Annotated in this window: 52 protein-coding genes and 2 pseudogenes (2 of these 54 only partly in view); 17 read left to right on the top strand and 37 right to left on the bottom strand. The window is 58.3% G+C overall.

Going from position 1 to position 57,275, the window contains the following annotated elements:
- The 10 genes from ACP7BS_RS10880 to ACP7BS_RS10835 form a co-directional block, all read right to left on the bottom strand.
- Window positions 1–257, bottom strand: partial view of a hypothetical protein gene (locus tag ACP7BS_RS10880; protein ID WP_426238048.1) — the 5' portion only. The gene continues 22 nt to the left of window position 1, outside the view; 257 of the gene's 279 nt are visible here — the first part of the coding sequence; it begins with the start codon at window positions 255–257; its stop codon lies off the left edge, out of view.
- 652 nt (window positions 258–909) lie between these two features.
- Entirely contained in the window at window positions 910–1,137 is a 228-nt protein-coding gene (locus tag ACP7BS_RS10875; protein ID WP_426238046.1) for a hypothetical protein, read from the bottom strand.
- 228 nt (window positions 1,138–1,365) lie between these two features.
- Window positions 1,366–2,427 (bottom strand): lactonase family protein, encoded by a 1,062-nt coding sequence (locus ACP7BS_RS10870; RefSeq protein WP_426230751.1) that lies wholly within the window; start codon window positions 2,425–2,427, stop codon window positions 1,366–1,368.
- A gap of 22 nt (window positions 2,428–2,449) precedes the next feature.
- Window positions 2,450–3,502 (bottom strand): mannonate dehydratase, encoded by a 1,053-nt coding sequence (locus tag ACP7BS_RS10865; protein WP_426230750.1) that lies wholly within the window; start codon window positions 3,500–3,502, stop codon window positions 2,450–2,452.
- The gene (locus ACP7BS_RS10860; protein ID WP_426230749.1) at window positions 3,499–4,257 is read right to left on the bottom strand and encodes a ThuA domain-containing protein; all 759 of its coding nucleotides are present in this window, start codon (window positions 4,255–4,257) and stop codon (window positions 3,499–3,501) included. Before ACP7BS_RS10860 ends, ACP7BS_RS10865 begins: the two co-directional genes overlap by 4 nt.
- Window positions 4,254–5,270, bottom strand: a complete 1,017-nt coding sequence (locus ACP7BS_RS10855; protein ID WP_426230748.1) for a Gfo/Idh/MocA family protein — start codon at window positions 5,268–5,270, stop codon at window positions 4,254–4,256. Before ACP7BS_RS10855 ends, ACP7BS_RS10860 begins: the two co-directional genes overlap by 4 nt.
- Window positions 5,271–5,293: 23 nt before the next feature.
- Window positions 5,294–6,376: an ABC transporter ATP-binding protein gene (locus tag ACP7BS_RS10850; RefSeq protein WP_426238044.1), complete on the bottom strand. Its 1,083-nt coding sequence runs from the start codon at window positions 6,374–6,376 to the stop codon at window positions 5,294–5,296.
- 6 nt (window positions 6,377–6,382) lie between these two features.
- Window positions 6,383–7,282: a carbohydrate ABC transporter permease gene (locus tag ACP7BS_RS10845; RefSeq protein WP_426230746.1), complete on the bottom strand. Its 900-nt coding sequence runs from the start codon at window positions 7,280–7,282 to the stop codon at window positions 6,383–6,385.
- Window positions 7,282–8,166, bottom strand: a complete 885-nt coding sequence (locus ACP7BS_RS10840; protein ID WP_426230745.1) for a carbohydrate ABC transporter permease — start codon at window positions 8,164–8,166, stop codon at window positions 7,282–7,284. Before ACP7BS_RS10840 ends, ACP7BS_RS10845 begins: the two co-directional genes overlap by 1 nt.
- A 134-nt stretch (window positions 8,167–8,300) precedes the next feature.
- Window positions 8,301–9,593 (bottom strand): ABC transporter substrate-binding protein, encoded by a 1,293-nt coding sequence (locus tag ACP7BS_RS10835; protein ID WP_426238042.1) that lies wholly within the window; start codon window positions 9,591–9,593, stop codon window positions 8,301–8,303.
- A 141-nt stretch (window positions 9,594–9,734) separates the two neighbouring features.
- Between ACP7BS_RS10835 and ACP7BS_RS10830 the strand changes: the two genes are divergently transcribed.
- The 3 genes and pseudogenes from ACP7BS_RS10830 to ACP7BS_RS10820 all read left to right on the top strand — a co-directional run.
- Window positions 9,735–10,625, top strand: coding sequence for a helix-turn-helix domain-containing protein (locus ACP7BS_RS10830; RefSeq protein WP_426238041.1), 891 nt, complete (start codon window positions 9,735–9,737; stop codon window positions 10,623–10,625).
- A gap of 24 nt (window positions 10,626–10,649) precedes the next feature.
- Window positions 10,650–11,471, top strand: a complete 822-nt coding sequence (locus ACP7BS_RS10825; protein WP_426238039.1) for an NAD-dependent epimerase/dehydratase family protein — start codon at window positions 10,650–10,652, stop codon at window positions 11,469–11,471.
- 8 nt (window positions 11,472–11,479) lie between these two features.
- Window positions 11,480–11,614, top strand: a pseudogene (locus ACP7BS_RS10820) (NAD(P)(+) transhydrogenase (Re/Si-specific) subunit beta); the annotation flags it as partial.
- A 180-nt stretch (window positions 11,615–11,794) separates the two neighbouring features.
- Here ACP7BS_RS10820 and ACP7BS_RS10815 read toward each other — a convergent pair.
- From ACP7BS_RS10815 to ACP7BS_RS10785, 7 genes are all read right to left on the bottom strand, one after another.
- The gene (locus ACP7BS_RS10815) at window positions 11,795–12,184 is read right to left on the bottom strand and encodes a hypothetical protein (protein WP_426238037.1); all 390 of its coding nucleotides are present in this window, start codon (window positions 12,182–12,184) and stop codon (window positions 11,795–11,797) included.
- A gap of 270 nt (window positions 12,185–12,454) precedes the next feature.
- Window positions 12,455–13,339, bottom strand: coding sequence for a formyltetrahydrofolate deformylase (gene purU, locus ACP7BS_RS10810; RefSeq protein WP_426238036.1), 885 nt, complete (start codon window positions 13,337–13,339; stop codon window positions 12,455–12,457).
- Between the two features lie 163 nt (window positions 13,340–13,502).
- On the bottom strand, window positions 13,503–14,270 hold the full coding sequence (locus ACP7BS_RS10805; RefSeq protein WP_426238034.1) for an ATP-binding cassette domain-containing protein: 768 nt from the start codon (window positions 14,268–14,270) through the stop codon (window positions 13,503–13,505).
- Between the two features lie 3 nt (window positions 14,271–14,273).
- Window positions 14,274–15,260: an ABC transporter permease gene (locus ACP7BS_RS10800; protein ID WP_426230738.1), complete on the bottom strand. Its 987-nt coding sequence runs from the start codon at window positions 15,258–15,260 to the stop codon at window positions 14,274–14,276.
- 69 nt (window positions 15,261–15,329) lie between these two features.
- Entirely contained in the window at window positions 15,330–16,274 is a 945-nt protein-coding gene (locus tag ACP7BS_RS10795) for a substrate-binding domain-containing protein (RefSeq protein ID WP_426230737.1), read from the bottom strand.
- Between the two features lie 222 nt (window positions 16,275–16,496).
- Window positions 16,497–17,555, bottom strand: a complete 1,059-nt coding sequence (locus ACP7BS_RS10790) for a hypothetical protein (protein WP_426238033.1) — start codon at window positions 17,553–17,555, stop codon at window positions 16,497–16,499.
- Between the two features lie 19 nt (window positions 17,556–17,574).
- Window positions 17,575–18,600, bottom strand: coding sequence for a LacI family DNA-binding transcriptional regulator (locus ACP7BS_RS10785; protein WP_426238031.1), 1,026 nt, complete (start codon window positions 18,598–18,600; stop codon window positions 17,575–17,577).
- Window positions 18,601–18,846: 246 nt separating this feature from the next.
- Here ACP7BS_RS10785 and ACP7BS_RS10780 point away from each other — a divergent pair, with 246 nt between their 5' ends.
- The 6 genes from ACP7BS_RS10780 to ACP7BS_RS10755 are packed head-to-tail and all read left to right on the top strand — an operon-like array spanning window position 18,847 to window position 24,479.
- The gene (locus ACP7BS_RS10780) at window positions 18,847–19,947 is read left to right on the top strand and encodes a fatty acid desaturase family protein (RefSeq protein ID WP_426230734.1); all 1,101 of its coding nucleotides are present in this window, start codon (window positions 18,847–18,849) and stop codon (window positions 19,945–19,947) included.
- A complete protein-coding gene (locus ACP7BS_RS10775; RefSeq protein WP_426238029.1) occupies window positions 19,944–20,264 on the top strand; it encodes a MocE family 2Fe-2S type ferredoxin in 321 nt (106 codons plus the stop codon). The genes ACP7BS_RS10780 and ACP7BS_RS10775 overlap by 4 nt, the downstream gene beginning before the upstream one ends.
- The gene (locus tag ACP7BS_RS10770; RefSeq protein WP_426238027.1) at window positions 20,261–21,505 is read left to right on the top strand and encodes an NAD(P)/FAD-dependent oxidoreductase; all 1,245 of its coding nucleotides are present in this window, start codon (window positions 20,261–20,263) and stop codon (window positions 21,503–21,505) included. Before ACP7BS_RS10775 ends, ACP7BS_RS10770 begins: the two co-directional genes overlap by 4 nt.
- A gap of 9 nt (window positions 21,506–21,514) precedes the next feature.
- Window positions 21,515–22,321 (top strand): 3-methyl-2-oxobutanoate hydroxymethyltransferase, encoded by an 807-nt coding sequence (locus ACP7BS_RS10765; RefSeq protein WP_426238025.1) that lies wholly within the window; start codon window positions 21,515–21,517, stop codon window positions 22,319–22,321.
- A complete protein-coding gene (locus tag ACP7BS_RS10760; RefSeq protein ID WP_426238023.1) occupies window positions 22,318–23,394 on the top strand; it encodes a Gfo/Idh/MocA family protein in 1,077 nt (358 codons plus the stop codon). Before ACP7BS_RS10765 ends, ACP7BS_RS10760 begins: the two co-directional genes overlap by 4 nt.
- Window positions 23,391–24,479, top strand: a complete 1,089-nt coding sequence (locus ACP7BS_RS10755; protein WP_426238021.1) for a Gfo/Idh/MocA family protein — start codon at window positions 23,391–23,393, stop codon at window positions 24,477–24,479. Before ACP7BS_RS10760 ends, ACP7BS_RS10755 begins: the two co-directional genes overlap by 4 nt.
- Window positions 24,480–24,615: 136 nt before the next feature.
- Here ACP7BS_RS10755 and ACP7BS_RS10750 read toward each other — a convergent pair whose 3' ends face one another.
- The 3 genes from ACP7BS_RS10750 to ACP7BS_RS10740 form a co-directional block, all read right to left on the bottom strand.
- Window positions 24,616–26,514, bottom strand: a complete 1,899-nt coding sequence (locus tag ACP7BS_RS10750; RefSeq protein WP_426238019.1) for a M6 family metalloprotease domain-containing protein — start codon at window positions 26,512–26,514, stop codon at window positions 24,616–24,618.
- Window positions 26,515–26,518: 4 nt separating this feature from the next.
- Window positions 26,519–26,842: a hypothetical protein gene (locus ACP7BS_RS10745; RefSeq protein WP_426230727.1), complete on the bottom strand. Its 324-nt coding sequence runs from the start codon at window positions 26,840–26,842 to the stop codon at window positions 26,519–26,521.
- Window positions 26,843–27,136: 294 nt separating this feature from the next.
- Entirely contained in the window at window positions 27,137–28,924 is a 1,788-nt protein-coding gene (locus tag ACP7BS_RS10740) for a peroxidase family protein (protein ID WP_426230726.1), read from the bottom strand.
- 402 nt (window positions 28,925–29,326) lie between these two features.
- Here ACP7BS_RS10740 and ACP7BS_RS10735 point away from each other — a divergent pair, with 402 nt between their 5' ends.
- Together ACP7BS_RS10735 and ACP7BS_RS10730 are read left to right on the top strand one after the other, a co-directional pair.
- Entirely contained in the window at window positions 29,327–29,635 is a 309-nt protein-coding gene (locus ACP7BS_RS10735) for a type II toxin-antitoxin system RelB/DinJ family antitoxin (protein ID WP_426238017.1), read from the top strand.
- A pseudogene (locus ACP7BS_RS10730) lies at window positions 29,632–29,778 on the top strand (type II toxin-antitoxin system RelE/ParE family toxin); the annotation flags it as partial. The gene ACP7BS_RS10735 and the pseudogene ACP7BS_RS10730, both read left to right, overlap by 4 nt.
- Before the next feature lie 116 nt (window positions 29,779–29,894).
- Here ACP7BS_RS10730 and ACP7BS_RS10725 read toward each other — a convergent pair.
- From ACP7BS_RS10725 to ACP7BS_RS10695, 7 genes are all read right to left on the bottom strand, one after another.
- Window positions 29,895–30,362 (bottom strand): (R)-mandelonitrile lyase, encoded by a 468-nt coding sequence (locus ACP7BS_RS10725; RefSeq protein ID WP_426238015.1) that lies wholly within the window; start codon window positions 30,360–30,362, stop codon window positions 29,895–29,897.
- Window positions 30,363–30,551: 189 nt separating this feature from the next.
- A complete protein-coding gene (locus ACP7BS_RS10720; RefSeq protein ID WP_426238013.1) occupies window positions 30,552–31,337 on the bottom strand; it encodes a carboxymuconolactone decarboxylase family protein in 786 nt (261 codons plus the stop codon).
- 172 nt (window positions 31,338–31,509) lie between these two features.
- Window positions 31,510–31,863 (bottom strand): cyclophilin-like fold protein, encoded by a 354-nt coding sequence (locus ACP7BS_RS10715; RefSeq protein WP_426238012.1) that lies wholly within the window; start codon window positions 31,861–31,863, stop codon window positions 31,510–31,512.
- A 62-nt stretch (window positions 31,864–31,925) separates the two neighbouring features.
- Entirely contained in the window at window positions 31,926–32,624 is a 699-nt protein-coding gene (locus ACP7BS_RS10710; protein WP_426238010.1) for a DUF4405 domain-containing protein, read from the bottom strand.
- 18 nt (window positions 32,625–32,642) lie between these two features.
- Window positions 32,643–33,116, bottom strand: coding sequence for a hypothetical protein (locus ACP7BS_RS10705; RefSeq protein ID WP_426238008.1), 474 nt, complete (start codon window positions 33,114–33,116; stop codon window positions 32,643–32,645).
- A 141-nt stretch (window positions 33,117–33,257) separates the two neighbouring features.
- Entirely contained in the window at window positions 33,258–34,364 is a 1,107-nt protein-coding gene (locus tag ACP7BS_RS10700; RefSeq protein ID WP_426230719.1) for an alpha/beta hydrolase, read from the bottom strand.
- A 62-nt stretch (window positions 34,365–34,426) separates the two neighbouring features.
- A complete protein-coding gene (locus ACP7BS_RS10695) occupies window positions 34,427–35,656 on the bottom strand; it encodes an MFS transporter (protein ID WP_426230718.1) in 1,230 nt (409 codons plus the stop codon).
- A gap of 98 nt (window positions 35,657–35,754) precedes the next feature.
- Here ACP7BS_RS10695 and ACP7BS_RS10690 point away from each other — a divergent pair, with 98 nt between their 5' ends.
- Entirely contained in the window at window positions 35,755–36,642 is an 888-nt protein-coding gene (locus ACP7BS_RS10690; protein ID WP_426230717.1) for a LysR family transcriptional regulator, read from the top strand.
- A 686-nt stretch (window positions 36,643–37,328) separates the two neighbouring features.
- Window positions 37,329–38,285, top strand: a complete 957-nt coding sequence (locus ACP7BS_RS10685; RefSeq protein WP_426230716.1) for a hypothetical protein — start codon at window positions 37,329–37,331, stop codon at window positions 38,283–38,285.
- A gap of 151 nt (window positions 38,286–38,436) precedes the next feature.
- Here ACP7BS_RS10685 and ACP7BS_RS10680 read toward each other — a convergent pair whose 3' ends face one another.
- The 10 genes from ACP7BS_RS10680 to ACP7BS_RS10635 form a co-directional block, all read right to left on the bottom strand.
- Window positions 38,437–38,826 (bottom strand): hypothetical protein, encoded by a 390-nt coding sequence (locus ACP7BS_RS10680; protein ID WP_426238006.1) that lies wholly within the window; start codon window positions 38,824–38,826, stop codon window positions 38,437–38,439.
- A gap of 72 nt (window positions 38,827–38,898) precedes the next feature.
- Complete coding sequence (locus ACP7BS_RS10675) at window positions 38,899–40,218, bottom strand: glycosyltransferase family 4 protein (RefSeq protein ID WP_426238004.1); 1,320 nt, start codon at window positions 40,216–40,218, stop codon at window positions 38,899–38,901.
- Complete coding sequence (locus ACP7BS_RS10670; RefSeq protein ID WP_426238002.1) at window positions 40,215–42,470, bottom strand: glycosyltransferase family 2 protein; 2,256 nt, start codon at window positions 42,468–42,470, stop codon at window positions 40,215–40,217. Before ACP7BS_RS10670 ends, ACP7BS_RS10675 begins: the two co-directional genes overlap by 4 nt.
- Window positions 42,470–43,201: a hypothetical protein gene (locus ACP7BS_RS10665; RefSeq protein WP_426238000.1), complete on the bottom strand. Its 732-nt coding sequence runs from the start codon at window positions 43,199–43,201 to the stop codon at window positions 42,470–42,472. Before ACP7BS_RS10665 ends, ACP7BS_RS10670 begins: the two co-directional genes overlap by 1 nt.
- Window positions 43,202–43,209: 8 nt before the next feature.
- A complete protein-coding gene (locus ACP7BS_RS10660; RefSeq protein ID WP_426230711.1) occupies window positions 43,210–44,460 on the bottom strand; it encodes a glycosyltransferase family 4 protein in 1,251 nt (416 codons plus the stop codon).
- Entirely contained in the window at window positions 44,457–45,296 is an 840-nt protein-coding gene (locus ACP7BS_RS10655) for a class I SAM-dependent methyltransferase (protein WP_426237998.1), read from the bottom strand. The genes ACP7BS_RS10660 and ACP7BS_RS10655 overlap by 4 nt, the downstream gene beginning before the upstream one ends.
- Entirely contained in the window at window positions 45,293–47,542 is a 2,250-nt protein-coding gene (locus tag ACP7BS_RS10650) for a glycosyltransferase family 2 protein (RefSeq protein WP_426237996.1), read from the bottom strand. Before ACP7BS_RS10650 ends, ACP7BS_RS10655 begins: the two co-directional genes overlap by 4 nt.
- A gap of 65 nt (window positions 47,543–47,607) precedes the next feature.
- Entirely contained in the window at window positions 47,608–48,267 is a 660-nt protein-coding gene (locus ACP7BS_RS10645; RefSeq protein WP_426230708.1) for a calcium-binding protein, read from the bottom strand.
- 266 nt (window positions 48,268–48,533) lie between these two features.
- Window positions 48,534–49,934, bottom strand: a complete 1,401-nt coding sequence (locus ACP7BS_RS10640) for an HlyD family type I secretion periplasmic adaptor subunit (RefSeq protein WP_426237994.1) — start codon at window positions 49,932–49,934, stop codon at window positions 48,534–48,536.
- The gene (locus ACP7BS_RS10635) at window positions 49,931–51,691 is read right to left on the bottom strand and encodes a type I secretion system permease/ATPase (protein ID WP_426230706.1); all 1,761 of its coding nucleotides are present in this window, start codon (window positions 51,689–51,691) and stop codon (window positions 49,931–49,933) included. The genes ACP7BS_RS10640 and ACP7BS_RS10635 overlap by 4 nt, the downstream gene beginning before the upstream one ends.
- A gap of 196 nt (window positions 51,692–51,887) precedes the next feature.
- On the opposite strand from ACP7BS_RS10635, the gene ACP7BS_RS10630 reads away from it, so the two are divergent.
- From ACP7BS_RS10630 to ACP7BS_RS10615, 4 genes are all read left to right on the top strand, one after another.
- Entirely contained in the window at window positions 51,888–52,460 is a 573-nt protein-coding gene (locus ACP7BS_RS10630; protein WP_426237992.1) for a MarR family transcriptional regulator, read from the top strand.
- A gap of 44 nt (window positions 52,461–52,504) precedes the next feature.
- Entirely contained in the window at window positions 52,505–53,752 is a 1,248-nt protein-coding gene (locus ACP7BS_RS10625; RefSeq protein WP_426237990.1) for a glycosyltransferase family 4 protein, read from the top strand.
- 193 nt (window positions 53,753–53,945) lie between these two features.
- A complete protein-coding gene (locus tag ACP7BS_RS10620) occupies window positions 53,946–55,415 on the top strand; it encodes a DUF6212 domain-containing protein (protein ID WP_426238081.1) in 1,470 nt (489 codons plus the stop codon).
- Window positions 55,405–57,275, top strand: partial view of a glycosyltransferase gene (locus tag ACP7BS_RS10615; protein WP_426237988.1) — the 5' portion only. 808 nt of this gene lie beyond the right edge of the window; the window shows 1,871 of its 2,679 coding nt (coding positions 1–1,871); the start codon lies at window positions 55,405–55,407; its stop codon lies beyond the right edge, outside the window. The genes ACP7BS_RS10620 and ACP7BS_RS10615 overlap by 11 nt, the downstream gene beginning before the upstream one ends.

Genomic DNA, 57,275 nt, shown 5'->3' with positions numbered 1-57,275 from the left:
TGGATGGCGATCTTAACGGGCAGCGCTTCCCCAATCATGGAAAAAAGCGTGTCAAATGCATTGAAGGAGCTCGCGGAGGTGCCTTGTTTCGTAGTGCCGCATTCAAACCAAGAGATGTCTTCCTTGGAGGTCTCCAGAGGTTCCTCATCTTTTAACGCGCCTACGTCCTCCCTTCGAGGAGTATTTCGCGCAGCATTTCGCGTTTGACAGGAACATGAAGGCTTTGTGGTCGGAATACCCAGCATCACCTCGCTCAAGGAAAATTCAAAGTCTGCGTCCGTGGACCGGCGTCGAAGGGCATGCGTTCTTCACACTAGGTACGCGGACACATCTCGAGTAAGCATCCTTCGATAGTGCACATCCGACTTGCCGTCTTCGGCGATGTCCTGGCTTCCATGAAGGAAAGTCAGGAGCAGCATCGGAGCGGGTTCATCGAATGACGGGCGCATGGCTTCAACCGCGTTCTCAACGGTCGCGTCGCCATCGGGGCGGGGGATCGATTGCATTGGAGGCATTGTTAGCTCCTCTGGGCAGCTTGAAGTATGGGGTTAACGGGTGGAGCCAAACAAATATGAAAGTGCTGCGACCATGGCGGCGGCCGCTATCGGCTTTTCTGCTATCCAATCGCCAACGTCGCCGAATAATGACCGATTCTCGGAAAGCACTTCCGCCGCGGGGACTGTTGGGTCGGGTTCGACTCTCACTCTATCGGCGCTGTCAGCGTCGGTTCTGCCTGACGGTATCGATGTCGAACTCATTGAGATCGGATCAGAAGCCGGAAACGAGTTTTCCAAGGCACTGTCGAGGTCGGTCGTTGCATCTCGGCCGAGTTGTGCTGCCCGTTCCTTCTGAAGCGACTCCACGGCAGGCGATTTTTTAGGGTTATCTGACATATTACACCTCGATTTCCTAATTTAACCATCTGGCTTGTACGATCGTCTCAACAAACCCGTGATCCGTTGTTTCAATCAGCTTTAGGCTGCCGTTGGCATGAAGCACCCCGAGGCCACGGTCGATGGCAACATCGTTGTCATCGAGTAGCGCTTTCACATCGTCTAGTGTCTGCCGGCGTGATCTCATGGCGACGTGATCGTTCTCAATACGGGTCAGGTAGTAGTGCAAGCCTTTTGTGTTCACGGGACTTCTCCAAATGCGACGGCTATCAACGCAGTGAGATGAAGCAAGTTCCGAGGGTCGATCGCGTTTGCGCCACGTTGGGAACTAAAGAGTTCCGGACGTCGCCAAAGCGCCTTGTGGAACGGGGCAAACGATCGTCCGCGTCGATTGACGGTGAAGGACGAGACATGGCCCAACTCGAGTCCAGCGATACATCAATGCCTTCGGCGGACAGCGCGAAATTCTTCATCATCCGGTGCTTTGGCTGCTGATGTGGGCTTCCGTCGTGAACATTATGCAGGTAGGGGCAGCGATGGCGATTGTGCCAGGGATGCGTTCCGGGGTGCCGCTAACTGGATCCAGCTGGAACAGGCAGAGGCCGTCGGATTTCTGGTTCGCCACGATCAGCCATTGCCCGGACGGATCAATTGAAATGTCACGTGGGTGAACACCGCCGCAATCGAACTGGCCTCGAAGCAGGAGACTGCCGTCCTCTGTCACAGCCATCCAGGCCACCCCAGACTGGTTGCGACCGGCCACATAGAGGAATCGTCCATCCGGGGAGAGTTTGATGGCGGAGAGCGCGCCGTCGCGGGCCTCGTCCGCGCCGAAGGGCGCGAGCCGCTCGCCGATGCGGTAAAGGCCATTCTCCCGTTCGGTTGTGTAGATCGTTTCGTTGAGTTCGCAGCAGGTATAGAGCCTGCCGCTGCCTTCAACCAGATGGCGAGCACCGCTGCCGGGCGGCAGGGCGAGGCGCTGGCGCGGGATGAGGTTTGGGTTGCCCGTCATATCCAGGTCGAAAAAGTGGATGGCATCGCCGCCGAGGTCTGTAAGGGCGAGGGCGGTGCCATCCTCGATGAAGGCGGCGAAATGGGCGTGGGGTCCGTTCTGCCGCCGGGCGTTCGGTCCGTGCCCCGTCAATTGCAGGCGCTGGAGCAGCGATGCTTTTCCGGTGTCGGGTGTGACCTGCCAGAGTGCTGCCGATCCGTCGCTGTAATGCGCTGTTGCCACGATCGGGAGTGTCGGGTGAACACCGATATGGCATGGATGGCTGCCGGGCAGGTCGGAGGCATTGAGCGGCGCGAGATGAGCCTCGCCTATCCTGAATGTTAGCAGTCGCGGCCAGTCGGATGTCGCGACTTCCTCGGCCGCCAGCAGCATCCGGGATGCGGGCAGTCCCGTGATCCAGGACGGGCTCCGGACTTCCGCGACCAGACGGGTTTCGGCGCGCTCAGGCGACGCGCCAGGAAGCCGGACGTGGTGGATGCCGCCCCCGGAAGACGTGGTGTAGGTTCCGACGTAGAACTCCAAGTCTAGTGCCGGGGATGTCATCTCAGGCGAAGGCGCCCGCATATTGGCCCATGCGGATCAGCCCCTGCATGTAGCCGATCGCATGCGCGCGTCCGCGATGGTTCCAGTCTGTGTCGTCGTCCATGGCAGGCACGTGGTCATCGATGATGAAACCATCGAACCCATTGCGGGCGAGAAGTGCCATTGCCTCGGCTGGATTGAAATTGCCGTCGCCGATGAAACATTCGGTAAAGGTCGGGACCGTTCCCTGCACATCGCGGAAATGGACATAGGCGATCACCCCCAGCGGTCCGAAATGCTCGATCATGTCGGCGACATTGCGGGTGCCGCCCGGCATTTCCGAGCAGCAGCCGAGGCAAAGGTCGAGTGCCCAGGCTGCACTGCTGCCTGCGATCGCATGCGCCTTCTTGAAATTGTCCGTCCGGTTGAAGATGCGCGCCACGCCGCCCAGGCTTTCGACCGGCGGATCGTCCGGGTGCAAGGCCAGGCGAATGCCTTCCGCTTCCGCCACCGGCAAGACCGCCTTGATGAAATAGGCATAGTTTTCCCACATCTGCTTAGCGGTGATCACGTCCGTGTCGCCGGTATGGAGCGGCAGTGCCTGCGTCCTACCGAGACCCGTGGGCAGGAAGCTGCGCAGCGTGTCCGCATCATCCCGGCCGGCCTCGACCAGCGTCATGTCGAAGGTCCGTGCCATCGCGCCGCCCCGCGTTTTGGTCTTGCGGTCGGTGGTCCAGACGCCGTTCGGCGTGAAGTGATAGCCCAGAATCGGGATGCCGGCGCGGGCGACGGAGCGGATCGTGTACTGGTAGTTTTCGATCTGCTCGTCGCGACCCGGCTGTCCGAGCATGGCCTTGTTGTAGAACTGCGCCGGCACGTTCTCGATCGCCTCGAAGACGAGACCATAGGCCTTGGCCTTCTCGACCAGCGGCCGGATGTCCTCCATCTCCCAGCGAACCTCGCCCGGAAGATGGGGATTGTTCATCTGCACGCCGGTGACGCCGGTCTGGGCAGCAAAGCGAAGCTTTTCTTCGGTGAGTTCCTTGAATTGTCCGATGGCCAGCCGGATGCTCATTGTGCTGACTCCAGCTTGCCGATCGGCTCCAGCGGTTCGGGGCGGTGGCGGTTGACCATGCGTGTGCCGTCCTCATGCGGGGTGGCACACCAGCGGGCGGCATTGGCCAGGACCTGGCGGATTTCCGGCTGGAAATAGATCGGGAAGCTTTCGTGCCCCGGGCTGAAATAGAAGATCCGACCGCGGCCGCGACGGTAGCAGCAACCCGAGCGAAAGACCTCGCCGCCTTCTACCCAGCTGACGAAGACCAAATGGTCGGGCTGCGGGATATCGAAGGGCTCGCCGTACATTTCCGACTGCGGCACGACGATGGATTCCGGCAGGCCCTTGGCGATCGGATGAGCGGGATCGACGATCCAGACCCGTTCGCGCTCACCGCCTTCGTGCTCGCGCCAGCTGAGATTGCACGACGTGCCCATCATCCGCCCGAACAGCTTGGAATGGTGGCCAGAATGCAGGACGACCAGCCCCATGCCGTCTAGGATGCGCTTCTGGATGCGGGTCACCAGTTCGTCGGGGATTTCCTTGTGGACGACATGACCCCACCAGAACAGCACGTCGGTGCTGGCGAGAACCTCGTCTGTCAGGCCGAAATCCGGGTCGTAGAATGTCGCCGAGCGGATCTCGAAATCATCCGAGGCGATCCCGTCGGCGATGGCTGTGTGGATGCCATCGGGATAGACGGCACGAATGTTCGGCTGGTTGGTCTCGTGCCAGTATTCGTTCCAGATGGTGATGCGGATCGGATGTGTCATGCTAGCTCCCAAAGCTTGGTTTGCAGGGTGAGAGGCATGCCTCCTTCCTGCGAGGATTGTTTGATCAGGTCCCACAGCTCGGCCAGATGCAGGCTGCGCTCGGCCGTAGACGGATTGGCGCAGCGGCCGGCGCAGGTGTCCGCAAAGACCTGCAGCACGGCGTTCAGGTCTTCGCCGGCGGTTTCGCGCGTCACGGTCGGCCCATGCCAGTGTTCGGCCCATTTGCCCCAGATATCGACGCGCAGGATGGCGTTCTCGTAAAATAGGGTCAGTGAGGATTCGCAGCCGGGAATGGTGTCGCCGCAGAAGGTCAGGTTGACGGGCACTCCGCCCTGAAGAAGGGCGAAGACGCCGCCGGTCAGTTCGTATTCCCGGCCACGGTTCTGCAGCGATGCCGAGACCCGCTCGTATCCAAGGCCCGAGACCTGCATGACCGCGTTCATCAGATGCGACCCGGTGTCGAAAATGAAGCCGCCGCCCGACAGGGCCGGCACCTGCTTCCAGCTGGTGTCGTAGCGGTCCTGCCAGTCTTCCCAGACTTCTCCGTGCACGGCGAGAAGCTCGCCGAATTCGCCGGCCGCAGCGCGTTTGTGCATCCGCTCAAGGAGTGGCGAGAGCGAGGCCTGATAGGCAATGACGACGTGTTTTCCCACCCGGTCGCGGGCTTCGATGATCTCGCGTGCCTCGGCGGCATTGAGCGACATCGGCTTTTCCAGCAACAGGTTCAGCCCGTGTTCCAGCGCTGCCTTGGCATAGCCGGCATGGAATGCGTGGGGCGTCGATATGTAGACGGCGTCGAGACCCTTGGCTTCGGCTTCAAGCAAGGCCTCGGCCGTCGGGTAGATGCGCGGCGTGCCGCCAGCGTTGCGGACGATCTCGGCATATCGCTCGAGCGACGTCGGGCTGGTATCGGTTAAGGCGAGGAATTGAGGGTTAAGCGGGCTTTTCACCCATGCGCGCGCATAGCTGGCGGCTTTCAGGCCGCAGCCGATGACGCCGATCTTCAGTGTCATGGTGTCTCCATTGTCAGTCATGTCTAGGCGCGCCGGATTGCCTGCCCGGCAGCGTCGAAAAGATGGCAGGCGTTACGGTTGATCTTGAGTGGCACTTCTTCGCCGGTGCCGATGCGGTGGTCGCCGGCGATGCGGGCGATGGCGGGTTCGCCTGTAGTCTGGAAAGAGACATAAGTCTCCATGCCTAGCCGTTCCGACAGCACGGCGCGCACGGTGATATCAGCCGCGGATGGATAGGCGAGCGACAGATCCTCGGGCCGGATACCGAGCTGGATCTTTGTGCCCACCGTCACGTCCCGTGCGCGATCCAGAACAATGCTCCAGCCGTCGTCGGTGACGATCCGGGCCGAGGTGCCGTCGACGGCCTCGACGCGCGCCTGGAACACATTCATCTTCGGCGAGCCGATGAACTGGCCGACGAAGAGATTGTCGGGCTCCTTGTAGAGCGCGATCGGGTGATCGGCCTGCTGGACCTGGCCTTCGCTGAGCACGACGATCCGGTCGGCCAGCGTCATCGCCTCCACTTGGTCGTGCGTCACGTAGACGATGGTCGATTTGGTGGTGCGGTGCAGTTCCTGCAGTTCGGCGCGCATCTGGACGCGCAAGGCGGCGTCGAGGTTTGACAGCGGCTCGTCGAACAGGATGACCTTCGGTTCCTTGATGATGGCGCGGCCGATGGCGACGCGCTGCCTCTGACCGCCGGACAGGGCCAGCGGCTTTCGGTCCAGTAGCTTTTCAAGCTGCAGCTTGTCGGACACTTCGCTAACGCGCCGCTTGATCTCGGCCTGGTCCGTACCCTTGAGGTCGAGTGAAAAGCCGATGTTCTCGGCCACGGTCATGTGCGGATAGAGTGCGTAGGACTGGAACACCATGGCGAGGCCGCGCTTGTCCGGCGAGACATTGTTCATCAGTTCGCCATCCAGCCGGAACTCGCCATCGCTGATCGATTCCAGCCCGGCGATCATGCGGAGCAGCGTGGATTTGCCGCAGCCCGACGGGCCGACGAAGACGGCGAACTCGCCATCGGCGATGGATATATCGACGCCCTTGATGACTTCGAGCGCACCGAAGCGTTTGCGGATATTGGTCAGGGTAATGGAGGACATGTCTGTTTATCCCTTCAATCCGCCGCCGAAGGTCTGCACCAGAAACCGCCTCGCCAGTGCAAAGGCGATGATAGCGGGGGCGGTGTAGACGACGGCGATGGCGGCCAAGAGGCCATAGTCAATCTGGCTGTCACGCAGGAAGGCGCTGTAGATGCCCAGCGGCAGCATCTTGAGCTCGGGCGACGAGATGAATGTCAGCGGGAAGAGGAAATCCCCCCAGGCCGCGATGAAGGCGAAGAGCCCCGAGGCTGCGAGCCCCGGCATGGCGAGCGGCAGAAGCACGCGGCGCAATCGCTGGCCGAAGGTGGCGCCGTCCATGATGGCGGCCTCTTCATATTCGCGCGGCACAGAATCGAAGAACGTCTTCATGATCCACAGCGCAAGGGGCAGGTGCATGGTGGCGAGCAGCAGGATCAGGCCGAGATAACCGTCAATGAAGCCGACGAACCGCATGACCTGCCGGAAATGATCCGGCGGTACGACGGAGCGGACGATGCTGGCGATGAACAGATTGCAGGTCAGCATGACCTTGTAGAGCGGAACGATCAGCGCGGTCGGCGGGATGACCCGGACGAGGATGATCGAGTAGAGAAACGGACGTTTCCACCACGCCTGGGTTCGGGACAGGGCATAACCGCCGAACCCGGACAGGACCAGCACCAGAAGGGTCGCGCCACCACAGACGATCAGCGAGTTCATAAGCCACAGAAAGCCGTCCTCTTCATAGAAGACGCGGAAGAAATTGCTGAAATCGACCTGGTCGGGGACTTTCAGGAACAGCCCGGCGCCGGGATCGAAAGCGGCGGCGATGAGCCAGACGAACGGCATGATGCAATAGAGGCTGATGACGATGAGCAGGCCAAAGCGGCCGGCTGTGGCTTTCCTGGTTTCCATGCTCCGGGCCATCAGACATCCACCTTGAGTGCGCGGACATAAAGCATTCCGACGATGAGCGAGAACACCAGCACCACCACCGCGACCGCCGAACCGTAGCCAAGCTGATAGGAGTTGAACGACTGGTTATAGATGTAGATGCCGATCAGCTCGGTCGATCCGGCCGGTCCGCCGCGGGTGAGCGCAAAGACGAGGCCGAAGATCGCGATCGTTGATACGGTGGAGACGAGCAGGTAAAGGAAGATGGTCGGTATCAGCAGCGGCAGGGTGATGCGGCGGAAGATCTGGCTGGTGTTCGCGCCGTCCATCCGGGCTGCCTCGTAGAGTTCGTCGGAGATCGAGGAAAGACCGGACGTCATCAGGATCATCGCAAAGCCAATGCCGCGCCAGATATTGACGATAATGATCATGGTCAGCGGAAAGCTGGTCAGCCAGCGCTGCGGATCGACACCGAACCAGGCGACGATATTGTTGAGTGTGCCGTATTCGCCGGCCGCCAGCATCGAGGCCCACATCAGTGCCGCCACTACCTCCGGCACCGCGTTCGGCATCAGGATGATCGCGTTGACGAGCGGGCGCAGCGCAAAGCGGCGGTTCAGAAGCATGGCCGACATAAGGCCGAGGATGAGCTGGCCGATGATTGCCGAGAACAGCACAAACCAGAAGGTGATCGCCAGCGAACGCCAGAAATTCTGGTCGGTCAGCAGCTTGGCGTAATTGGCGAAACCGACGAACCGTGGATTCATTGCGGCAGGCCCGCTCAGCGCCTCGTTGGTGAGGCTGGTATATACAGCAAAGCCGGCGGGATAGACCACGAAGGCTGCCAGCAAGAGCACGGAGGGCAGGATCAGGAACCTGTTCCGCCATGCCTCGCGACGTGTGAAGCTGGCTGACATTTCTGTCGCTTCCTTTGAATTTTCGGGCAATAATCACCCGGGTCTCTGTCGGAAGGCGCTCGGAAAAGCGTACTTCAGCGATCGGAAAAGCGGGCCGGAGCGCATCGTGCGCTCCGGCGGCAGTAGTGTCGCGCTTACTTGACTTGGTCTTCGCCGAGAGTGGACTTGGCGTAGTCAACGAGGATTTTTTGCGCGCCGGCTGCGTCGGTATTGCCGAGCAACAGGGCTTCCGTGGCGCGGGCCACGCCCTCGACGACAGTCGAGAAGCCGGGAGCCGTCTTCAGGTAGGCGCCCTTGTCGAGATAGCTCATGATCGGCACCAGTGCAGCGAGCTTCTGGAACTCGGCATTATCCACCGCATCCTTTCGGGCCGGCAGGTTGCCTTCATTGGCGGCGTAGCTGACCATCAGATCAAGCGAGCCCATTGCTTGCAGCACCTTCTTGGCTGCATCGGGATTGGCTGCCGAAGCGCCGACGGCCCACGGGTGGCTAAGGCTGACCATCACGTGCTCACCGCCGTCCTTGCCGGGAACCGCCCAGGTACCGACGACCTTGGTGACGTCAGGAATCGGGTTCTTGCTCTTCGGACCCCAGTCAAAGATCAGGCACCACGAACCGCAACTGGTGATCAAAAGTTCGCCGGCCGGGAACATCTGGTACTTCGGGATTACCCACGGCTCTGGTCCGAGCAACGGATCGACGGGCAGCAGCTTGTTCTTCACCATCTGCTCGTAGAAGCCGAAGACTTCGCCGATGCCTTTGCTGGTCAGGTTCAGCTTGCCGTCATCGGTGGCGATCTGCGGGTTGGAGCTTCCGGCCAGTAGGTGGCGGAAACCTTCGATGAATGGTCCGCCGCCCCAGGTCACGCCCATCGGCAGCATCAGCGAATATTGTCCGGTCTTGGCCTTGGCGTCGATCGCGCGCTGCATGAGCTCGTCCCAGGTCTTGGGCTGCTCGGTGGAAATACCTGCCTTCTCCAGCACATCACGCCGGAAATAAAGTTGCTGCACCGACAACATGGTCGGCATGACGTACATCTTGCCGTCATCCGATGTGGCGAGCTGCTTGGCTATGTCATAGAAATGGCCATAACCTTCGGAGCCCTGTACCTCGGCCGTGACGTCCTGCAGGTAGCCGGCGGTCGAGAAATCGACGACCTGGCTGATTTCGGGCAGGGAAAAGATATCCGGTCCGGTGCCGGCGGCAAGCTCGGTCAGGAGCTTGGAGACATATTCCCGGTCCGGTCCGGGATATTCGACGATTTCGACGTCGACGCCCGTAGCTTCCTTGATCTTCGGGATCACTGCATGAAGCGCGTCAATTCTGGCCTGCCTGTGTTCGGCGATCCTTACGGTGTCGGCCCAGGCCTGCTGGCCGACCAGTACCGCTGTCAGAACGCAGCACGCCCAAAGTCCTTGCTTAAACATTCTCTCTCCTCCCTATTAATCGTCCCGCGTCCTCATATGCCGGGCAGCCACCTCTCCCTGGTGATCGCTTGGCTAGACTTGACAACCATTGATACCGTAAGTCAGATATGCCTATGTTTCTTGGTCGCGATTGATAATTTTATGGGAATATTTGATACGACCGATTGTTTTACGGTTAGCCTCAGCGCTCAGATCGGGCCGAACGATTCGTTCCACGTCACCCGTCCATTCATTGAAGCGGCGCCACCCAAGACGTTTCACGACCACGAGTTTTTCGAGTGCTTCTGGATCGTTTCAGGCTGGTGTACTCACTACATCAATGGGGTGACCGAGCGCGTGGAAACCGGTACGCTGATGTTCATCAGACCACCGGACTGGCACGCGTTCCAGAACGCCGATGGACCGCCCTGCCAGATGATCAACGTCGCCTTCAGTGCGGATACCGCAGCGCATCTGCGCGCCCGCTATGCCAGCGACCTCGAGGGGCGCTTCTTCTGGACCACTGACCGGCGGCCCGCCACCTTCGTGCTGGATTCGGCGCAGATGCGTGATCTCTCCGTCCTGGAACAGGGGCTCGACCGCGGCACGCGCTCGCTCGCTCGTATCGAGAGCTTCCTGTTGACCCTAATGGCCGATTTCCTCGCTGGCGCGTCGGACGCGCGGACCGAGGCGCCCGACTGGCTGGTGCGCGCCTTCGAGGCCTTTGCCGATCCGGCAGCGCTGCGGGTCGGCGTTTCCGCCCTGGTGGAGCTGACGGGGCGCAGCCACGAGCATGTCTCGCGGACGTTTCGCAAGCTGTTTGGCCAGACCCCCTCGGCTTACGTCAACGCGCTGCGGATGAACTTTGCCGCGCGTCAGCTGGCCGGATCGGACACGCCGATCATGGAGGTTGCGCTGGACTGCGGCGTCGAGGACCTCAGCCATTTCTACCGTCTGTTTCGAGAGACTTACGGCACCAGCCCGATGCGCTACCGGCGACGGGCGCGGGTCGATCTCGTGCATCCACAACGGGCGACGGCATCCGCGACATGAGCGTTCGAGCAAAGGAACGAGACAATGAAAATTGCACTGACCGGGGCAGGGGGGAAGCTGGGGCAGGCGATCCTGCCGATGGCTTTGGCCGAATTTCACCAAGTGGTCGCCATTGACCGCCGTTTGCCTGAGCTGCCCGAGGGTGTCGCCGGTCACAACGTCGAGATGTCTGACTATGAAGGGCTGGTAAGCGCCTTTTCAGGCTGCGACGCCCTGATCCACATGGCGGCGATTCCGAGTCCAAGGGGGCTTCTCGATCACCAGGTTCATGCCAACAATGTCGTCGGCAGCTACAATGCTATGCGCGCCGCCGTGGATGCGGGGATTTCGCGGATCTGCCAGGGTTCGAGCGTCAACGCGATCGGGCTTGCCTATGCAAAGGAGCGCCGTTTCGATTATTTCCCGGTTGACGAACTGCATCCGCCGTATTTCGACGAGGGTTATAGCCTGTCGAAATGGATCTGCGAGCAGCAGGCCGAAAGCCTGACGCGCCGCTTCCCCGATCTCCAGATTGCCAGTCTGCGCTTTCACTGGGTGGTTGCGGACCGGGCAGAGGCTATGGCCGCCCAGACGCTGACCAGCGAAAAGGGCCGGATCGAACTTTGGGGCTATGTTCTTGCCCCCGACGCGGCGCGTGCCTGCCTGCTGGCCCTGACCACATCGTTCACGGGGCACGAAGTCTTCTACATCGTTGCCGACGATACGACCCTGGATTCCCCGACTGCCGAAGCGGCCGCTGCCTATTATCCGGACGTGGCATGGAGGAACGGTCCTGAAGAAAGGGCTGCGTTTTTCTCCAATGCGAAGTCCCGGCGAATTTTGGGTTGGGCTCCTATTGAATACTGAAAGCTTCGGCCAACGACATCGTTCATCCAGCGGCGCAGGACGATCCGAACTCGTCGATATCCTGCATGCCGGTGCTCGACGTTTGGAAAGCGATGAAGGTTATCGTCTACAGCGCGGCCAGGGGCACCGGCCATTCTGGCATCTAATATCCGCTGCGATACAAGGACGAGGCGCGCATATTCTATGGCGATGCGAAAAGGCGTTTTAAGACGGTAGTTAAGCCCGGACCGGTAGGCAAGTTCCATAAAGCCTCGTTCTGCCTTAAAATCAGACTTATCAGAGTCTTGGAAAGTTGAAGTAAGGAGCCTTCGGTTCAGATCCTATCAAGCCGGTCTACATTTGCCACCAATTTGACCGCCGGGAACCGTTCTTTTGTGCGAGATTGTTACCGAATAATGGCGCCCGACCGGTAACAAATGGCGCGCGGTGAAGAGATCAAGATGACCTCCACCGACGTTCTTGAACATCGTGATTTCTCCGTCACTGGCGCGACTAGAGTGTTTCCCTTGCCAAAGATCGAACAGGCCGGCGACGATCTGTACGCGGGTTATCTGCCCGCGGGAAAGCGGTTCTGCAACGTCGCCTGATCCTTCGCAGCCATTTCGAGTATCAACGAAAATACGGCCCGCGCGCCTGGCGACATCGTCGTCCGCTTCGCGCATCTTGGGCATGTAAGCGCCGATCAGATCGACATGGCCGCCGGACTTGAGCAAGGCTCCCTACGATGGGTTCCGTCGCCATGGTTACGCAAGACACGATGTCAGCTTGCGCAAGGGCTTCAAACTCACCGTAGGTTGGTAGTCCGCGAACGCTCCAACAAACGCACTCCTGTTCTTTACCTCGTCCGCACCCATGATCGGAAGCGTGGCCGTGGAAGTTGGTCTTTGCCGAATTTCAACAGCGTGAACCGAGTGAATCATCAGTTCTGCAGACGGTTATCCCGGACTCGCGTCACCATTGCTACTCGTTACGTGAACTTGTACTTAGCCCATGCGTTCCGACGCATAGCTTCCTGGGCTTGCCGGGAAGACCACGGTGCGGTTACCGTTGATAAAGGTGCGGTGGTGGATATGGGCGTGCACGGCGCGCGCCAGCACCTGACTTTCCACGTCGCGGCCGATCGAGACATAATCCTCGGCCGACTGGGCATGGGTAATGCGGGCGATATCTTGCTCGATGATCGGACCTTCGTCGAGATCGGCAGTGACATAATGCGCCGTCGCGCCGATCAGCTTTACACCGCGCTCATAGGCCTGCTTGTACGGGTTGGCACCCTTGAACGACGGCAGGAACGAGTGGTGGATGTTGATGATCTTGCCCGACATCTTCTGGCACATCTGGTCCGACAGGATCTGCATGTAGCGGGCGAGCACGATCAGCTCGGTGCCGGTCTGCTCGACCACGTCCATGATCCGGGCTTCGGCCTGCGGCTTGTTGGCCTTGGTCACCGGGATATGGTGGAACGGGATGTCGTGGTTGACGACCACCTTCTGGTATTCGAAATGGTTGGAGACGACGCCGACAATCTCGATCGGCAGGGCGCCGATCTTCCAGCGGTAGAGCAGGTCGTTCAGGCAATGACCGAAGCGCGACACCATCAAAAGCACCTTCATTCGATGGTCGCTGTCGAGAATATCGGCCTCCATGCCAAAGCGGGTCTTTACCGCCTCGAAGCCGGCCTTCACCTTGTCGAGCGTGGCACCTTCCTGGCTGATGAAGGTAAGGCGCATGAAGAACAGGCCGGTCTCCATATCGTCGAACTGCGAGCTGTCGGTGATGTAACAACCCTCGTCGGCCAGATACCCGGTGATTACCGCGACGATGCCACGGGTGGATTTGCACGATACGGTGAGTACGAAGTTGGTCATGTGATTTCACATTCGCATGATGAAGAGGAGCTGTTCGGTTCGGAGGTATCAGGGTCTGACACGGTTTAATGGACCGCAGTCCCAGCAGCCAATTCGCTGCAGGGACTGCGCGGTATCATAGTGATCCTTGAAGGACGATCGCAGCTAGCTTAAAATCAGGCGGTTATGCCGTGATGGCATTGAGCATTTCTTCGCCCGTGATGATCCGCTCCACTTCATCAATCGTGGTCTTTTTCGGATCAATATCGTCTGCCACGACCTTGCCCCCCCGCATAACGATTATGCGGTCGACGACCTGGAACACGTGGTGGATGTTGTGAGCGATGAAGATGCAAGAGTGGCCTGTATCCCGGGCTTCCCGCACAAATCGCAGTACACCTTGTGTTTCTGCGACCCCAAGGTTGTTTGTCGGCTCATCAAGGATGATGAGATCGCTGTCAAATTGCATGGCGCGTGCGATTGCGACCGCCTGCCGCTCGCCGCCAGACAGGGACGAGATCGCCGTCTCAGGCGGGATGTCTTTCGTGATGCCAACCCGCTTTAATAGCTCGCGTGCCGAGGCGTTCATCGCTTCCTGATCGAGCCTGTCTAGAAACCCGTTGCCCGTGACGGGTTCACGTCCTAGGAAAAGATTACGGGCGATGGAAAGCTGCGGCACCAGAGCAGAGTCCTGGAAAATCGTCTCGATACCGTTCGCGATGGCATCTGCCGTGCTTTTGAGCTCCACCTTGCGGCCCTTGATCAGGATGTCGCCGCTTGTCAGCGGTACGGCTCCGGAAAGAACTTTGATCAGGGTGGATTTGCCTGCACCGTTGTCGCCCAGCAGACCAACAACTTCGTGCGTCTTAACCGTCAGACTGACGTCGCGCAGGGCATGAATCCGACCGTAAAACTTGTTGATTTTCTCCATGCGGATGAGATCTTCGGCCATCCTCTATACTCCTGCGTTGTGTCGGCGTTCGAGCCACGAGTGCAGCGCCATCATTCCCAGAATGATCGCCCCGATGAAGATATTGTAGGCCAGGCCCGGTACACCGACCATGACGATGCCGTTTCGCATCACACGCAGGATGAATATACCGAGAACTGTTCCGATGATTGTGCCGCGGCCGCCTGTCAGCACTGTTCCGCCGATCACGACCATCGCAATAACCTCGAGTTCGTAACCCGTTCCGCTATTGGGATTCGCCGCCGAGGTGCGAATGGAACTTATAATTCCTGCCAGCGACGCCATCGCCGAAGACGCCATGAACAGATAGATCTTTGTCCGACTCACATTCACGCCGCGTGCGCGGGCTGCGCTCGGATTGCCGCCTGATGCCTGTATCCAATTGCCAGCTTTCGATTTGGTCAGAATGTAGTGCGCGACAAATGCGGCCAGCGCAAACCAGATAACCGACATATACATCCGGAAGCTGCCAATGAAAAAGCTTCCTGCCAACACATCGGCAAACCAGTTGCCTTCGGCCGTCCATGTCCGTTGTGGAAAGCCATCGGTGACATAGAGGGCGGTACCCCGGACGACCAGGAGCATGCCGAGTGTGACAAGAAAGGATGGGATATTGAGCTTGGTGACGAACCAACCGTTGATGAAGCCAATGAACAGGCTGAATGCGATCGCGACCAGAAAGGCGACGCCGAGCGGCATCACTTCGCTGTTGAAAAGGGTCCACATCAAGACGGCTGAAAATCCGAATACGGATCCAACTGACAGGTCGAATTCCCCGGCAGTCATCAGCAAGGTCATTGCTAGCGCAATCAAGCCGAGCTCAACCGTGAAGGAGAGGGTATTGCTGATATTCGGAAGCGAAAGAAAATCTGAGTTGAAGGACCAGAAGATCACAAGCTCTAGAGCCAACAGGACGAGCGGACCGAATTCCGGCTTCGAGACGAAGCTTTGCAAAAAAGTACGTTGTTGCATGATGTTCACCGGTTGGGGTGGGTCACCCGGAATAAACCGGGTGACGCAGCCAGTCTGAGTTGGAAGAGGTTACTTGGCCGAGAGAATCTTGTCGTAGAATTCGGCTGTGTCCTTTTCGTAGAGAGCCCCGGTGATGATGTTGAAGCCTGGGGGGATCTTGCTGGCGGCCATAGCGGCCATGGAAAGAGCCATGTAGCTGGTCGCCTGCGGATCCTGCCACTGCGCGGCATTGACGTAGCCGTTCAGAACTTCCTGAGTCGTGTCGGTGGAATTGCCCCAACCAATCACGGGGATTTCGCCCGCTTTTACGCCGACCTGGTCGAACACGCGCTTGATGCTGCCGTTCACGAGGTCACCCAAGCCAATGATCGCCTTGATCTTGGAACGGTTGGCCGTGAGGTAGTCGGACATGCGTGTGATGATTTCAGCCTGGTCCAAAGTAGCGTCGGTCACTTCCCACGTAATGTTCAGGGGCTTGAAGACGCTCGCGATGCCTTCTTCTTCTTGCACGCCATACGTTGCACCGGGAACTTCCACCGGCATCCAGACGAAGTCGCCTGATTTTACCAGCTTTTTGTCAACCAGATACTGCGCCCAGTTTTTCCCGAACGTCTTGTTGTCGCCGCCAACGTAGGCATCGAAATTTGCCTGCGGGTCAGGTGTGTTGAAGTTGATGATCGGAATACCCTTGGCATTGGCTTCCTTGACCACTTCGACCAGGGATCCTGGATCAGGGCTGGTCGTCGCAATGCCAGCCGCACCTGCCGAAATGGCTGCCCGGATCGCTTCCTGATGGGCGGGCACGTCGCCGTTCTGAAAAGATGTGTTGACGGTATTGCCCGTATCCGCAGCCCATTGTTTTGCGCCTGCAAGGAAGTAGGTCCAGACTGGATCCGCCGGTGAGCCGTGAGATACCCAATAATAGGTTTTGCCTTCAGCGTGGGCGGTCGAGACGAAACCTGCACTAGCCGCGAGGACCGCAGCTGACAGCAACGCAATTGCTTTCTTGAACATGTGAAATTCTCCTCCCATGGCCCGCTAGTACAACGGGCACCCTCTTGAGTTGGCCTCCTGAGCCAACATCAAAATGATTTCTTTTAAACATCATTTTGATGTTTTGCAGCTAACGACAGGTTTGCGCCGGTGTCAAGTGGATTTCCGTAACGGTGCCGTATTCCTCAACCGCGGAAGGGGCACCTGAGGAGCTACTCCTCAAAATAAGGTTCTGTTTCGATCTTAGCCGAGGAATCGACAATCAAACGGTATCGTGCATCTTCCCCCGGCCTCGTCGCTTATGATCAATACGCCATCGGCAAGTGAGATTTCTGACACGCGTGTCCATCCACTCGGTACTTCGATTGCTCCAAAAGCGTAGCGGATCTTCGTGGTGCGGCCGGGGGCGAGATCAAGGCCCAGCGCCACGTTTACGTCACTCGTGCGCGCGTCTGGAAGATGGAAACTGATCGCTGCTTCTTCGATTCCAAGCACAGCCTTATGCCGTCCGGACCACGGTGGATAGGCACGGCCACCATTGCTCATCCATAATACGGTATGCGGAAGGACAAGGGCGTCCTTGACCGAGAAGAAAATGAAACCGTCCTTGGCGGCAAGTGCCGCCGACCATCCGAATGATGCGCCTTGCTTTTCCGTCAGCACGACGACGTCTTCATGCCCTGTTTCGAAGGGATAATGGGATGCGTTTGCCACACTTCCATCTGACTTTGCTATCGACGACAAAGAGTCGAACGTTTGCGGATACGCCAAAACTGAACGGCCTCGGAAGGGATCCGGTTCAGGGGACGAAGGGCCCGTACTGCCGAACGTCTTGTCCGAGAAGCTAAGGTTTGCACCGCCAGGAACATGGAGCATCGCGTGATGGGCAATCGGGATGTTCCCCGTTCCTCCCGTGATCGTGTGTGTCTGGTACACGACGGGGTGACCGGGGTGCAGCCTTATCTCTTTCGTGGCTAGCCCTCCTTGAACGTTCTGGCGCAAACTGTAGAGACCCACGCCAGCTTGCTGAGCACCAGGCGACGCAACCCAGTCCCCGTTTGCGGTCCAGCCGTGAAGCGGAACTTCCGACGAGGGCAATGCAAAGGGCGCGCAGAAGAAGTCGCCAGCGAGCTTGCGCTCGATGAGCGGGATGCCAGTATCCAACTGTTCGTTATCTCGGACCCAAGGTGCCTTGTGAAGGGGGCTGATCTGTCTGCCGCCATGTTTGAAAATGACTTCGTCGATGACGCCGCCTTCCCGATCGAAAACGACACGGACGACGTCGGTTTCTATTATATCCATACTCTGCCTCTCTAGGATTTCACGCGTCGGCTGGAATGTTCTCGCTGAAAACGGACTGGATGCGGATCGTCGCCGCGGAGACCGGCGTTTCCCCTCGCGTGGAACGCACGAGGCGGTCGATCGCCTCACGGGCTTCGACCCCAGCGTTTTGATCGATAACAGCGTCCATGACGCCACTAAGGAGATACTGGCGGGTATCGTCGGTAAGATCGTGCCCAATGAACACGACAGACTTTTCCCGACCCGCTTCCTTGAGGGCGCGCACGATACCTTCGTGGCCAGCACCGATACAGTACACACCAACGAGCTCAGGCTGTTCCTTCAAGAGCATCTGGACTTCTGTGTAGGCTTTATCCGCATTCTCCCGAACTTCGCGGACCGCAATAATCTCGAGCAAGGGGAACCGCTCATCCAGTACGTGCCTGAACCCCATCTCCCGTTCCTCGTGGCCGCGATAGGCCAGCGCTCCCGCGATCAGCGCAATTTTTCCCTTTGACCCCGGCATGAAGCGGCCGATGAGGTAACCTGCAAGACGTCCGGCGGCCCGGTTGTCGATTCCGACATAGCTGACGCGACCAACATGGCTGATATCGGAGACCAGAGTTAGAACTGATATCCCTGCGCCAATACACTGGCGCACGGCTTCGCGTACGGCCGGACTGTCCAGGCCGATGAGACCAACACCCTGACAGGACCGCCTCAAACTTCCCAGTTTTTCCGCGACCTCCTCCGGCTCGATCCCGTTCAATCTATGGATCGCAACGTCGACGTCCGAACGCATGGCAGCCTGGCGTTCAAGGTGTCGCACAAGATCTGCGATGAAAGGGTTTGTGCCACCCGGAAGAATGAAATCCAGGGGGATTTTGCCGGAGTCTGACGCTTCGACCTGGTCGTCTGCCAGCGAAGCGACGATGGATGCGACATGCGCACGCGTGTGCTCCTGGACGCCAGGCCTGTTGTTGAGGACGCGGTCCACCGTCGCCTTCGAGACGCGGGCGAGCCGCGCAATTTCGTCCACCTTCGGTCTTGCCTTCATCACTTTCATCCCTCGTCTGCGCTTTTTTCACCAGGCAACTTAGGCGCCACTAACCTCTGGGTCAACGATGAAACCTCAATTTGAGTTCTATCGATGAGTTTTTGAGCCTGATGAGGTGCACCGGTAAGTCACCTGCCCGAAATTCGGTTGACATTGTCGTAATAATCCTATTACCCTCAAATTGAAGCATCAAAATGATGTATTTTTCTCAATTTCCAAGCGACGATCGGGTAAGAGATCACTATAGGATTCGATATGCCAGCAACTGCAAGAGACTACAGCCTGATCGGACGAGACGCGCAATTGGCCGAAGTAAACGGTTTCGCGGCTGCAGAATGGTATTCATGTTCCATCCCTCGAAAGGAACTGAAGGAACTGATGAAAAGAAGCGACGGCCCGGCGTTGCGAGATACCGCCCTCTGGGTCTCATGTCTTGTTTTGTCAGCGGCAGGCGGCGTGTTTTTTTGGGCTACGTGGTGGGCCGTGCCGTTTTTCGTCGTCTACGGCGTTCTCTACGGCTCATCAAGCGACAGCCGATGGCACGAGACAGGCCATGGTACCGCGTTCAAGACGCGGTGGATGAACGATATCCTTTATCACGTCGCCAGTTTCATGATTCTGCGGGAACCGACGGTATGGCGCTGGAGCCATACGCGGCACCACACAGACACAATTATTGTGGGGCGGGATCCGGAGATTGCGGTGCCCCGTCCGCCCGATGGAATAGGGCTCATCCTTAACATCTTCGCGTTGAAGAGCACTTGTCACACTCTGAAGGGCCTTGTTCGACACGCAAGTGGGCGGCTGACAAAGGAAGAGGAGACTTTTATTCCGGAGATGGAGGGTCGTAAGGTGTACCTCGTTGCGCGGATTTACCTGCTCATCTTTGCGATCGTCGCGGTAGCGTGTTTTCAGCTGCAGACCATCCTGCCGGCGATGCTGATTGGGCTGCCGACCCTCTACGGAGGATTCATGGCGATCTTCTTCGGACTAACCCAGCATACGGGGCTTGCAGAAGATGTGCTCGATCACCGCTTGAACACCCGTACCGTCTACATGAACCCGATCTTTCGCTTTCTCTACTGGAACATGAATTATCATATCGAGCACCACATGTTCCCGATGGTGCCATACCATGCGTTGCCCCGTCTTCATGCTCTCATAAAGGACGACTGCCCGCCGCCCTATCCGAGCACACTGGCGGCCTATCGCGAGATCATTCCGACTGTGTTGAAGCAGATGCGAGACCCGTCCTATTTCGTGGTGCGCAGGCTCCCTGGCGGCACAACAGCCGCGCCTTACAACCACGGCTCAATTATCAAGATCGCAGAACGGAACACGGGGAGGGCGTCATGATCGGAAACTGGATCGATGCCTGTGCTGCAGGCGATATTGAAAACGAAGATGTTATTCGGTTCGATCATGAAGGCCTAACGTTTGCGATCTATCGGACCGAGGACGACCGATACTTCGCCACTGCCGGGCTCTGCACCCATGAAGCCGTGCACCTATCGGGTGGCCTCGTGATGGGTACAATCATCGAATGCCCGAAACACAATGGGCGTTTCGACTTTACGTCCGGCAAGGCCAAGGGCGCGCCCGTGTGTGTCGATCTGCGCACGTTTCCGGTGAAGGTCGAAGATGACCGCGTTTATGTGCAGATCGACGCATGACAAACGAAACTGCAACGGGACAAATCATCATTGTTGGTGCGGGCGAGTGTGGCGGACGAGCCGCCGTGGCGCTTCGTGAACGCGGATGGAAAGGAAAGATTACCGTCGTCGGAGAGGAAACGTTGCCCCCTTACGAGCGGCCCCAGCTTTCCAAAGGATTCCTAACAAAGAAGGACGAGACCTCGACTTTTGGCAATGCGGACTCAACGAAATTCGGGCCGCTGAAGATAGAGCATCTCGTCAGCGTAAAGGTCGAGTCGCTCGACAGGGCGGCCCACAGTCTGTCTTTGGCAGATGGCCGACATATTTTCTACGATCGCCTGCTGCTCGCGACGGGCGCCTCGGCGCGGCGTCCGTCTGTACCTGGTGGTGAATTGGCGTTGTGCCTCCGCACAAGCGCGGACGCCGAGAATATCAGAACCCGGCTGCATCCTGGGAAAAAGGTTGTCATCATCGGCAGGGGGCTGATTGGACTTGAGCTTGCCGCAAGCGCGACGATATTGGGATGTTCTGTCACCCTCATCGAGCGCAATGACAAGGTTCTGTCCCGGTGTGCACCTATATCAATCGCAGGCATCGTCGAGGCAAGACACCGAGCTGAGGGGGTGAGGTTTATCTTCGGGACCGGAGTAAAGTCGATTGAAGATCGAACTGACGGGCTTTTAGTCTCAACCACCGCCGATTTGACACTGGATGCCGACGTCGTCATCGCAGGAATTGGCGCGCTCCCAAACGTTGCGCTAGCGAAGGCTGCCGGACTCGTAGTTGACAACGGCATTTCGACAAATGAGTTTTTACAGACGTCAGATCCTGACATCTATGCCGCCGGAGACTGCGCGTCGACGATTCATCCCCTGCTTGACGGGGTTCGTTTGCGCCTCGAATCCTGGCGCAGCGCTCTTGATCAAGGCGAAAGGGCTGCACGCAACATACTAGGCGAAGACGTAAGGCAGGAGACGTTGCCATGGTTCTGGTCGGATCAGTTCGAACTTTGCCTACAGGTGGTGGGCCTCCCGCAAACAGCAGCCACCACTATCGAGCGCTGGCTCAGCCCGGACTCTTTGCTCAATTTTCATCTCGATGGAGAAGGTAGACTGGTGGCGGCAAGCGCGGTTGGACAGCTAAATTTAATCGCGAAAGATATTCGCGTCGCGGAAATGCTTATCGTTCAGAGCGCTCGGCCTGACCCGCGGTTGTTGGCCGAACCAGGCTACCGCCTGAAAACTCTACTCGCTGCTTAGGATTATAGGATGAAATCGACCCAGCCCACTGTCGCCGACTTGCTCTCTCTGAAGGGCAAACGGCAACTCACGAAGCTTCGCGTTGAGACGCTTGAGGAGGCCGCGGCCGCCGGCGTTGCCGACATCGACATGCTTTCCGTGCCGCCTGAACTTTTGCAGCATCCGGGGTTTCGGGATGCCTGTCCGCGACCGTTCGTCGTCGGGGGCCTGGAACCCGGCGCTTACATTACTGAGGAGGATTACCTCCGAGTGGCGTTCCGGCTGCTCAAGGCGGGTGCGAACGCCGTCTACTGCGGAGCCAGCCTTGGTATCGTCCGGCGTCTGCGCGACGAGGGCATACCTGTTGTCGGCCACGTCGGCCTCATTCCGTCCCGCCGGACCTGGACCGGCGGGTTCAAGGCAGTTGGCAAGACTGCGTATTCGGCGTTGGATATCTGGCGAATGACCAAGGCGTTGGAAGACGCGGGGGCATTCGCCGCCGAGATCGAAGTCGTTCCTCCTCAGGTCGCCGCCGCTATTTCAGAGAAGACAACGTTGCTCATGATTTCAATGGGTGCCGGGGCGGGCTGCGATGCCCAGTACCTGTTTGCCACGGACGTTCTTGGCTGCCACGACGGTCACTATCCACGGCACTCAAAAGTGTATCGGAACTTTTCAACGGAGTACCGCCGCCTACAAGCCGAACGTGTATCCGCATTTTGCGAATATGCAGCGGATGTCGCAAGTGGTGCTTTCCCCGCTGACAACCACCTCGTTGTAATAGAACCGGAAGAACTTAGGCTTTTTCTGACCGAGCTTGAGGGTGTCGCAGGATGAGAAACTGGCGCGTTGCAGGTATCAATTTCGATCACATGCATATGGGGGATTTGCTGCGCGAGGTTTACCAACATCCCGAAGCCGAAATCGTCGGGGTTTGCGATAAATCGCCAGAACGCATGCAGTCGGCCATCGCGTCCTTTAATCTCGGCACGAACAAAGTCTTTCATGATGTCGATAGGTGTGTGGAACAGACAAAACCTGACCTGGTCATCCTCTGCGCGGCGACGGCGGATCACGCCGACTATGTCGAGCAACTGGCGAAGTACCGGGTGCATGTGCTCGTCGAGAAGCCATTCGCCGCCTCAATCGCTGACTCAGACCGGATGACTAGGGCCGTGGAAGACAGCGGGAAACTTCTCGCGGTAAACTGGCCTCTCGCCTGGTATCCATGCCATGTCACTGCAAAGCGGTTGATCGACGACGGTGCGATCGGCGAGGTCATTGAGGTCCATTTTTACGACGGGAACCGTGGTCCTTTATATCACTTGGCTGATAAGGCGGAAGTTAGTCAAAAGGAGGTCGAAGCTGCAAAGCCGAGCTCATGGTGGTATAAGCACGAATCGGGCGGCGGCAGTCTTCGTGACTATCTGGGTTATGGCACCACTCTTGGCACATGGTTCATGAACGGCGAGAAGCCTGTGGAGGTGACATGTGTCGTGGACCAGCCGGCGGGCTTAGAAGTCGATGAGCATTCCATCACGATCTGCCGTTACCAAAGTGGTCTTTCGAAGTTCGAGACCCGGTGGGGAACGTTTACAGATCCTTGGACCCAGCAGCCTCAACCGAAATGCGGTTTCGTCATCGTCGGTTCCGAAGGCACCATCTCCAGTTTTGACTACGAACAGCATGTGACTGTCCAGACCCGACAACGACTTACGCCAACGCGCGTCGAGGCTGACGTCCTTCAGGATGGACACCGATCTGCTGTTGAGTATGTCATCAGGTGTATGGAAACCGGAAACCCGATAGTGGGACCGCTTGATCCGGCAATCTCACGCATCGGACAGCAGATCATTGACAGCGCCGTATTATCGGCGAGAGAAAAGCGAACAGTAGGACTACTGTCATGAGCGGGCCGACCGACAGCGACTACGCCCTAAAGTCTGCGAACGCGCGTTTGGTTGATGCGCCGGTCCTCAATTATCTTCCGCCGCGCAGCAGATCCTATTCTCCTGGCATTGCCGTGATCGGAGCGGGCGGAATTTCGTCTGCACACCTAGATGCATACCGGGACGCCGGTTACGATGTGAGGGTAATCTGCAATCGCACCCTTGCAAAAGCCGAGGAACGCAGAAACGCATTTTTTCCCCAAGCAGAAACTTCTTCTGACTTCGAGGCTGTCCTCAATCGTGACGATATCGAAATCGTGGACATCACAACGCATCCCGAAGCGCGCTATGCGATGATCGAACGTGCACTCCAGTCAGGAAAGCACGTCTTATCGCAAAAGCCTTTCGTCCTTAAGCTTGACTCAGGACTAAGGCTCGTCGAGCTTGCCGAAAAACGCAGCCTCAAGCTTGCTGTGAACCAGAACGGCCGCTGGGCACCGCATCTTAGCTACATGCGTGAAGCGGTTAAAAGCGGCCTCATTGGTCAAATTGTATCGTGCCATGTTGGCATCCACTGGAACCATGGGTGGATTAAGGGCACGACGTTTGAAACTAACCATCACCTGGTGTTTCAGGATTTCGCGATCCATTGGTTCGACTTCCTGGTCAGCCTCATCGGCGATCGAGCATCCTCGGTGGTGGCGACCAACGCACGCGCTGTCGATCAGGACGTCGCCCCGCCGCTTCTGGCCCAAGCGCTGGTCCAATTTGAGGGGGGCCAGGCGTCGTTCGTGTTCAACGGGGCTACCAAGTATGGGCCGCTGGACTGCACCTACATCTGCGGAACGAAAGGCAGTCTCGTCAGCACCGGTCCAAGCTTGGGCACACAGTCGGTTGAACTCTGGACAGAGCGCGGCGTGGCGCGGCCTGAACTCGTGGGCACTTGGTTCAATGACGGTTTCCGTGGAGCGATGGGGGAGCTGATGTGTGCGATCGAGGATGACCGGGCACCGCTACACAACGCGCGTGACAACCTCGCGAGTATTGCTCTGACGACGGCCGCGGTAAGATCGGCCGTTGAAGGAAACATCGTTCACATCTTCTAATTTTACTGACGCAGCCAGACGTCTCGATATTTATTGAGCATTGTCGCGCTTTGGGTCCGTGTGTGGAACGCCTGGAATGGCATCGGTCTCTCCCTCGCGCGTCGCTGGTGCAGGAAGTCCATCAATGGCACGCTTGTCACTGCGGAGGCGGAACGCTCGCGACTAGTTCAGAGAGAGCGCCATTCGTTCTGAGCTCCACGCTCCAGATCCGCAATTTACCCGTATCGCGTTTGGATCTGTCCGAGACGTTCAACGTCCAGTTTCCCATCATGGGTTGGCCCACTATGGCACCCAGCTCGCCAGGCAAAGTCGAATCATAAATTGCGACCAGATTGTCGGTGGATCCGCCAAGTTGAGGATGAAGGACGGTACTCCGGCCCGCAGGCGACATCAAAACCACTCTGAGATCGCCGATGTATGAATGTTCTATGTCGACCGTCACCTTGATTTCGGCCACGATACCTGACTCTGTTATGGAGATAGTGCTCGAAATACCCGCGGTTTCGCTGTCGGGAATAGACGCCATTGGTTCTGCCCGCCCAGAAGCGACCAAATTTGCCGTCGGTGTGCCGACCTTGAACGTGGTGATTTCGGCCGGAGCGGAAATATCCGATATCACCAGCCCAGAATCGCGCCCGTCCCATTCCCTCGAATTTGGCGAAGACGCGGCAGAGAGAACGATGCCCTCGATGGCGCCGTAAAGGTCCTCGCCATCACCGCGGTTCGCATCGAGCTCGAGATCTCGGCGTCCGTCTGCCTGAAGCAACGCACACTGGTAGTGTTTTGTAGCCGTGCCCTGCTGCAACTCATTAGAACCCAGAATATCGCAATGATAGACCGCAAGCCCGCTCGCCGGCAGACCTCTGTCGAGCCCGATCCTGGACCTATTTTCGATTAGAAAGTATTCGTTGGTTTTGGAAGTCTGATATTTCATTACGGTCTTGTAGTCGCCGTGACGGGCTTCGTAAGCAGCGGCTCTGTTCAAGTCGATTTCTTCGTCGCACCACCCAGCTAAGTCGCGCAGATAGGCGCAGACAGGTGATGGGCTGCGGCCATTGTCATTGTGATTTCCAGCTCCCATGAGACAATAGCTGCCGATCCCGGCGCTTTTGACACTGTCGTTGTCGCGTTCCCCGTAGTCATACATGTCCGGGAAGCGGCACAGCAGGTGCCCGTTTTCATGGCAAAATGTGCCGATCGTCAGATCAGTTGGCGTACGACCGAGGCTGGTTAGGAGGTAAAGATCCGTCCGCATCGTGCCAAATCGCAAATCGATATTCCAGTTATGCGGCCAGAGTTCCCCTCGATATTGCGTTTGCCCGGCGTACATGATGTTGAGGGCATCAACGACATTTTCGTTGCGGGAATCGAATTGTTTAAGATCGACGCCGTCCGCGACGGCGAGCTGAAGTGCCTCCTCGACCAATAGATTGTTAACGTAGAACTCTCGGTTCCTACTGAGTGTGTAAGGACCAACTACGATATTGGTGTAGTCAAGTTTTCCGGACGACACGCGGTTGAAATACTCATTGGCAGAACATACGTTGCCATTACGGGTATAGTTCGCGCCATTCAGCATATCATCGACATCCGCACGCGTGACCGTACTTGCGAGGTCGTCGAAATTTACCAGGATCGTCAGACCTTTTATTGTGCCTATCGAGAGAACTCGACCTTCTAGGAGGCCTTGGTTCGGTCCTAAAGTGCGAATAACCCTTTCTTCACGGTGCCCACCGGACATCGCCGATCGACGATGTTTTCGGGCTGCGGCCCGCGCGACGATCGTGCCCTGTGATTCCTGCAAGTAACGGACCAGTCCGGCAGGGGCGGGGTCGGACAGCGGTATACCGGTCGACCGAAAGCTCCCTGCGGAAAGTCGTGCGTAGCAGAATAGGCCAAGCCCGTCGTCATAGACGGTCGAATACCCGTTTTTGTCTTCATAGCGGGCGTAGTGCTCGTCACCAAATACCCTCAAGCTAATATCGGTTCCGTTTGATTGGCCGAATGTCAGGACTTCACCGAATATCGCGGTCAATGGACTACTCCTCTGTTGGCGGCAGACGCGACCGCCGGCCCATTTTCTGCGTACGCTCCTCGATTTTTCTCATTCTTACTTCGTCAGTTTCAGTAGAATGACGTTTCACCTCGTCAGTTGGCGGAGACGTCACGGGAACGCCTGTCGTGGTAAAACTGCCTTCCACGATCCGGGCGTAGCAAAACAAGCCGAGCTCGTCGTCATATATGGCGGGAAAGCCATCGGGTGTTTCATAAGTGGCATAGAATTCGGTGCCGCGAACAATCAGTTCGACGTCGGGGCCATTGGCTTGCCCCAGTGAAACCTTTTCGCCAAATATTCCTACCATGCGAGCATCCCTCGAAAAGTTGTCGCGGCATTGAAGGCGTCCACGGAGTAATCATCTCCTTCGTGAGACGCTCATCTACGCCTAGGGTGCGTCTATCATAAGCTATCGACCCGTTCTCCACCGGATACACCCGTTCATGCAAGAATGGTAACAGGAGCTATCAGACAGTCTCGCATGTATTTCTGGGCCGGCACATTAAAGAAACGATCACCGAGGCGCCGCAGAGCGCCTCGGACGTCAGTTCACTTGTGCCGCAGGGGGCCCCTGAAAAATGTAGGGCATCAAGTATTGATCTCATTCCATGACAGCTGCGAATCGCATCCATTTCACAATGGAGTCGATCGGCGAATTGTCCGGCATCTTCAGCGGACTTTGATCTGGATGAAATCCCCGTGACAATGCGGAATCCGGGTCAGAGAGCAGAACGCCAACAAAGGTCAGCGCCACAAGACAGCTTCCCAATTCGCCCAAATGGTTGCCTCCGGCCGCCTCTGCCTCGGCGAGAACATAAAACCACAGCGGCGTCCGAGTGTGAAAACCAGACTGTGATCCCGAAAGAAAATCGCGAAGCTGTGGTTTCGCGGCAAAAAGGGTGGAAACATCTACGATCGGACCTGATTGAACCGCACCAATCTGTTTGAGATGTTTGTGAAGCGCCTGTCCTGTCGGGAGGCGGAGGTTATATCCACGCCGCAGGTTGCGCCGCGCGAGGCTCTTGAACAGCTTCTGGAGCTCGACGTCGGGCTCGTTGACGCCCTCTTTCACCATAACTCGCAAAGGCGGCGCGAGCTCGGTGTCGAGTTTTCTTGCGAACCTTGCCGCTTCTCCATCTGCGGCATCGTGCGGTGACACGCCTGTGAAACGCGTCCAGTCTATCACCCAATTTTTGGGTAGCTTTTTACCCTGGTCGATGTTGCCGCCGCCGCCGGTGAAGCCAAAAAGTAGATTAAGGGTGGCATGGGGAAGAATAGGTGGACCCGGTCGGCCGAAGTTCCTGTTGTAATCGTACAACGCCCGCACCATCGTGTGGCCGAAGCGATACGCGGCGACCGAAAACTCCAGCGGCAGGGCGTTACCCAATCTGGAATTCTGCTTTCTCGAGTCGTATTCTGCGCGGAATTTAAAGAAGTGGGAAGCCCTGTCATCGAGTACTCGCTGTACTACCGCGGGGTCGCAGACTCCTTTTAAATAGCCTTCCACAATAAGCCATTGATAGTGGAGTCTCGTTAGAGACTGGGCGGCGTTGAAATCGGGGAGCCATCCTGTGTTATGGGTCGCTAGATAGTCCACGACCTTGTTGTGAAATCGCAGAAAGCTCAAGTGAAACTGGGCCACGACCAAGTTTTCGTCATTACGGTTATCCCCGATGATCGCGCGCTGGGAGAGCGTATCGGAAAATTTCTGAAACGCGTCTGGGGGCATCGCGGATTGCGCAATCGCAAGAGCCGCGTTGCGAACGGCCTGCTGGACCTGGCCGTAACGAGGTAGGTCGCGATGTTCGTCCAAGCTGTCGTCTGGCAGAGGACCATCTCCGATGGCTGTGCCGACCCGCATCTTGTTTTTCAGGGTCGGATGCCTCAAGCCCGAAATCACGGTGACGACTTCGGGACCGATATCAGCCCCGACCGGTGAACCTCCGTAGACGCTGTCCAGATCGAAACGAGGCGATCGTGCATTTCGAAAGTCTCGCTCGACGTCCGACGATGCCACAGGTGGGTGAGCATTCGCGATACTGGTGATTGCACCCTCGCGGTCGGTTCGCGCGGTAAGCTCGTGATCCAGGAATTGACCCCAGTAGGTCAAAACCGGGGGCAAGGTAGAGTCTTTGCTGGCATCTTCCTGGGTGTTCTCGTCAGCCACAACATCGATCATAAGATCGCCGAGTTGGTCGAGCTCATCTACGGTTACCGGCGCTTCCGGCAAGTAGTTTTCCGGTGCGTCTAGCGGCGGAACGAAATATCCGAAATCCGCTTCCTCATCGACAGCAACATCACCTGTCGCTGGCTGCCCCGCTCGGAGTTTGGAACCCGAAACTAACTTTTCTTTTTCGGAACCACCATGCGATTGAAAAACGATTGCCATTAGCAACACCCTCCGTTTTTTCAGCCAATGAATGCCTACTACTACAGGTCGCAGCTAAAAGCGAATATTAGCATTGACTACAATTGATGGGGGTTAATTAGTTACTATTTATGCATGGATGTGCCCGAACTTGGAACGGCGTCCGAATTCAAACGTCAGTAACGACGTATTTCCACCAACTTTCACGATGGACTTTGGACCCTTAAGAGACCGCCGAATTGTCTGAGGCCTTTGGCAACGGATTTTGTGCAGGCTCAACAGTTAAGCGCACTGTTGTTGGCAAGAAACGCTCCACTCCCTTGTGCTGCTAGCATATCTGCAATGTCCGGTTTTTAATTGTCCGGCGAAGTGAGAAAATTTGATTGTGGGACGTAGGCACGGCAGCAGCCGGTGGAGATCGATATGGCTGCAAATGCACTGGTACAAACTCGTATTGATGCCGAGGTTCGGGATCGTGCCTCCGCAGTGCTTGGAAATATGGGGCTTACGGTATCGGACGCGGTTCGTATCTTACTAACCCGGACGGCCAACGAAGGTGCGCTGCCGCTGGAGCTTCTTTCAGGTAATGAAGCCCATGACGCTTGGTTTTGCACCAAGGTACTTGAAGCGCTGAACGATACTCGACCGGACGTCTCGGATGACGAAGTCGAGGCACATTTTGCTGAACGTCGAGCGGCAGCTCGACTAAACGCGGGTGCGCGCAAATCGTGAAGCTTACCTGGTCTGCGTTCGCGTTATCGGATCGCGACGCCATCTTCACATACATAGAAGCAGAAAATCCGTTAGCGGCCATTCTGGTCGACGAACGGATCGTTGCTGCCGTCCGTCGGTTGATAGATTTTCCCGCGAGCGGTTTTTGGAACGGGCAACAGGATGCGATCCTCAAACTCCCTACGCCACGCACCCGAGCTGGCGACGATCCCAATTAGGGAATGCCCGGCGATTAGGTGTCACCGCCCGGCATGCTCTGTCAGTCGAGGTACTGTTCGTCGGTGACTTTTTCCATCCAGTCGACGGCCTTATCGTCCTTGACGTTGGACACGGCGATATGGCTCACGCCATTTTTATCGGTCGCGCCGTGCCAGTGCTTGACGCCAGGCGGTGTCCACACCACGTCGCCGGATCGGATTTGGCGCTTCTGACCGCCTTCCTCCTGAACCCAGCCGGATCCCGAGGTGACGATCAGGACCTGTCCCGCAGGATGGGTATGCCAGGCCGAACGCGCGCCCGGTTCGAAGGTCACAAGGCCTCCGGAATTGGTGGTATGCTCGTTGTTCATGTAGAGCATGTCGATCATGACCGAGCCTGTGAAGTTGGCTTCCGGTCCCTTGGCAGTCGGCCTTGAGCCCGCTGGAAAGATCTCGGTAGATTCGGCGAATGCTTGTGTTGTTGCGAAGATGCCAAAGAGTATGGCAGTCGTGGCGAGCAGTTTCATCATTTCGTCCTTCTGTGGCGTCGTAGCGAGTTTTGTCCGGATGTGTGAGCGGCGACCATCGCAGCGTCATCGTTGTCCGTTGGCGAGGGGAATCTCAAATCCTTTGCGATGACAGCTGTCGACAGCCTCTCATCAGCAATTAAGCTCGTCGGCGGATCCCTGAGGCGGACCTTCTGGGATCGCGTTCAGCCCTCAAGAGGGACGCTTATCGATAACGTCTTTCACCACCGGCAAAGCGGAAAAGACATTTGGCCAACCCGCATAGAATGCGAGCTGCGTCAGCATTTCTGATGCTTCTTCCGGTTTGATGCCGTTATCCATTGCCCGGTTGAGGTGATAGGTCACCTGCGCGACCTGTCCGTTGGCGATCAACGACGTCACCGTAATCAGGCTCCTGTCCCGTGGAGCCAACCCTGGGCGAAGCCACACGTCTTTGAACAAGAGGTCGTTTGTGAAGTGCGCTACGCCGGGAGACGTGGGCGTGACGGTCTGTTCTACGGTGGACTGCCGCGAAGCATTTTTCTCACCATCCAGCGGCAGGAGCGATGGCGACGCTTCAGGCAGCTTGTCCGGACCGACGCCGCGTGCTGCAAAAACATCCTTGGCGACGGCGACTGCAGCGGTTGCATTTGCCCAACCGGAGTAGAAAGCGAGATGGGTGATGATCTCCGAGAGCTCCGACGGTTTTACGCCGTTATCGAGTGCCAGGTTGAAGTGGTGGGCGAACTCCACGGTCTGGTTCCTGGCGATCAGGGTGGCGACGGTGATGACACTGCGATCACGTGGCGTGAGACCCGGCCGTTCCCACAAGTCGCCGATAAGAGCGGTGTTTGTGTATTTCGCCAACGCCGGCGAGACCGACATCATGTCCTGCGCGGTAACTGGAGGATTGGCAAGCGGGTATTTTCTATCGTCGGCAAAGGCTGGCGCCGTGGCCAGTGAGACAGAAAGCGCCGTAGCTGCAAGGTGCTGCTTCATGGGTCAAGTCCTTCCGTTTGGTGACATGAACGGACGCAACCGCGACCGTCACATGGATATAGCAAGGCGAGTCCAGCGGGATTAGACGTCGCTTTCCGATAGTACTTATGCGCCCATCCCATCAATCGGGCGCAGCAAGTGCGCTTGAGAGTATCGCCACCCTGCAACGGGTTCAGGGAACCTTATCTATGCTGACAGTGACGCTTCCGGATCGGTCAAAGATCGAGACATCGCCCTGGACCTGACCCAGAGTGACGATGCCGGGCGACGGTACGCGTCCCTCACGGTAGTAGATGACGAAATCCCCCGAACTCCAAAGGCCAAGCGTCCCCGCGGAAAATTCCCGCTGGCGAGGGGCTGACGGCAGTGCAGCCGGCAGGTTGCCCGTCTTCTCCTGGCGCAGATGATCGTCCATCTTGATCGTCAACGGCAGCATTACGGCAAGGGCGCGTGCAGCCGCGTTGTCAGCCAGTTCGGCCGTGACATTGCCCCAGTCGGATGAAATTGAAATGCGGTCCTGCGCCAAGGAGGCTCCTCCAAGCGTTAGTGTGAGCAAAGCGGCTATCATCGATGTTTCTGGGAGACGTTTCATATTCCACCATTCTGTGACTGAAAATGAAGCTTTCCCGATGACCGCAAACCAGCCAACGAGTAGTGCGAAAGTATCGCGACACCTGCGACGACCGCTGTCCAATGTGCAAAAAACGGCGTTACCGAGGCCGTAAAATCCCAGAACTCAATGCTGTAGCCAAACATCAGCTTGGTCGAGACGCCGAGGACAGCGAAACTCCAGGCACCAAGAGCTACGAAGATCACCGCAACAATTCTGAACACGCCGGTCCTGATTCTCGACGGAGAGAAATCGAATACTGTGCCGGTCGTCGCCATCACACGTGTCCAATGGCTGCCGACATGAACGGCGATGATCATCGCAACCCAATAGGCGGAGAACCAGTGGAGTTCGACGATGCTCACATTGTCCGTGAATTGGATGAAGCTCAGCACCGAGCGGGAGATCAGCACGCTCGTCGCCAACAGCACCGCCATATTGATCGCGAGCCAGGTATGAATCACCATGATCGCCCAGCGACGGGCATCATAACGGCCGATGAGAAGTTTCAAGAACCAGCGCCTGTTGGTGTAGAGGTGCCATGCCAAAAGTCCGAACATGGCCGTTCCAAAAATCTCATGCGGGCCGTTGTCGAGCCACCAGTAGGCGAGCGACAGCAACAAGAGCGCGGCCATACTGGCCGGAAGAAGAAGGCGGTCGGTCGCTAGCCGGAGCATGCCAGCACCCCGCTGACATCAAAGCGCATCGTCATCGGAGATCGCTCCATCGAACGTAAACATGAATTGTTCGGATTGCTGTGACCGGTGGCAGGAATAACAGCGAGCGACATTCTCGTTCGCCTTGATGGTTCTGTCCGGCCAGAACCACTGGTATTCCCACTGATCGGCGCCATTACCGATTTTCTGTCCGACGAGATAGCGCGTGAGAACATCGCTCTGATAGTCGACAAGAACCATATGCGTTCCGGTGGGAACAGGCTGCCCGGCCTTGATCGCCGCGAGTGCTTCAGGGCTTGTCAGCATGTGCTCACTGGTGATCCCCCGCCGAACCGTCGTGTAATGTTCGAGCTGATTGAGAGGCGGGAATGTCACCGAGTTCGACGCCGCAAGTGCTGTCGTCGGCGATAGCTCGGTTTCGACCGGAAAATAGCCTGCCAGAACGATCACGAAGGGTAGGGCCATCAAGCCGGACCAGTGAAAAATGTTCATAGTGTTCATCCCTTATGCCGAGCGATCAACCGCTGCCGCACTCTCTGCCTCGCCATGCGTACGCATATTCTCGAGTTGGCGGAGACCGATGGAAGGACTGAGGTCACGAGCAACTCCCGCGGCCCCATTCCGGTTTACCGGTCAAGCGAGGTGTTGATCGAAGAAGCCTTTCAACTTGTCGAACGGGATCAGATCGACACGGTCGTAGAGATCGACGTGACCCGCGCCCTTGACCCAAACCAGTTCCTTCGGCTCAGAGGCACGCTTGTAGGCGTCCTCGCTGAACTCCTTCGAATGGGCCTGGTCGCCTGAGATGAACAGCATCGGCCGCGGCGAAATCGTCTCGATGTCGTTGAACGGGTAGAAGTTCGCGAACTTGACCATGCTGCTCATCGTTGGCTTGGTGGTCGTCTGCTTCGTTGCACCTGCCGGCGTGAACTCGCCGCGCGGCGTCCGGTAGAAGTCGAAGAACTCGCGCTGGACAGGATCGGTGTCGGCTGTCAGTTCCAGAGTGGTGCCCCCGACGTATTGGATAGGGGCGCCATCTGCTTCGGCCCAGCGCTGCTCGGCAGCTTCCGCGATGAACGCCTTGCGCTGCTCGACGCTCTGGGAGTGGTTGAGCGCGTCACGGAAGGCCGAGCCCATATCGTACATGCTGACGGTGGCGACCGCCTTGATGCGCGGATCGATCTTGGCCGCACTGATGACAAAGCTGCCACTGCCACAGACCCCAATAGCGCCGATGTTGCCGCGGTCAACGAAGGAATGGGAGCCGAGGAAATCGACACCCGCGCTGAACGCTTCCGAATAGACTTCCGGGGAAACCATGTTACGCGACTGACCTTCGCTCTCGCCCCAGAAGGGCAGGTCGATGGACATAGCGACAAAACCCTGTTCGGCCATCTTGGTGGCATAGAGATTGGCGCTCTGCTCTTTCACGGCACCCATCGGGTGACCGACGATGATGGCCGGGTTTTTCGACGCACGGTCAAGGTCTTTGGGTAGGAAGAGATTACCGGCGACATTCGTCTGGTACTGGGTTTTGAACGTGACCTTCTGCAGGGTCACGCGGTCGCTGGTGTAGAAATTGGACGCGCCGTTGGACATGTCTTGAGCCTTTGCATCTGTCATGTTGAAAATGGACATCGCACCGAGGGCTGCGACGCTGACACCCGTCATCTTTAGTAGGCGGCGCCGATCGATACCGGTCGTCGAGGTCTGTGGGTCGTCTTGATTGTGGTTGGTCATCTGCATGTCTCCTTGAGTGGTGATGAGATGGAAATTGAGCTGGAGGGAGTGACCGCCGTGTTTCATCGGCGTGTGGAACGCCAGGCGGCGATGGCGAACAGAAATGAGCCGACCAGCAGCACCGCAGCGAACAGGAAGGTGGTCCACCAGCCGTAGCCGTCGAACAGGACTCCGCCGATAGAGGCGCCAAGGGTGATTGCGAGCTGGATCGTTGCGACTTGCAGCCCGCCGCCTGCCTCCGCGTCGTCGGCCATGTTGCGGCTGAGCCATGTCCCCCAGCCGACGGGAGCTGCCGTGCTGAACACACCCCAGCCGATCAGAAGCATCGCGGTGATCGTCGAGGACGATCCGAATGCAATCAGCCCCAATGCGATGAAGGCCATGATCAGCGGGATTGCAGCGAGAATGACGAACAATCGCTTCGGAAGGAGATGAGTGACGATCGTGCTCCCTGCGACACCCGCCAGCCCCATTAGCAGGAGCAGGAGAGACAGGGTCGAGATCGAGACAGACGTCACCGTTTCCAGGAAGGGGCGGAGGTATGTGAACAAAGCGAACTGGCCCATGAAGAGCAGCATGATCGAGACCATGCCGATGGCCACCGGGGGGCGGATAAGCAATCGAAAAACATTCGACGAGCCCTCGTTGCGAGGAGGCAGTGATGGCAGGCTGATCCACTGCCAGACGAGAGCCAGCAGGGCCACTGGAACGACGGCAAAGAATGCGCCTCTCCAGCCTATGTAGCTGCCAAGCAGACTTCCTAAAGGGGCCGCGATCGTTGCCGCGATGGCATTGCCTGCATTCAGCATCGCAAGGCCCTTCGGCACGGAATCCTCAGGCACCAGCCGCATGACGATCGAAGTCGACATCGACCAGAAGCCGCCAATGGCGATACCCAACAAGGCGCGCCCAATCATCAGCATGAGATAGTTGGGGGCGAAAGTGACGATCGTTCCGGAGGTTACCAGGATCAGTGAAAATGACGCAAGGACCAGCCGCCTGTCCAATCGCCGCGTTAGCCCGGCCACCAAGATGCTGGTGAGGACCGCAAAGATGCCGGAGATCGAGATCGCCTGGCCAGCGCGACCCTCCGTGACGCCCAACTCCGTAGCAATTGGCGATAGAAGGCTGACGGGCATGAACTCCGAGGCGATCAGAACCGCGACACATAGCGCCATTGAGATGACCGCGCCCCAGGCTGCAATTGGTAAAGCCGAATCGGCGGGTATCCCGAACGCAGGGTCGATGTCGTCGTTGTCGAAGTCGGATCGTGTGAGAGCGTGCTGTGTCATGGCGGCAATATATGCCGGGGTCAGCTTGAAGATTAGCCATTGCAATTCGCTTGGACTTATCGATTGATGACATCAATCGATAACGCTTGGAGGGAACCATGAAGCGGGAAGATCTAAACGACATGCTCTGGTTCCTGGCCGTGGCGGAGGAGCGGAGCTTCACCAAGGCGGCTGCGAAACTTGGCACGTCGCAATCGACGATCAGTCATACGATCAAGAAGCTCGAAGCCCGGATGGGATTGCGCCTTCTGACCCGCACCACCCGTAGTGTTTCACCGACCGAGGCAGGCGAGAGGCTGATCCGCTCTCTTGCACCTCGCATCGAAGAGCTCGAAACCGAAATCGACGAATTGATGGCAATCCGGGACAAGCCGTCCGGCTCAGTGCGGATCACGCTTTCCGACCACGCGTTGGAAAGCGTCGTCTGGCCGAAATTACGGTTAGTGCTACGGGACTACCCTGACATCAAGGTCGAGCTGAACAGCGACAATGGCTTTCGGAACATTGTGGAAGAAAAGTTCGACGCCGGCGTGCGACTTGGCGAGAGCGTGGACAAGGACATGATCGCCGTCCGCATCGGTCCCGACTGGCGTCTAATCGCCGTCGGGTCTCCGGAGTATTTCGCTAACCGGGCAGTTCCTGAAACACCGCAGGATCTTGTCGGTCATGATTGTATCAACCACCGGCAGTCGCATCTGGGTGGGCTGTACAGTTGGGAATTCGAAAAGGACGGCAGGGAGTTACGTGTCCGTGTCGAGGGTCAACTGACCTTCAACACGTCTTACGCGATGATCGATGCGGCCGTGAAGGGCTATGGCATCGCCTACGTGCCAGAAAACCTAGTGGAACGTCAGATTGTGTCTGGAGAATTGGTGCAGGTCCTGGATGACTGGACGCCCCTGTTTTCGGGGTACTACCTCTACTATCCCAGCAGACGACAAAACTCTCCAGCGTTTAAGGTCGTTGTTGAAGCGCTTCGTGTCTAAGGTCGATTTCCAAAAAAAGGCGATGGTCCGGGCCCGACATTGCTCCCGCCACTGTTTTGATGTGCTGCCTGCATGGAAGGCTGGTGGCAGAGGTGAAGACGAAGCGTGTGAAACTACTCCCGATTAAGGTTAGTCAGGCGCTGGCACGCACCATATTGAAACAAGCTGATCGCGGCCCCGAACATGGTGGTTCTCATCTGACCTTAGGCCAACGACGATTGTCGCAGGATCGAAGCCTCGCTAGCGCACAGCACTAACGAGTGCAGCACTTTCCATGGGCGGCCCCTTCGATTGAGATCCTAACGGCTCATTCTGGCACCTCGATGCCGTTCAGGGGCCGTCCACTCCAACATCAAGGCGTGCATAAAGGGAACAGCCGCGATCAAACAGCAGCGTCCTTTTTCAGAAGAATGCCGCGCGGACGCATATCTGCGGACACAAATGTCAGCCAGTAAGTCAATCTGGTGGCTAACTCAAACCAATAGTCGTGAGGCCTCAGGAGTTTGAAACGCGCGTCGGGGATCGCCCTGGCTTCCATGGTGGTGTGATTAAGCAACATATCCGGAAAGAGAGAGTGTAGACCACGGGTTGATTTCGAACTACATGTTATGTCTATCCACACTGGGGGAATTTACATAAAATTTTGAAGTATATTTATCTGATTTGTTATTTTGTGGGTGAGCCGCATGCGCATATTTTCGGATGAGAACCTGGAAGTGATATATCGCGCGGGGTCATCTCCCTATCTTCTCATCACCTTTAACGAGATGGAAATGACGGCGAACGGCAGTCGCTTCTGGGGGCAGCGGTTCTGTGAGAAAGCCGGCATTTCTGCGCTTGGCTTCATCAGTCGACGGCCGAACTGGTTTCCGGCAGCGAGCGTCGTTAAGGCTGTCGAGGCCGCTGCGCCCATTCTTAATACAGCACGGGAGCGGGTCCTTTACGGACACTCACAGGGCGGCTACGCGGCGTTACGCTACCGCAGGCGCTTCAACGCTGACGTTGCCATCGCCTTTTGCCCTCAAGTCTCGATCGATCCGAAGGCGGTTCCTTTTGACGGCAGGTTTGCACGCCATTTCTCGCCCGAACTCCACACCAATATGGCGATAGCGCCCGATCACGCAGCCGGGCGGGCCTATCTCTTCTTCGATCCGTTCCACGCCGTCGATCGCCAGCACGCCGTTCGGATAGGTATGCGGCAGGAGAAGACGCATCTCATTCCGGTTCACATGACCGGCCATGGCACCGTTCGGGCATTTACCGGGACGGCGCGCGCGCTATCGCTGATAGAGGCCTGCCGCGCAGACGATCTTCCGGCTCTACGCCCTCTGGTTCGCGCAGCCCGACTGACGGCGCCAATGAGACCCTATCAGATCGCCGTGGCGGCGATCGCTCGCCATCGGGCCTGGGCAGATCGGTTTCATGCGCACTTCGGAGTGACTTTCTCTCCTGTCGAGCGGGCAAATTTTCTCTACCATCGGGCCAATCGCCACATTCGCGATGGAGAGCTTGCTGCGGCGCGGACCTTGCTTGTGGACGCTATGACGTATCAGTCGGAAAATCCTGGCTTCGCCGGCCGCCTGGCGGAACTGGACGGCCGTATCGCGCGTAGCTGCGGTAAGGATGGCACCTCGCGTTCATGATCTGAAAGTTGCCGCGCCTGGCCTGGAGGACGGCCTTTCCGAACATGACGGCACACCCACAGGCCGTGCGCGCGGCCATAAGTTCACCTGAAATGCACTGGTTTTCGGGGAAGAACAGGCGGTTACGAAGGCCGAAGTAGATCGCGGGTTTTCACCCGCAATCTACTTCAATTACCTGCAAGCGACCGCGCTTCGTGCCGTGGTCGGGGCTTTGATTTCCATGGTGACGAAGGCAGCCAGGTCGGCGCGGGAAAGTGCCATGTGCAGGTTGGAACTCACGAAGCTGCGGGTGAGCCGCAATCGAAGGTGTGGCCGCGGATTGGAACGGCCTGATCGTCTGCCTGGTCATCAGGGCGATCATGGCATCCGTCAACTGGATCTCGCCGCCGGCGCCGGGGGACGGGTTTTCCAGCAGGTCGAATATCTCGGGTCGAATGATGTAGCGCCCGGAAATGAACAGGTTGCTCGGCAACGTGTCGGGCACTGGCTTTTCCACGAGATCGGTGACAAGGGGACCATCGCCGCTTGCCTTCAGGGACACGATGCCGAATTTGTGGGCCTCTTCGGGGGCGCATCGTTCCACCGCGACGATGTTGCCACCGTGGCGGTCATGTTAAAGTGCGTGCGGGAGAAGCGCCGGGGCCTCGGTCGTTACCGCATCGAGTTTCCTGCGCAGCAACGCCCGATACAGTTTGAGATGTTCGCGTGCGCAACCCAGGTGATCAGCCGGTTGTCGCATCGAGCTACGCAGCTGTTCCCAGATCTGGTTATTGCCCAATGTCTCCGCGATACGGTCCGCGAGATCCTGACTGCTGCCTGCGCGGAAGTGAAGGCCGTCCTTGCCGTCACGCACTTTCTCGGCCATCCCGCCGATATCGGAGCTGATCATCGGTCGGCAATGGAGCAGGGCCTCCTGGATCACGACGGGCGAGTTTTCCCACCAGACGGACGGCAAAACCACCCAGTCGACCGAACGCATAAGGCGCGGTACCTCCGCGTTCTGGTACGCGCCATAGAAGCGGACGCGGGGTCCGGCGTCCGCAATGAGCTTCCTCATCCGCTCCTGGAATTCGATTGGCTGGCGTTCAAGATTGCCGCCGAAGATCATCAGGCAGGAGTCTTCGCCCCACAGTTCCTTCGGAATGCGCGAAACAGCGTCAATTAGGACATCGACCCCCTTGAACGGCGTCATCTGTCCGAAATAGGCAAAGCGGTTGCGGCGAGGGTTGGCTCCCTGCAACACACGGGCGGGCGCAGCCGCTTCCACAGCGATCCCGTTTTCGATCACGAAGAGCTTGTCCTTTTCAATGCCCCACGCGGTGTAGCGATCCGCCAGAAAACGGCTGGGCGAGACGAAAGCATCGGCAAGGCCAAGCATCCCGCGAGTAAACTGCTCACGCTTGAGGAAGCGTGAGACGGGGATATCGGGAAAGCAACCGTGGCAGGCGACGGGAGAGGCTGTTTCGCACAGCTGTCCTGAGTGTCGCTTCACCATTTGCCCGTGGTTGTGGCAGATCGACAGGTATTCGTGGAACGTAACGAGGATGGCGGCGTGCGGGAATGCTTCTCTGAGTGCATAGAGCGCTTCAAGGCCGATGCCGAGAACGTGGTGGAAATGTATGACATGGGGCCTCAGATCACGTGCGAAACGCAAAAGGTCCCGGCTGATCGTCTTGGTATCACCGTTGGACAGAAAGAAATGGTCATAGTCGTCAGCGTGGAACACCAACTCGTCCTCGGCAAGGCGAAGGCTCATCAGCGCGGACGCGGCGTGGCGTGGGACAGGATTGCCGACCCGGGCCAGGTAAACCGATTCTACGTTTGGCAGTGCGTTCAGGCCGCGATGCAGGTTGTGAGATGCGATTTCCGCTCCGCCGAGCGAGAGTGTTGGGTGCGCGTGCGAGACGACAAGGATGCGAAGCTTTTCGTTCATGTAGGCCTCTTTTCCAGGTGCTTTTTTATGCCGAGAACCGGCGACCATTGGCTCTTGAAGATCTTGCGGTCGATCTCTTCCACCAGCGCGGTCAAAGCCGGGCTACCTCCGCCGCGTACGTCGTCGCAGCCCCACATCTGCACCGATGGAAGCACATAGGATTCGATGCCCGACAGGTTGAGGCGAAGGCCGAGATCCAGACCCTTTTCATGCGCCCCAAGATAGCCGGCGGAAAAGCCACCCGCACGCGCCACAGCGTTGCGAGGCATGATGCAGCACGCGAGCGATGCAGCTGCGATACGGGTCAGTGTCATGTCGGTGACCGCCTTGAGCGGATAGCCGGTATAGCGACCTACGACAGGCTGGTCGTCGTTGTCTTCCTCGATCCAGCTCCCCGCCCAGCGAATGGAATGGTCCTCATATGCCAGAACGGGCGAGACGACGCTTCCTTTCAGGGTCGCGCTGGTTGCCACCAATTTGCCGTACCAGCCTGCCGCGCGCGGGATCAGCGAGGCGGAGAGCGAGACGACCGTTTCGCAGGTGAGTGCTTGTATGCCCGCTTCAAGCATGTCGCAGTCATCGCCGCTTCCGTTCACCGATACCAGCCGAACCGAAAGGCCGTAGAACCGCGCGAGTTCCCTGATACGGGCGGTTTGCCTGCGAAAGCGCACTTCAGGCATGGCGATGACGATCGGCGCGGCTCGGGTTTCCGGATCGAGCGCGAGCAAGGCCAATAGTGGGGCAATGTCCTCCTCGCTTTCGCCGGCACCGATGACGATCGGCGGGCTGCTTTCCTCATCGAAGCGGCCAGTATTCAAGATGGTGTCGATGACAGGGACCGACCTTCCAGACTGTCTGAGGAAAGGGACAATTTGCGTATCGATGATCGCCGGCAGCGCGCAGTTCGCGGGATCGATGGCGCCGATCTGGCGCAATGTCGCGGAACGCGCCGAAACCCGCACCGGTTTCGCCGGTAAAAAAGCGCGGCGTAAATCGCGTAGCGTTAATTCGAAGTAGAGAGATGCGTCAGGATCGTCACTCGGTAATTGTGCCTGGGCGATGAAGCCATGGGTATGCTGTTCGCCCCGAAGGCTCGGAGCGAAGTGCTGCTGCTCGTTGAAACTGTCCGAGACGTCAGGGCGATCGAAGCGCGTCCAACATTCGTCGAGGCGAGCCGCGGCATTGTTTCGGCACAACCCCACCGTTGTGATGTGGCCGTCGGGGTCATAAAGCCAGCCGGAGACGAGGAGATTGCCTCCATCTGCCTCGAATACGTTGTCTATGCCCATCCGGACGGGATAGGGCAGGCTGGAGACGGTTTCCTTGCCCGCAAAGCTGTTGGCAGCGGCTCGAAGGGAAAGCAGCACGTCGGGAGAGCCATGGGTCCGCAGCAGGATCGACCGGATATGTTCGGGCGTTTCCATTGGGCCGGTGATGCGTTTTTTGGGGTGGAGTGCAATGTGCCGCCAACCGGCGCGCGCCCGAAAGACCAGACCTTCGATGTCCAGAGCGCCGGTCGCTTTGTTGGCATCGAGAAGGCCGACAAAACCGGAGGCGCCATCGGGGGCGTCGGGCCGGGGAAAGACCGCGATGCCGAACTCAGCGATCACCGGTGTCGCATTGCCTACCACGAACATCCGGCAAGATCCGGGCGCCATGCCGCGGCTCCAGCCTTGCAGGAACGTCACACCATCATGGCTTTCACCGATCAGCTCGACGAAACCATCACTTGCGTGAGCCGCTTGCAAGAGCGCGGTGATTGTCAGAAGCCTGTGGCGGGTAACATCGCCGGCCATCAGCTCGTCCACGAGCCCATCGATGACCGCGGCTGACTGGGATCCCGCGGACTCGAGAATAAGCGTGGCTGCTTCCTCTGCGGCGGCGAGCCGGGGTGCGAAGATGAACTGCGCGCCCGTCTCCTCCTCTCCGAACCGTATCGTGCTTATGTCCGGGTGTGCGTCCCCTATTGGCAGGAGTGCTGCAAACCCATGCCTGGCCCGAGGTGAGGGCGCGGACAATCGCCATTCCGAAACAAACGCGCTTCGCGTGTCTGCGAGGTCGTCGCCAATGACGACCATCGCGCTGCCGGCGGCGACACGGCCAAGGCCGATGATCAGCAAGGTTGTCTCGTCGATGCGGTAGCCGATAACCCGCCCAGGGCGCATTGCCCTGTTCGCCGCATGCCTGCCTGTTGCGGGGCTCGTAACAGCCCGGGATTGTTCTGTAGCCAGCACGCCGTCCTCGCTGCGCATCATATCCTGACAATCAGCGCAAGGCTCGCGCCCGCGGCAAATCCCACGAGAACAAACAGCAACAGCAGCAGCGGCTTCAATTCGCCGTTCCCACGCTTGCGCAGAGTGTTCAAGTTCTTTTCCATTCCACCCACGACCCCATCCAGCCGCATGAGATGGACGTCGAGATCATTCAGCCTTTGGCCGATATCCACCCTGAGGCTCTCGACGGCGTGGCCGACCTCGCTGAGGCCGGTGGATTCTGCCTTGTCGGCGTCAAGGTCCGGTGCGCGCTGCAACGAGCGCTGGGAGACCTGCAGCTGCCGTTGGGACGCCATCAGCACGTCGAGCTTGTCGAGCACCTTCGCGAGCGGCGCGGCGATAAGAGCCTCGGCCGCCTGCTCGTTTGGTTGTGGAACGCGCAAGGCCTGCTCGGAACCACTTTCATTTCTCGCCATGACGACGATATCGCTCGCGCGCGACTGAACGGGATCGGGCAGCGCGATTTCAAATGCATGATTGCCATCGCCAATGCCGTTGCGCCGCAAGTCCGGGCGATTGCGATCGGCAACGGCCTCTGCAATCACCTTGCCATCGAGCAGGACACGGATGATCAGACGTTGATCCGGCGCCATCGGGTCGAATGCCCAGCCGAAGATCCTGCCCATGTCGATGGCGTCCACCCGGCCGCTCATCGGCTTGGCATTGTCCTGTTCGGACGCGGCATCCAGTCGTTCAGCGGGAATGGCCATGAGTTCTCCTATGACTGAACTTGTGTCGTATCGATTCGCTTCAGGTAGCGGCGGGCGGTTGTATCGATGTCGTCGGGCTTGCGTGCGTTTGCGGCGAACCGGCGCAGCAGATTCGGTTCTTCCAATATGCTGCGCATCGCTGCGGCGAGCGCGCGGGCATCGTTGGGCGGAACGGTCATGCCGTTGACGCCGTGCTCGACCATTTCAGCCATTCCGCCAATATTGCTGGCGATGACCGGGCGCCCCTGAGCCTGGGCTTCCTGAATGACCAACGGTGCATTCTCCCACCAGACCGAGGGAACGATGGTACAATCGACGGCGGCCACCAGATCGCCGATATCTTCACGGCGATAGGGGCCTCGGCGCTGTACCGAAGCCGATGTTTCGGCAAAGCGCCGATCGACCTCGTCGACAAAGGCCTGGCTCTGGAAGGGCGCGCCGCCATGGACTCGAAGCTCGAAATCGAGGCCATCGACCAGAAGCTGGTGCGCGGCGTCGAGCAACACCGTTATCCCCTTCCAGGGGTTGAGATTTCCGAAATATCCGAAGACCGGCTTTCCACCCTCAAGCAGCTTTCTTCCAACGCCGGCATCTCGGCTGGGGATACCATTGGGAATGACGCTGATCTTATCCGCATCCAATCCCCATTGCACGAAGCGCTCCCTTAAAAAGGCGCTGGGCGAGACGAAGTGGTTGACCGTGCTCAGCAGGGCCTTCAAGTGGCTTTCGCGCAAGGTAAAGCGGTCGAGCGGAATGTCCTTGAAACAGCTGTGGCAGCGGTCGGGGCTGGACTGGTGACACAGCTCTTTGCTGCCGGTGCGCACCATCAGGCCGTCATGATGGCAAATGGGGTAATAGTCATGCAGTGTCATCACGATCTGGCATTGGGGCAGGGTGCGGCGGACAATGTGCGGAAACTCGGCGCCAAGCAGCAGCAGGTGGTGGAGGTGAACCACGTCCGGCCGGAAATCGCGCAGCAGCTCGGTTAGGTCTGGCACGATGCCATAGAGGTCGATCTGGCTCATGAAGAAGCGGTCGAAATGTCCGGACCACAACAGGATTTCGTCTCCCGCTTGACCGATGCTCTGAAAACTCGTGCCGGGCCTTGCTTCGCGATGAATCTGGTTCGTGGCGCCGAGAAACAGCGCTTCGTGACCCTCGCGCTGGTAGGCGCGAAACAGGTCGTGCGCGAATATCTCCGTCCCGCCTGGATGAAGAGACGGATGGTTGTGAGCGGCCACCAGGATGCGCTTGCTCATCGGCCGCTTCCCCGCCGCTTCGACACGATGAAGTCCTGATGGTGGCTCGCTTTGGTGCCGCGCCAATGGCCCAGCGATTTTAGGGCGACGGAGAGGCCGGCGCGTTCGAGCGCCTTGTCCAGAAAACCGTCCTCGAAGCCGATTGCGGCAAGGCGCGGCTGGTTTGGGACGAACCAGCATGGGCTTTCGCGATAGCGTTGGAAAGCAAGACGCGGATCGCGCCGCCCGTGTTCGTTTGCCGCAGCGATCTGGTCGATCACGAACGCTGTCATAAACAGGCGTCCTCCGGGTGACAGAACCCTGCGGACTTCTGAAAGGTAGACGAGGACTTCTGCGGGCGGCAGATGCGTGACCACGGAGGTCATGATCACGAAGTCGAAATGACGGTCCGGAAAAGGCAGCGCCAAGGCCTTTCCGCTGATCTTGCCGTCTGGATTATAAAGCTCGTGTGCTATGTCCAGCCGCTGGAAGGAGAAATTGGGGTAGGCGGGCGTGACCGTACGCTGGCACCAGCCAATACCGTCTTCGACGGGATCAATGCCATCGTAGCGACTTGTTTGCGGATCGAGATACTGGGTGAGCGGCACCGCCATCCGGCCGATACCACAGCCAATGTCGAGCACACGGCTGTCTTCGCGCAGGCCGCCGATGCGAATGAAATAACCGAGAAATTCGGCTCCGATCGCGCGAAAATCTCCATCTCCCACGAAGACGTTGGTGGTATCCGGTTGCGGCAGGAAACGATTTGCCCGTACGGATTCGTTGAGCCAGCGAATACGGTCTTCATCGATCAGTCTGGCCGGCGCGGGCGGTTGCAGGAGTGCCGCTTTCGTCATGCTGCGCTCCTTTCCTGTATTTTCTCACCCGTAGCGGCGGGGTGATGTGGGTCCCTATCGCGTTGGTTCGCCATCAGCGCGCTGATGTCCTCCTCCCAGCGCTGCGTGTGCAGCCATGAATTGTACTGGCTGGCAACGCCTCGCATGTAGTCCTGGCTGCGGCGGATCGAGCGGCGTTCGAAATGATAGAGGCATGCCGCCGGCTCATAGACTATCTGCAACCCGAGACGGCGGATCTTGAGGCAGAGGTCGCTGTCTTCGTAATCGCCGATCACGTAGTCGTCGGTGTAACCGCCAACGCGCTCGTAAGTCTCCCTGCGGGCCACGAGGCAGGCGCCGGTGACGCCAGGGACATCACGGGTCTGCTGCGCCGGCCGGTAGTCACCAGGCATGCCCTTGTGGAAATGGTGGTTTAGCCAGATCCCGCGCTGGTCGCGGCCGAAATAAAGCCCCGCATGCTGCAGCGATCCATCTTCGAAGATCAGTTTCGGACCGATGGCACCCAGTGTCTTGTCTTCCAGCAGCGCCCGCGAAAGGATCTGAAGCCAGCCGGGCTTGCAAGGCACGACATCAGAATTGAGCATCACCAGGATGGAGCCGCGTGCGAAACGTGCGCCGGCATTGCAGGCGCGCGCGTAACCGCTGTTGCGGTTCATAACCACCAGTTTCATCGGCAACCCGTGCAGAAGGTGCAGTCCGCCCAGCAGATGCTCCGTCTCATCCTGGATTTCCGGTGAATCGAGTACGTAGATGACCTCCGCGTTAGCGGCGAGCCAAGGGTCCGTGGCCAACCCCGATAATTGAAAACGCAGGAAATCAAGAACCTTGTAGAGGGGCACGACAATGGAAACGAGCGGCGCGTCTTTCTGAAGGCTGTAGTCCTTTGTGTCGTCGACCTCGATGGTCCTGCCCAATCGTCGTTCAATGTCCTGAAGGGCGGGGGCCAGAATTGTGCGGAAAGCATCGTCGACTGCATGTTGCGGCGGAACGGCGCGCAGGACATGGTTTCGCTGGATCGCGGGCTCGAAAGGCTGTGGCTTGGGTATGAGCGGTCTGACCGCTCCGGAAGCGAGACGCATCTGAAATCGCGGTTGCAGCAGCGGTCCTGGGGACTCCGTCAGTGGAATCCAGGCAACGAAACCCGTTACATCCGTCTTGCCCTTTTCATCCTTGCCTTGCGCCCATGCAGGGAATTTGTAGTTGTTTCCGTCGAGCGGCACAGGGGTGCCGTCTTCCTTGACATAGTCGATGCCGGAGAAGGCCGATGATGGTGCATGAAACCAACCGCCGGCCAGAAGGCCGCCGTCGAGCGCCAGAGCGAGATCGACTTCACCGGACGGGTGCATCGACGACTTGGCAATCCGGCTCTCCGCCAGCGGGGTGCGCGTTTGAAGGTCGATGGCAGTGGCGGCGCCGCCCTCCGGCAACAGGGCGAGTTGACGGATGATCATTTCGCGCAATTCCACCGCCTCGCGGTTTTTGCTCCACCAACCCGGAAGGCTGGCATGGCGCGGCTTGGCGTCAGGCAGCTGGCGAATGGCGAGGCCATTCTTGCTCAGGAGAACGAAAAGAAACGGAGGGGAGGGCACGTGTGCCATGAAATGGCACGATTGCAGGCCGTTTTTCCCATCGCGCCCGAGCACGAGCCTGTCGGCCATGCGCTTGATCGACGTGGCACCGATCGCATAGATCGCTGTGATCTCGCCCAGATCCGGATTGATCGCGGTCTCGATCAGATGGCGCCCCTGCGCAATCTGGCAGACGACACTGGCGGTCTGCCGTTCGGGCGCAAGCGTGTGAATGGCGTCTTCGACCACCATGTTGAAAAAAGGGTCGCCGGCGATGCGGAAAGCGCTTCGCCAGACAGTCAGCAGGTTGTTGACGAACTTGATGCGGCCATCCGGCGCGAGATCGGCGAACAGGGCCTCCACATCGAGAGGCGCGAGCGCGCGTGCAGGTTGCATAACGATAGTATCGACCGTCGTGCCGTGCTCCGTGCAAATGTCCACAGTCACCGGTCGCTGTTCTGGTCTCATCGCCCAGAACATGCGTTGCTTTCCGTTGCAAAGCGGCAGCGTCATGCTGACGAGCGGCACTGGCGACTGCTCCATGGACAACAGGCACCTCGTATTGGCGGGAAGGACTGGGGGAAGGTCCCATATGAGGACGGCAAGGTCGATACCGAGCCGAAAGATCTTTGCGTTGCTGAAAACGCCAGTGGCGTCTATCGATTCGTCGAACGTCACAGGCGGCCCCTCTGGATCGGAATAGCGCGCCCTACGGGAGGAAGCAGGGCGCGCGAGATTCAGGTTCAATGAACGGTGAAGTAGTTCTCGGGATTGGCATGGATGTCGTTGGCGTCGACATTGACTAATGTGAGTGTGTCGCCATGGCCGAGATCCACGATGACGTTGCCGCCGACCTGCGTGACACGCGAGGCTAGGTCTTCGGGCGACGTCACATCAAGACCATTGATGCCCCTGGAAATCTGCAACAGATCCTCGCCCGCCGTAAAGTCGAGAATGACGTCATTCCCGCCGCCGCCGTCGAAGACAAAGACGTCATGGCCAGCACCGCCTGCAAGGATGTCATTGCCGGCACCGCCGTCGAGGATGTCGTTGCCATCGCCGCCATAAAGTATGTCGTTGCCCTTGCCGCCGGACAAAAGATCGCTTCCGTGTCCGCCGAACAGAATGTCGTTGCCCTTGTCGCCGTACAAGAGGTCATCGCCCCAGCCGCCGACGAGGGTGTCGTCACCGTTCTCACCGTTCAGCAAGTCGCTGCCTTCGCCGCCGAACAGGGTATCGTTTCCCTTTCCGCCGAACAGCAGGTCGTCACCGTCACCGCCGAACACAATATCGTGCCCGTTCCCGCCGTTCACGAAATCATCGCCCCCATGGGCGCGAATGAAGTCGTTGAAACGGGAGCCGAACAATGCGTCGTCGTACGCTCCGCCTTCCAATGTGGCCATCTGCCTCTCCTCTTCAGATTGATATGCACGCGTTGTCGGCGCAGGGTGCGACGATCTCGCGTTTGAAATGTGCACTGCAAAAAAAAGCAACGCAAGCATATCTTGGAAAGATATGTCAGATTTTGAGAAATATTTTTCTCAAAATGAGTCTTACGAGTGTTCCAATTCGAAAATCTAGGAGATTATGAAGTAAATTCCCCAATATTTACTTTGAAATAACTTCAAAAGTAAAAGTATTTTACCTTTGATGGCCGCACTGCAGCATTTTAATCCTCCCTGAAGGCTCGATTGAAGCTCTCGAGGACCGGTGAGGTGAGGTAGTCGATCGCACGGCGTGACTCATGGATGATCAGCACCTCGGCTGGCATGCCGGGAGATAGGCGGACGTCAGGGTTTGCCTTGAGCGACGCCGCGTCGAGCTTGGCACGTGCGACGAAAAACGCGCTGTTTGATTTTTCATCGACGGACTGGTCCGCAGCGACATATGTGATGGTACCTTCCATTGGCAGGCGGGAGCGCTGATTATAGGCCGTCAACCGGACTTGCGTGTGCGAGCCCACGGCGATGCTGTCAATGTCGCGAGGATTGACGCGCATCTCGACCAGAAGCGGCTCATTTTCCGGAACGATCTCGAGCAGTGGCTGGCCGGGCGTGACCGCGCTGCCGGGGGTGCGCACCAGAATATTACTGATGATACCCGCCTGCGGAGAGCGGATCTCAAGGCGGCGTAGCACGTCCCGCGAAGCGGTGATCTGCTCTTCGACATCCGCGAGGTCGACGCGTGCCGTTGTGATTTCCCCGGCGATGGTCGACTGAAACTCACTTTCGATTCCGGTCAGCCCAAGCTGCGCGCCCGCCCTTGCTTTTTCGGCCTGGGCCCTGCCGCCGGCGAGTTCACCCCTTTCCCTTGCAAGCTCGCTTAGCTTGGAGTCTATCTCGATGAGCCGCGCGCGCGATGCTGCGCCTTTTTGCACCAGGGTTGCTATCGCCGTCCGCTGGTCGTTGATGAGGCCGATCTGCTGGTCGACCGCCTGGGTCTGAATGCGGAGTGATGTTGTCTGTTCGAGGTACTCTTCGATGGTTTTTTTCTGGACCTCGATGCGCCCGTTTTTGGTCTCGCGCCGCTTTTCGAAAAAGACCGTCTCGGCCGTGACGGCCTCATCGACTGCAACGGTCTGTGCGTTGCCGAAATCGCTCGGAAAGCGGATGTGCAGCAGGTCGGCCTGCTCGGCCTTCAGCCGAGCCAGTTTAGCGATCAGGCCAATGCGCCGGATTTGGAGCGAGTGCAGGCTGGAGCGGGCTCGCGTATCCTCGAGCTCGATCAATGGCTGCCCGGCGGAAACCTTGTCGCCCTCCTGAACAAGCAGACGGCTCATCACCCCGCCTTCAAAGTGGCTGATGGTCTTTCTCTTCGAATCAACGATGACCGTGCCGTTGGCGACCGTCGCGCTGCTGAGTTCGGTGGAAAACGCCCAGGCAAAAAATCCACCGAAGGACACGAGGATCGTGGCGATCCCCGCGATGACAAGGCGGCGGAGTGGCGAGCCGTTATCAAGCTGTTCGAATTCCAAGTCCAAGGAGCTGACATTCCGCGACACCGGCTGATACAATGGTAAGTGACGCTCGGAAGGGGCCGGGCGCACCGCAAGAGGCATCTTCTCCGTCATATCGCGGCCACCTCGCGGCGTGCTTCGCCCGGCATTGTGGCCGGGATCACATCCGTTCGAGGCCCGAACTGTGTGATGCGGCCGTTTTCGAGCACGAGCAGCTTGTCGGCGACTTGCATGATGGCTGGCCTGTGAGCGATTAAAACGACGATGGCGCCGTCACCGCGCGCGTGCTGGATTGCCCGGATAAGGGCCTGCTCTCCAATCGCGTCCAGGTTCGCGTTCGGCTCGTCGAGCACGATGAGGCGAGGTCTGTTGTAGAGGCAGCGCGCCAACGCTATGCGCTGCCGCTGCCCTCCGGAAAGGGTCAGATGTCCGTCGCCGACGGGCGTGTCATAGCCAAGTTGCAGGCGTCCGATCATGTCATGGATGTCAGCCAGTCGCGCCGCTTCCAGCACTTTGTACGGGTCGCTTTCGGCCATCCGCCCAATGTTTTCTCGAATCGTGCCTTCCAAAAGCGATACGGATTGCGGCAAATATCCAACCACTTGGCCGAACGAACTGCGCTCCCAGAGATAGGTGTTGTTGCCGTCGAGAAAGACACCGCCGGACGTGGGCCGCAAGATTCCGACCAGCAGGCGCGCGAGGGTCGATTTGCCTGCCGCTGAGGGACCGACCACGCCCAGAACCTCGCCCGGAGAAAGGGAAAAAGAAATGCCCTTGATGATCGGCACATCCAGTCCAGGGGCTGCGTAGACCAATTTATCGACCACGATGTCGCCTGACGAATGCGGCGTGGGCATCGTTTGGCGGATCGCAAGGTCCGCCGTGAGGGCGGCCTCAAGGCGGCGCCAGCCCGCGATCGCCAGAACCCACTGGCGCCAATTGTCGATGATCGAATCAAAGGGGATGAGGAGGCGGCCGACAAGAATGCTCGATGCCATCATCGCGCCGGGCGTGATTGCCTGCTCCAGCACCAGAAACGCTCCGGCTGCCAGGGTTACGATCTGGATGGAATAGCGCAGGCTGCGGGTGATGGACGACATCGCCTTGCTCCTGGTCCCGCTCGCTTCAAAGGCGCTGAGGGCCTGCATTTGCAGGGCGCGCCAACGATTCGCCAACGCCGGCAGCATGCCCATCGCCTCGATAGCCTCGGCATGCCGCAGCGATGCGCCAATCTTGGATACGGCCTCGATATTTGTCTGGTTCGCTTCCTTGGTGAGCTGGCGTGTCAACATGTCCGTGACCACACCGCCACAAAGGAGGAGCGCCGCGGAGACAGCCCCGATCAGCCCGAAAAGCGGATGCAGAATAAAAAGGGCGCCGAGGAAGATCGGTGACCAGGCCGCGTCGAGGGGCGCGGTGACCGCTGACGAGGTCAGGAAACTTCGCAATTCTGAGATATCGCGAAGCGACTGGGTCGCGCGCGACAGGCCCTGGTCGACCGAGGCCTGAACGGCGGCGGTAAGGACCGGCGTGTTTAAACGGCGCACGAGTGCGCCCCCGATGGCTTGGAAAGACAGGGCGCGGATGAATTCCAGAACCCCAAGCACCACGAGGGCGCCGATCGCCAAAATGGTGAGCATGACGAGTGTGTCCATGCTCTGGCTGTTGAGCACCCTGTCATGAACTTGCAGCATGAATAGCGGCATCGTCAGTTGTAGCAAATTGAGACATACGCTAAGCGCTGCCGCATAGAGCAACCCGGACAAGAAGACACGCTTTGCTTGCGACATTAGCAATCCCGGGTTGTTTTTGTCTTTGCCTCCCCAAATTTGACTCTTGCTTATTGTCTCATTTTGAACAGTATCACGCATGGCGATTTGCCTTGAGTTAACGTTGTAGCCATCTTCTGAAGGGCAGAATTGGTTATAACTGTGCCGAAGTGTAGTAATGCCCCTGCCAATCTGGCACAGAAGGGAGGGCTTGTGCAAGCTTGGGTTATTCAGGGGTAATGAGCATATTAGGAAACTACTTCTAATTTTGAAGTAATTTTCTAAATAGGAGCGTGAAATGAAGGAAAATAGTGTGCTCAATCTGTCCGTAATTGATAATGATCTAGGAATTCGAAATAACGGTCAGGCAGCACAATCGGACATCGGGCAGTCTCGGGATGCGGAGTTTGGTGACCTCCGGCAGGTTACATATTTCGAGCTGGCTCGCCTGATGGAGCGGGCAAGTCGACGGTTTGCAGGCCTTATTCGAGCGGAGCTGACCAAGCTTCGCGTCGATGACATCGGGCCGGCACAGGCGATGATTCTTCTGGCGATCGGCGACTCGGAGCTGTCGGTCGCCGAGCTTCTGGATCGTGGGCACTATGTTGGTTCCAACGTTTCCTACTATCTGAAGCAGCTTGCCGACGGCGACTATATTGATCGCGTTGCTTCCCAGCGCGACAAGCGGTCCGCACGCATCAAGCTGACGGAGAAGGGGCGGCTATTGAGGGCAAATCTCCGCGACGCGGCAATGACCTATGAGCGCGCGGTGAATCGTGGCGACCAGGACCAGCGGATGCTTGAGACGGCCTTCCAGACGCTGCACCAGCTAGAACTGGCCTGGGGTACCAGTTCACGGTTTGGCGTCTAAGTGGTGAGTGATTCCGTGGACCTGGCAATGGTGGACTAGGCGCGATGCACGTGGCGTTTGTTCATCGGCGGGGTTTCGGCCAGTTCGCTGCCTTGGCCACCCATCTCGTGCAGGCGGGCAATGAGGTAAGCCTCATCACCGAAACCATAGATCAAAAGATTCCATCCGTTCGCGTCATTCGGCATCGCGCAGAATCAGGTCCGCGCGCAAATCCAGACATGGCCCGGCACATGGGTACTCCCGATCATCACGCGCGGATCGGCCATCGCGTCGCCGATACGTTCGACGCCATGGGGCGGCAGGGGCTGGTGCCCGACATGGTCGTTGGCCATATCGGTTGGGGCAGCATGATGTTCTTGAAGGATGTGCTGCCGCAGGTGCCCGCACTGGGATATTGCGAGTTCTTTTACCGATCTGAAGGGGCGGACATTGGGTTCGCCCCCGACGAACAACCTGATTTGGAGACACGAAAGAGACTACGGCTGCGTAACATCGCGCAGGTCTTGTCCCTTGAGGCGATTGAGGCTGGCATCAGCCCCACCCACTGGCAGAGAAGTCTTTACCCTGCCGACACCCAGGGGCGCATTTCGGTGTGTCATGATGGTGTCGATACGGCGCGGTTTCGGCCGAACTCGACGACTTCCGCCACGCTTCCGGACGGACGTGTGCTCAATTCCGGTGGCCCTCCCATCGTTACCTTTGTCGCGCGCGACCTGGAGCCGTACCGCGGGTTTCCGCAGGTTTTGCATGCCGCCGCCAAGGTTGTGCGCCAGCGCCCTGATGCGTTGTTCGTTTTCGTTGGCGGAAATGGCGTCAGCTATGGTGTGCCGCCGCCCGGTGGCGGGGCTTGGAAGGATCATCTTCTCAAATCGCTGGATATACCGCCGGAAAATATCCTCTTTCCCGGCGTGGTGCCGCATTCTGTTTTGCGGCAGATTTTCCAAATCTCGGCCGCGCACCTATACTTCACCTATCCGTTTGTTTTGTCATGGTCGATGTTAGAGGCGATGGCATGCGGAGCCCTGATCATCGGATCGGATACTGCGCCTGTCCGGGAGGTCATACGCTCCGGCCGGAACGGCCTGTTGGTGCCGTTCTTCGACACGGATGCACTCGCTGAGGCCGTCCTGGGTGCCCTGAAAAATCCGGAGGGCCACTTGGGGATGCGTGCCGCGGCGCGCCGGACGGTCGAGAGGCGCTTCCGCTTGACGGATTGTCTTGATTATCAGCAGGGCCTTCTTGAAAAACTGGCTGGAAAGTCATTTTCCCGCAGTTATGCTGTGGAAATGTGAACATTAATTCGATTTTTAAAGTATATATGAAATATAATTATTCGATTTTGTTGAATTTCTCCATTGTGCACCGCAATGTTAGTTGTTAGCGTTATTGTGGGTCGCGCCGGATGCTTCGCTTAAGCAATTGTCTAACCGGCGTATTTGTTTTTGTTTTGACATAATTCTTCAGGGGTCTTGCGTGCAAGGGTTGATGTCTTCCGCCATTGGGAAACGACTGGTAACGAGAAAGCTGATAGCGGCATCGGACCGGGATCGATCATGCTTCGAGGGGAGCGATATCGAGCATCTGGTCCTGTACCCCGAGGTGAATGGTCATTCTCCGGCGACATTGCAGAATGCTTTTCCCTTGATCGCCGTCGCTTTTTCCGACGAGGGAGAGGCGGATCTGAAAGAACGTCTGACGGCTCTTGGGTCGCTGGGGACGGTTCCTCCGATGGCCGTTCAGCGGCTTGATCCAGCCAACACGACCGACAGTTTCCCGCTTCTGCGGTCATTGACCGAGGGCGGCGTCGGCCGGATCGCCCGATACAGCGCTTCAATCACCTCGGAGCTTGCCCTTTTGCGACGTGAACGCGAGACGCTGCTGGAAAACTACCGGGCACTCGAAGATGCGTTCCAGGCGCGAAACTGGGAGCCGGTTTCCGAGATTTTCTCCCACGATCCCTATGCCGATCCTAAGGACGAGGGGATCGGACAGCTGCTTGCTACTGCCTTTGTCGAGCAATTGCTGCCGGTATCCAGTCTTGGTGTGGCAGGATTTGCGCTTCACCTGCACTCGGTGCCGAGGATCAGCGGCGAGCTTGTCGTCGCGTTGAGCTATCTCGAGAGCGGCGAAGGGGTCGCCGAGTGGATCGTGCCCTACGCGCAACTCGTGGCGACTTGGAATTTCTTCTCGCTGCCCCGGGCTTGCGGAGGAGGGGCGCGCACGCTTCGGCTGCGGATTTCATCGGCTGGGCCAGAAACTGTCGGCCTTTCGCTCGGATACCCGATCGCCGGTGAGCGCTATTCGGCGCGTTCGGAGCTTCCGCATCCGGATCTCGACCTGCGTCCGTTGGCGTTCAAGGTGTTCACGGGACTGCCGGGAGTGAAGCCCGCCATAACGCACAACATGATTGCGCCGACCGGCCTGCTCGAAGGTCAGTACATCGTCGACTACCGACTAGCAGTGGACCTGTTGAGCCAGATCGTCGACGTTTCGGTTACGCCTATGGTTCCGGAATTCCAGACAGTACGTTTTCTTGAACATGAGCATGCTATCGCCTGTCACCCGCTGCAGAGCGGTATAACGGCGGGTGCAGTCAGTCGTGCCGTCGCGCCAGGAACGATCTCTTTTTCGGCGAATGCCGCTATCGATCATCCTGAGGGCCGGCCTGCGGCGGTCAGCTTCCTGCTTGCGCCGTCGAATTCGAATGCGCGCTCCGAAGTGGCCGAGCTTGCGCGAAAGGGTACGGCCAAACCGTCGGCATTCTTCAGCGGATGGCGTGAGGTCACCTCCAGTCACGTCGTTAACATCAGCATTCAGCTGAACGAGCCGGCGCTCGGCCCAATGGATCTGATCATCCTCAGTCGTGCAGTCACGGATTCGGTCGATTTTTCCTGGCTCAAGGTGTCCGGCTTCAGGCTGGTCAAGCAATCGACGGAGGCCATCGATGTCGGGTAGCAGGGAATCATTGGACCTGATCGCCGTGGCGATGCCGCTCTACGGTCACGCGGCACTCGCTCTGGAGGCGATTGAGTCGGTGCTTGCATCAAACCTGAGCACCGGCAGGCTTGCCATCGTCGTTTCGGTCGACGGCGATCCACGGCATGAGACGTTCGATCAACTGTTGCTCTACGCTGCGACCCACCCGTTCATCCACGTGCTGTTCGGTCAAAACGCAGGTCCGGGCGGCGCGCGCAATCGCGCCATCGACTTCGTCCTCGAACACTTCGCCGAGGCGAAGGCCGTTTATTTTCTCGACGCCGACAATCGCATTCTTCCCGGCACCATCGAGACGCTTTACCGGCAACTCGTCTCTAGCGGTTGCGGGTGGGTCTATACGAATATCGACACGTTTTCGGTCAGCTGGCGCGCCCATTACGGCAACCAATATTCGCGACTGGTCCACTGCATCACCGACAATATCTGCGATACGGGATCGATGATCTCGATTGACGTTTTTCAGAGCGGCGTTCGCTTCAACGACGACAGGCAGAACGGTTTCGAGGATTGGGAATTCTGGCTGTCCTGCATCGAGCACGGTTTCGTCGGCACGCCTTGCCACGATACTGTCTTCGAATACAGGTTGCGGGCGGAGAGCCGCTTCAAGGAAGCCAACCGTGATCGCGCCACGTCGGTTAGTTTCCTGCGCAAGCGCCACATGCCGTTGTTCCAACGCCCGATGCTGGTGGATTTCGAACACGAGGATTGCCCGCGTTACCTGTTTGCGCGAACGGAAGATACGGCGATCTCCTTCTTTACCGATCCCACCAAGCCACCTGCGATGCTTCGCCTCGACGATATTATTCCAGCGTTCTGGGGTAATATTGGCGAACCCGATAATGAACATTTCCCGCCTTTCATGGTTGCTGGAAGCGGCGCTGCGCTCGACCTTCTGCGGCGTTCACGCATGCTGCCGAACGTGCTTGCCCATCTTGAGCGCCTGAGCGAGACCAGCAATGTCGTCTTCGTCCAGCTTGCCAACGATGCCGCCCAGCGGAAGATCGAGCCGATCGTTCATGGGCCGGGTGCACAAAAAATCGGTCCCGCCGATCTCGTTTTCCTGTCGACCCGGCTCGTCCAGGAGGTGGTCCAGAACAATGCCGTGGACTGGTTCGCCTCGATCGCAAGCCAGCAGGTATGGCCGACATCGGCCGTTTTGAAAGTGCGCTTTCCTTTTCCAAGAAGCCTGCCGCGCCGCGCGTTGAGCACGCCCCAGCAGGTGATGATCAATTGTCTCAACGCGATTGCCACAAGCCCCCTTCGCGAGACGGCGGGCAGGCGGTGGACCTGGCGTCCCGCACGGCTCGTACCCTACACGGAGTTGCACAAGGCGCTGCGCAAGGAAGTCGGAGGATCGCCGGTCCTGCCGCTCGGGCATAGCGAAGGCAAGCGGACGGTGGCGCTGCTTGTACCGAACGCCTCGTTCGGCGGAGCCGAAAAGGTCGTGTATGCCGCCGCCCGGGAATTGAAGGCAGCGGGTTACGAGACCCATCTCTTCGTGCTCGGCACGTCCCGGATGGACGTGATCGATGAATTCGATTCCTGCTTCGACTACATTCACTTCTGGGAGGCGGGAATTCCAGCCTGGGGAGGATCGGGTTCTTTCCTCGGGCAGGATTTTATCGCCGAGGGGCATTCGGTCGACTGGGAGGCGTTAAAGGGACAGCTTTCCGGTTTCGATCTCGTCATCAACAACCACGTGATGGCCGTGCATCCGCTCATCGCGCGGCTGCGCTCCGAAGGCACGCGTACTGCTTGCTATCTTCACGTCGTGGACAATACGATCTTCAAGCGGCCTGCTGGCCAGCCCTTCGCAGC

Source organism: Pararhizobium sp. DWP1-1-3 (assembly GCF_049896125.1).
GTDB lineage: Bacteria > Pseudomonadota > Alphaproteobacteria > Rhizobiales > Rhizobiaceae > Pararhizobium.
Note: the sequence above shows the minus strand (reverse complement) of the source record. Positions and strands in the feature narration are given on the sequence as shown.

Bases quoted from the DNA above. Each gene is read 5' to 3' on its own strand.
- ACP7BS_RS10865 (WP_426230750.1), bottom strand. From the start codon at position 3,502: ATGAGCATCCGGCTGGCCATCGGACAATTCAAGGAACTCACCGAAGAA.
- ACP7BS_RS10860 (WP_426230749.1), bottom strand. From the start codon at position 4,257: ATGACACATCCGATCCGCATCACCATCTGGAACGAATACTGGCACGAG.
- ACP7BS_RS10855 (WP_426230748.1), bottom strand. From the start codon at position 5,270: ATGACACTGAAGATCGGCGTCATCGGCTGCGGCCTGAAAGCCGCCAGC.
- ACP7BS_RS10850 (WP_426238044.1), bottom strand. From the start codon at position 6,376: ATGTCCTCCATTACCCTGACCAATATCCGCAAACGCTTCGGTGCGCTC.
- ACP7BS_RS10845 (WP_426230746.1), bottom strand. From the start codon at position 7,282: ATGGCCCGGAGCATGGAAACCAGGAAAGCCACAGCCGGCCGCTTTGGC.
- ACP7BS_RS10840 (WP_426230745.1), bottom strand. From the start codon at position 8,166: ATGTCAGCCAGCTTCACACGTCGCGAGGCATGGCGGAACAGGTTCCTG.
- ACP7BS_RS10835 (WP_426238042.1), bottom strand. From the start codon at position 9,593: ATGTTTAAGCAAGGACTTTGGGCGTGCTGCGTTCTGACAGCGGTACTG.
- ACP7BS_RS10830 (WP_426238041.1), top strand. From the start codon at position 9,735: ATGGGAATATTTGATACGACCGATTGTTTTACGGTTAGCCTCAGCGCT.
- ACP7BS_RS10825 (WP_426238039.1), top strand. From the start codon at position 10,650: ATGAAAATTGCACTGACCGGGGCAGGGGGGAAGCTGGGGCAGGCGATC.
- purU (WP_426238036.1), bottom strand. From the start codon at position 13,339: ATGACCAACTTCGTACTCACCGTATCGTGCAAATCCACCCGTGGCATC.
- ACP7BS_RS10805 (WP_426238034.1), bottom strand. From the start codon at position 14,270: ATGGCCGAAGATCTCATCCGCATGGAGAAAATCAACAAGTTTTACGGT.
- ACP7BS_RS10800 (WP_426230738.1), bottom strand. From the start codon at position 15,260: ATGCAACAACGTACTTTTTTGCAAAGCTTCGTCTCGAAGCCGGAATTC.
- ACP7BS_RS10795 (WP_426230737.1), bottom strand. From the start codon at position 16,274: ATGTTCAAGAAAGCAATTGCGTTGCTGTCAGCTGCGGTCCTCGCGGCT.
- ACP7BS_RS10790 (WP_426238033.1), bottom strand. From the start codon at position 17,555: ATGGATATAATAGAAACCGACGTCGTCCGTGTCGTTTTCGATCGGGAA.
- ACP7BS_RS10785 (WP_426238031.1), bottom strand. From the start codon at position 18,600: ATGAAAGTGATGAAGGCAAGACCGAAGGTGGACGAAATTGCGCGGCTC.
- ACP7BS_RS10780 (WP_426230734.1), top strand. From the start codon at position 18,847: ATGCCAGCAACTGCAAGAGACTACAGCCTGATCGGACGAGACGCGCAA.
- ACP7BS_RS10775 (WP_426238029.1), top strand. From the start codon at position 19,944: ATGATCGGAAACTGGATCGATGCCTGTGCTGCAGGCGATATTGAAAAC.
- ACP7BS_RS10770 (WP_426238027.1), top strand. From the start codon at position 20,261: ATGACAAACGAAACTGCAACGGGACAAATCATCATTGTTGGTGCGGGC.
- ACP7BS_RS10765 (WP_426238025.1), top strand. From the start codon at position 21,515: ATGAAATCGACCCAGCCCACTGTCGCCGACTTGCTCTCTCTGAAGGGC.
- ACP7BS_RS10760 (WP_426238023.1), top strand. From the start codon at position 22,318: ATGAGAAACTGGCGCGTTGCAGGTATCAATTTCGATCACATGCATATG.
- ACP7BS_RS10755 (WP_426238021.1), top strand. From the start codon at position 23,391: ATGAGCGGGCCGACCGACAGCGACTACGCCCTAAAGTCTGCGAACGCG.
- ACP7BS_RS10745 (WP_426230727.1), bottom strand. From the start codon at position 26,842: ATGGTAGGAATATTTGGCGAAAAGGTTTCACTGGGGCAAGCCAATGGC.
- ACP7BS_RS10740 (WP_426230726.1), bottom strand. From the start codon at position 28,924: ATGGCAATCGTTTTTCAATCGCATGGTGGTTCCGAAAAAGAAAAGTTA.
- ACP7BS_RS10735 (WP_426238017.1), top strand. From the start codon at position 29,327: ATGGCTGCAAATGCACTGGTACAAACTCGTATTGATGCCGAGGTTCGG.
- ACP7BS_RS10725 (WP_426238015.1), bottom strand. From the start codon at position 30,362: ATGATGAAACTGCTCGCCACGACTGCCATACTCTTTGGCATCTTCGCA.
- ACP7BS_RS10720 (WP_426238013.1), bottom strand. From the start codon at position 31,337: ATGAAGCAGCACCTTGCAGCTACGGCGCTTTCTGTCTCACTGGCCACG.
- ACP7BS_RS10710 (WP_426238010.1), bottom strand. From the start codon at position 32,624: ATGCTCCGGCTAGCGACCGACCGCCTTCTTCTTCCGGCCAGTATGGCC.
- ACP7BS_RS10705 (WP_426238008.1), bottom strand. From the start codon at position 33,116: ATGAACATTTTTCACTGGTCCGGCTTGATGGCCCTACCCTTCGTGATC.
- ACP7BS_RS10700 (WP_426230719.1), bottom strand. From the start codon at position 34,364: ATGACCAACCACAATCAAGACGACCCACAGACCTCGACGACCGGTATC.
- ACP7BS_RS10695 (WP_426230718.1), bottom strand. From the start codon at position 35,656: ATGACACAGCACGCTCTCACACGATCCGACTTCGACAACGACGACATC.
- ACP7BS_RS10690 (WP_426230717.1), top strand. From the start codon at position 35,755: ATGAAGCGGGAAGATCTAAACGACATGCTCTGGTTCCTGGCCGTGGCG.
- ACP7BS_RS10685 (WP_426230716.1), top strand. From the start codon at position 37,329: ATGCGCATATTTTCGGATGAGAACCTGGAAGTGATATATCGCGCGGGG.
- ACP7BS_RS10675 (WP_426238004.1), bottom strand. From the start codon at position 40,218: ATGAACGAAAAGCTTCGCATCCTTGTCGTCTCGCACGCGCACCCAACA.
- ACP7BS_RS10670 (WP_426238002.1), bottom strand. From the start codon at position 42,470: ATGCGCAGCGAGGACGGCGTGCTGGCTACAGAACAATCCCGGGCTGTT.
- ACP7BS_RS10665 (WP_426238000.1), bottom strand. From the start codon at position 43,201: ATGGCCATTCCCGCTGAACGACTGGATGCCGCGTCCGAACAGGACAAT.
- ACP7BS_RS10660 (WP_426230711.1), bottom strand. From the start codon at position 44,460: ATGAGCAAGCGCATCCTGGTGGCCGCTCACAACCATCCGTCTCTTCAT.
- ACP7BS_RS10655 (WP_426237998.1), bottom strand. From the start codon at position 45,296: ATGACGAAAGCGGCACTCCTGCAACCGCCCGCGCCGGCCAGACTGATC.
- ACP7BS_RS10645 (WP_426230708.1), bottom strand. From the start codon at position 48,267: ATGGCCACATTGGAAGGCGGAGCGTACGACGACGCATTGTTCGGCTCC.
- ACP7BS_RS10640 (WP_426237994.1), bottom strand. From the start codon at position 49,934: ATGACGGAGAAGATGCCTCTTGCGGTGCGCCCGGCCCCTTCCGAGCGT.
- ACP7BS_RS10635 (WP_426230706.1), bottom strand. From the start codon at position 51,691: ATGCGTGATACTGTTCAAAATGAGACAATAAGCAAGAGTCAAATTTGG.
- ACP7BS_RS10630 (WP_426237992.1), top strand. From the start codon at position 51,888: ATGAAGGAAAATAGTGTGCTCAATCTGTCCGTAATTGATAATGATCTA.
- ACP7BS_RS10625 (WP_426237990.1), top strand. From the start codon at position 52,505: ATGCACGTGGCGTTTGTTCATCGGCGGGGTTTCGGCCAGTTCGCTGCC.
- ACP7BS_RS10620 (WP_426238081.1), top strand. From the start codon at position 53,946: ATGTCTTCCGCCATTGGGAAACGACTGGTAACGAGAAAGCTGATAGCG.